Origin of the sequence: Herbiconiux ginsengi, from assembly GCF_900107435.1 — a bacterium.
In the GTDB taxonomy this organism is placed as follows: Bacteria; Actinomycetota; Actinomycetes; order Actinomycetales; family Microbacteriaceae; genus Herbiconiux; species Herbiconiux ginsengi.
Map to the genome: position 1 here is coordinate 746,200 of NZ_FNPZ01000002.1, position 57,225 is coordinate 803,424.

Sequence of the window (57,225 nt, forward strand, 5' to 3'; positions counted from 1 at the left end):
CAGGGTCGCCTCGAACGACGGCGAGAGGCGGGGCGGCGCGATGGTGAGCTGGTCGAAGTCGAGCGGCGGAACCGGCGGGGTGCGCACATCGAGGGCCACGGCCTTCTGCACGAAGGGCACGAAGTCGGGCTTGTCCTCGAAGTGGAAGCCGACGCCCTCGAGACCCCAGCCCCACCACTTCATGTGCTTGACGTCGGTCATGCTGCCCCTTTCTCGGAGTTTCGGGTGTCAGCCGAGCTGATCGGCAACGCGGGGATGGCAGCGGTGCCCGCCCCGGTGGAATGCAGTCGGCGCACTTCGCGCTCGATGCGGGTCGAGAACTGGTCGGGCGTCTCGCCCGGAAGCGCGAGCATCGGCTGCCCGAAGACCACCGCGACCGGCGGGCGGCCCGGGATCGGCCAGTTGCGTCCGCGCGGCATGGCGAGGCTCGCGCCCACGATGGCCACCGGAACGCAGGGCACGTCGCACGACATCGACAGCGCGGCGGCGCCGGGCTTGAAACCGGCCATCGCGCCGGTCTTCGAACGGGTGCCCTCGGGGAAGACGAGCAGCGGAACCCCGCGGTTCAGCAGCTTCTTCGACACGCCCGGCTTGGCGGCCGTTCCGGTGCGGTCGATCGGGAAGGCGTTGAAGAACAAGGAGGTGAGGATGCGCCGCCACCAGATGTCGAAGAAGTAGTCGGCCGCGGCACCGGCGGCGAGGTAGCGCCCGAGTCGCCGGGGCAGCGCGCACATGATGAGCGGGGCATCCAGGTGGCTGGAATGGTTCGCCACCGCGATGAACGCGCCGTGCACGCCCTTCACGGCGTCGTGCCCGCGCACACTGACGCGGGTGATCGACCAGACCACGGGTTTCAGCACCATGCGCTGGGCGACGAAGCGCATCCCGGCCATCACGCCCGAGGTGAAGCGGTCTTTGGGAGCCCGGATCAGGTGCGGATGCTTGTCGGTCATGGAGTCACCGTCACTTCTGCCGGTTTGTTCCGGCTCGAGGAGATGCGGCCCGAGACCCAGCGGATGACGCGCCGCGGGAGATGACGGGTGAAGAAGAGGAGCACCTTGAAGCGTGCCGACGGCACCGAGAGCACCTTGCCGCGGGCGACGTCGCGCAGGCACTCCTCGACGAGTTCGTCGGCGTCGAGCCAGAGGAAGCTCGGGATCGACCTGGTGCGGATGCCCGCGCGGTCGTGGAATTCGGTGCGCACCCAGCCGGGCAGCACCGCGGAGACCTGCACGTTCGTCGAGCGGAGTTCGACGGCGAGCGACTCGGTGTATGCCGTCGTCCAGGCCTTCACCGCGGAGTAGTTGCCGGTGGCGATCGTGCCCGCCACGCTCGAGACGTTGAGGATGGTGCCCTTGTGCCGTGCGGTCATCGCCCGGCCTGCTGCGCCGCCCAGGATGAGCACCGCGAGGCACATCACCGTGAGCGCGCGCTCCTGCACGCTCACGTCGCGTTCGAGCAGCGACCCGTGGATGCCGAAACCCGCGTTGTTCACGAGGAAGTCGATCGGCTCGTCGGTGCTCTCCAGCCGAGCGGCCACGCGATCGATGTCGGCGCGCACCGCGAGATCGGCCGAGATCGTCTCCACGCGCGTCGCACCGTCACGGCCGAGTTCTTCGGCCATGCTCTGGAGCCGGGATTCGTCGCGAGCGACCAGCACGAGGTCGTAGCCTCGCAGCGAGAGCGCTCGGGCGAATGCGGCACCGATACCGGATGTGCCACCGGTCACCAGAGCCGTCGCCATCTGCTTAGGATACGCTACGGAGTGCGTAGCGTCAGACGTGCGCACCCGAAATCCACCCCACGTACGCCGCCCACGCGGAGGGATCCCGTTGTCCGGAGAGCAGACGATGTCCGTCGAAGAAGAAGCACCCCTTCCCTTCGACGTGCGCGATTTCGCCCGGACGGCGGTCGGCAGCCACCGCGACTCGATCGACCTGGCCGCCTTCGCCGAGCATCCGCTCGACCCCGGCACCGTGCGCATCCTCGCCTACATGCGCGAGCTCGAGCGCTCGACCATGACCTACCTCCGCAACGTGCTGGTGACGCCCACCCACAAAGACGCGCGGGTCACCGCCTTTCTCACCACCTGGGCGTTCGAGAAGTACTGGATCGCCGACGCCTTCGAGGTGATCGTGCAGGCGCACGGATACGACGCCGCCGGAATCCAGGATCTCCCGCGCCTGCGCGCCCTCGGCCTCGAGATCGCGGAGCGTGCGACCCCCATCGTGGAGTCGTTCCGCGCCAACTCGATCGGGGCCGACGTCATCGGCCTGCACCTCGCCTCGGTGACGATCGACGAGTGGATCACCGAGGCCGCCCACCTCCGCCTCGCCGCTCTCGACCCGCACCCTGAGCTCGTGAAGCTGCTCGCCACGGTGCAGACCGTGAAGGCACGGCACCGCCGGTTCGTGGAACCCGACGCGGTGCGCCGACTCACCGACTCGAAGCGGGCGCGCTCGCTCGCCCGGCGCGCTCTGCCGCGCACCAGCTGGCCGATCGGCGCCTCGAGTCTGCGCCGGTCGGAGACGGCCTTCTTCTACCGCACGCTCGTCAGCGAGGCACTCGCGACGGAGATCGACGAGCACGTGCGGAGCACGCTGCCGGGTCTCAGCACGCTCACGCTGGTGAGCACTGCTCGACGCCGCGCGCTGGCCAGGGGCGGTGCCTCGAACGAGGTGGCACGCCGATTGGGTCGCGCGGCATCGCTGCTCCGGCACCCGCGCGCTGCGACCGCCGCCGGCGGATCCACCGGATCGGCCGCCGCCGACACCACTGGCGCAACACAGACGACCGGCACCACCGACACCACTGGCGCAACACAGACGACCGGCACCACCTCCACCGACACGCACACCGAACAGAAAGGCGGAGCGCCAGGATGACCGACGCCTCCCCGACCGACCCCACCACGCCGCACGCGGCCCCGAACCCCGGCTTCACCCTGGGCTCGTCGCACGTGCTGCTCACAGGGGCCACCGGCTTCGTGGGGCAGGCCGTTCTCGAGCGACTGCTGTCGTCGCATCCGGACACCCGGATCTCGCTGCTCATCCGCCCGAAGTCGACCACCAGCGGCGAATCGCGGCTCACCACGCTGCTCAAGAAGCCCGTGTTCCGCACCTGGCGCGAGGCCGTCGGCGAAGCCGAGGTCGAGCGGGCCGTGCGCGAGCGCATCACGGTCATCCAGGGCGACCTCGCCAACCCGGGCGAGCTGCCCGGCGACCTCGACGTCGTGATCCACGGCGCCTCCACCGTGAGCTTCGACCCGCCCATCGACGAGGCGTTCCAGACCAACGTCGACGGCGCGACCGGCATCTACGGCGCCCTGCTCGCCTCGGGCAGCGACCCGCACGTCGTGCACGTCTCCACCGCCTACGTGGGCGGGATGCGCAAGGGCGTGCGCCTCGAGGCCTCGCTCGAGCACGACATCGACTGGCGCATCGAGAACGCCGCCGCGAAATCGGCCCGCCTCCGTGTGGAGATGGCCTCGCGCCAGCCCGAGGTGCTCAGCAGTCTGCTCGCCGCCTCGCGGGCGAAGCTCGGCAAGGTGGGGCCGCAGGCCGTCGCCGCCGACGCCGAGGCCGCTCGCATCGAGTGGGTCACCAAGCGGCTCGTCGAGAGCGGCCGCATCCGCGCCGAGTCGCTCGGCTGGACGGATGTGTACACGCTCACGAAGGCCTTCGCCGAGCGGGCCGCCGAAGAGCTCTGGGGCACCGCCGGGCACCGCCTGTCGATCGTGCGCCCCTCCATCATCGAGAGCGCTCTGCGGCATCCGTTCCCCGGCTGGCTCGACGGCTTCAAGGTGGCCGATCCGCTGATCATGGCCTACGGGCGCGGACAGCTGCCCGAGTTCCCGGGCGTGCCCGACTCGATCCTCGACGTCATCCCGGTCGACTTCGTGGTGAACGCCATCCTCGCCGCCGCGGTGACGCCCGCGAAGGTCGACGAGCCGAACTACTACCAGGTGGTCTCCGGCGCTCGCAATCCGCTGCCGTTCCACACGATGTACGAGAACGTCAAGGAGTTCTTCACCACCAACCCGATGCCGCACGTCGACGGCCCGATCCAGGTGCCCTCGTGGCGCTTCCCGGGCGGCCGTTCGGTCGAGCGCACCCTGAAGCTGCAGGAGCGCCTCGCCTCGGCCGCCGACGACGTGGTGGGCCGGATGCCGTCGACCACCCGCACCCGACGGTGGACCCAGGCGCTGCACCGCCGCCAGTCGGGCCTCACCCAGTTGCGCTACTTCGCCGAGCTCTACCGGGCCTACGTGCAAACCGAGCTGATCTTCGACGACCGCAACACCCGGGCTCTGGACGCGACCGTTCCCGAGGAGCTGCGCGCCGACGTCTCCTTCAACGTTGTCGACATCGACTGGCACGACTACTTCCAGAACGTGCACTTCCCCTCGATCACGGGGCTCACGAAGGCCTACGCCTCGCGGCCGGCCGGCAAGGCCCGCGCCAAGCGCGCCCTGCCGGTGCGGAGCGACGTGCTCGCGGTCTTCGACTTCGAGGGCACGGTGGTGGAGTCGAACCTCGTTGAGCAGTACCTCTGGGTGCGGCTCGGCCTCATCCCGAAGGCGCAATGGCCGCAGGAGTTCGCGTCGCTGATGCTCTCGGTGCCGAAGTACCTGCGGGTCGATCACCGCGACCGGGGTGAGTTCATCCGCACCCTGGTGCGCCGCTACCGCGGCATCAAGGTCGCCGACCTCGAGCAGCTGGTACAGGGGCGTTTCGGCGCCGCGATGCTCTCGCGGGCCATCCCGGATGCGCTCGATCGGGTCGCGCAGCACCGCGCCGCCGGTCACCGCACCGTTCTCGTCACCGGCGCCACGTCGTCGGCCGCGGAACCGTTCGCGCAGTTCTTCGACGACGTGGTGGCCGGCGAGATGCACGCCAACAAGGGCGTGCTCACCGGCTACCTCGCCACTCCCCCGCTGGTCGACGAGGCGCGCGCCGCCTGGCTGCGCGAATACGCCACCCAGCACGGGGCGAACCTCACCCAGTCCTACGGCTACGGCGACAGCCTGGCCGACGTGGCCTGGCTGCAGTTGCTGGGAAACGCCACCGTGGTCAATCCCGACACCGAACTGTATCGGCACGCGCAACGAACCAAGTGGACGGTCGAGGACTGGACCAGACGTTCATCCGAAAGTCAGCTGGTTCCCGGTAACCTGAGCCTGCTGCCCGACGCCCAACGGCCGACCGCCGCGAAGCCCGCACCCGAGGAAGGAGACCGGTCGAACGCGAACGACGCGCGCTGACCGACATCTCTCATGGCATTCGACATCGACAAGTACACGGAGACCTCGCAGAAGGTCGCGTGGCAGGATCTCGACTTCTCCGACTTCCGCGAGCATCCGCTGCCCGAGGGCACGCTGCGGTCGCTGCGCTACATGTGCGACATCGAATACCACACGGTCTGCTACCTGCGCGACATGCTGGTGACTCCCTCGCACAAGGATGAAGACGTCACGGCGTTCATGACGATGTGGAACCGCGAGGAGTTCTGGCACGGCGAGGCCCTCGCCGCCGTTCTCGCCGAGCACGACGTGATCGTCGACTTCGACGAGCTCAAGGCCACGCGCCTGAAGCTGGGCTGGAAAGACCGCCTCGATCCGGTGAAGCAGTCACTGCTCGGCAACATCGTGGGCTCGGGCTTCATCGCCGTGCACATGGTGTGGGGAGCGGCCAACGAGTGGTCGGCGGTCGCCGCCTACAACCGGCTCGCCGATCTCGAGGCGCATCCGGTGCTCGCGGAGCTCTTGCGCCGCATCGCGAAGCAGGAGGCACGGCACGTGGCGTTCTACGCCACGCAGGCGCGCGAGCGTCTCGCCAAGAGCAAGAAGGCTCAGGTGCTGGCGCGCTTCGCGCTGAAGAACTTCTGGGGCCCGGTGGGCTCGGGTGTGATGACCGACGCCGAGGTCAAGCACGTGATGGGCCACCTCATGGGCGGCCCCGACGGCCGTCGCGAGGCCGCCAAGATCGACGCCCACATCGCCCGCATGCCCGGCCTCGACGGCCTCACCATCGTGCAAGACGCGCTCGACGCCCGAGGCATCGCCGCCTGACCTCATCGCGACCCGCCAAAATCCGCCCCATTCCGCCTGGATTCGGGGCGGATTTTGGCGGGTCGCGGTGAGTGTCAGCGGTTGACGGTCGACATGTCGGGGTAGCGGTCGCCGACCGCGGGCGCGATGGCGTCGAGGCGGGCGAGCTGCTCCTGGGTGAGGTCGAGCGCTGCCGCGCCGACGTTCTCTTCGAGGCGAGCGACGCGCTTGGTGCCGGGGATCGGCGCGATGTCGTCGCCCTGCGCGAGCAGCCACGCCAGAGCCACCTGCGCCGGTGTGGCGCCGAGCTCGGCGGCCACCGCGTCGACGGTCTCGACGATGCGGATGTTCGCCGCCAGGTTCTCGCCCTCGAAGCGCGGGTTGTTGCGCCGGAAGTCGCTCTCGTCGAGTGCATCGACCGAGCGGATCGTGCCGGTGAGGAACCCGCGACCGAGCGGCGAGTACGGCACGAAGCCGATACCCAACTCGCGCAGGGTCGGCAGGATCTCGGCCTCCGGATCGCGCGTCCAGAGCGAGTACTCGGTCTGCAACGCCGTCACCGGCCGCACCGCGTGGGCGCGCCGGATGGTGGCCGGCGCCGCCTCCGAGAGCCCGTAGTGGAGGATCTTGCCCTCGTCGATCAGCTCGCCGAGTGCGCCGACGGTCTCTTCGATGGGCGTGTTCGGGTCCATCCGGTGCTGGTAGTAGAGGTCGATGTGGTCGGTGCCGAGCCGCTCGAGCGACCCTTCCACCGCGAGACGCACGTTCTCGGCGCTGCCGTCGAGGCCGTACGACCCGTCGCCCCGGTGGAGCAGGGTACCGAACTTCGTGGCCACCACGACTTCGTCGCGACGGGAGCCGAGCGCCTTGCCCAAGAGCTTCTCGTTCTCATACGGACCGTACATCTCGGCCGTGTCGAAGAACGTCACGCCCAGGTCGATCGCGCGGTGGATGGTGCGGATCGACTCCGCCTCATCCGTTCCCGCGCCGGTGTAGAACGCGCTCATGCCCATGCAGCCGAGCCCCAGCTGCGACACCTCGAGGGGGCTCTGACGCCCCAGGGTCACTTTTCTCATCGTGTTTCGGTCCTTTCTCGGTAGCCCGCGATCTTGTAGTCGATCGCGGCCAGGCTCTTGGTCATCTCGTCGAGTTGGGCGACCACCGACATCCGGTGGCGCAACAGCAGCTCGAGGCGCGCCTCCTCGGTGTCGTCGCCGCTGCGCGCGAGCGCCGCGTACTCCTTGATGCGCGCGATCGGCATCGCCGTGAGCCTCAATTTGGTGAGGAAGCGCAGCCAGCCCACGTCGGCGTCGGTGTAGCGGCGGTGCGTCGACGAGGCGCGGCCGACCGGGCGCAGCAGCAGGCCCTCACGCTCGTAGTAGCGCAGGGTGTGCGTGGAGACTCCGACCCGCTCGGCGACCTCGGCGATAGAGAGGAGGTGGTCGGTGACGGTCATGATCTTCACGATAGGACTTCGAGTGCGCTCGAAGTCAAAACGGTGGCAGGGTTCAGATCGAACGTCCATACTTCAGTCATGAAGTTCACGAGCACGATCCTGGCCAGCGGCAAGACGGCGACCGGCATCCCGGTTCCCGAGAGTGTCGTCGAGGCGCTGGATGCCGGCAAGCGCATCCCCGTCGTCGTCACGATCAACGGGTACAGCTACCGCAGTTCGATCGTGTTCTACTCGGGACAGTTTCTCATCGCGCTGAGCGCCGAGAACCGCACCGGGGCCGGAGTCGCGGCCGGCGACGAGATCGAGGTCGACGTCGAGATCGACGACCAGCCCCGCGAGGTCGACGTGCCGGCCGACCTGGCGGCGGCCCTCTCGCAGGATTCCGACGCGGCGTCCGCTTTCGCGGCCCTCTCCTACTCGAAGAAACGAGCGATCGTGCTGAACGTCGAGGCCGCGAAAACCCCCGAGACCCGCCAACGTCGGGTCACAAAGGCACTAGCCGACCTGGTCTGACGACCACCCGAAGGCGCAGCCGAGATGGCAAGCTGCGGGCCGCGCTCGACGACCCAGGGTGAGCGCGTGGCCGGAGGGCTCGACCGCAGGCCGGGCCCTCCGACCGCACGCGAACATGTCGCCTCGCGCCGCAGAAGCGGCGGCGCGAGCAACGAGCGCCTGACCGGCCTCCGGCCGGCCGGGCGCGGAGTAGTGACGGAGCGGAGCCTATGGCTCAGTGTCTGCGCTGGCTCGGCAGCACCGAGAACACGATGAACAGCGACGCCGAGACGCAGAGGATGCCGCCGAAGAACACCCAGGCGTTGGAGAACTGGCCGAAGAGGAAAAGTCCGACGAGGAACAGCAGAATCGCTCCGATTGCAGCGAGCACGTTCATTGTCATTCCTCCGTCGTCAGTGGCTTCCTCAATACTAGAGGGTGTGAGCGATCGAGCCGACGAGGTGCCGGGTGTGGTGGTGGGAGACGACGGACTCGCCCGGCCGGTCTGGGCATCCGTCGATCCGCTGCTGCGGGAGTACTACGACACCGAGTGGGGAATGCCGGTGCGCGATGAACAGGGCCTGTTCGAGCGGGTGAGCCTGGAGGCGTTCCAATCGGGTCTGTCGTGGGCCACCATCCTGCGCAAGCGCCCGGCTTTTCGGGCGGCTTTCGACGGCTTCGATCCGGATGTCGTCGCGGCATACGGCGACGACGACGTGGCGCGCCTGCTCCAGGATGCCGGGATCATCCGCAACCGTGCGAAGATCACGGCCACGATCCACAACGCCCGGGCCACGGTCGCGCTGCGCGACGACCCCGACGTGGAGGGCGGCCTGGCCGGCCTGATCTGGTCGTTCCAGCCCGCCGAGACGCCTGAGCCCGTGGCCTTCGCCGACATCCCCACCACCTCGCCCGAGTCGGTGGCCTTGTCGACGGCGCTGAAGATCAAGGGATTCCGCTTCGTCGGACCCACCACCATGTTCGCGCTCATGGAGGCCGCGGGCATCGTCGACACCCACCTCGTGGGCAGCCATCGCCGGGGCAGCTCGGGGGTCTGGGCGCGTTGATCGGCACGTTCTCCGGCGCTGTGCGTCCCGGGGCTCGCGATTCGCGCGCGGGTCTGGTTCGCTAGAGCCATGAGCGACGAGAAGCAGCCGGAGATCGTCATCCGGAACGAACCCGACAAGCACCGCTACACCATCGAGGCCGACGGCCACCAGGTCGGCTTCACGCAGTACACCGACCGCGGCCAGCAGCGGGTGTTCCTGCACACCGAGATCGACCCGGCCGAGGAGGGGCGCGGCTATGGCAGCGCCCTCATGGCCGGCGTGCTCGGCCAGGTTCGCGAGGCGGGCCTCCGGGCGGTGCCGATCTGCCCGTTCATGGCGGGCTACCTCGAGCGCCATCACGAGTTCGACGACGTGGTCGACCCGGCCACCATCGAGTTGCGCGCCTCATTGCGCTGATTTCGGGAGGAGGAGAACACGACGACGCGCTTGCACGCGGGTCGTTCGACGTAGCTCCTCCCGAAACGGCCGTCAGTCGGAGAGCGCGCTGAGGATGTTGCCCGACGGATCGAGGAACCACACGATGTCGGGCCCCCTGTTCGCAGCCTTGCCCCGCAGCACGCCCTTCTCGTCGTGCGGCATCCCCTCGTAGCGCTCCATCGTGACCCCAGCAGCGGTGAGTTCGTCGACCGCGACGTCGATGTCGTCGACTGCGAAATTGAGGATGGTGAAGGTCGCGGGCACGTGGTCGTCTTTCGGGTAGGCGATCGCCGCCGCTCCTCCGGGCAAGGTGATCTCGAGGATGCCCATGCCGTTCAGCTTCACGTCGAACCCGAGGGTCTCGCCGTAGAAGACCCGGGCCGCCTCGATGTCGTCGACGCTGAATCCGCTGAAAGCGTGCTTCGTGGTGAGCATGATCGTCTCTCCTGTGTCTGTCGCCGTGGCCTTGATGTGTACAGTGTCCACAATGTCACGGACGAGGCCGCGCGTCCACCGCTCAGCCGACGGCCGCGTGCCGCCCCACTTTCGAACGCAGGTCCTTCCGCAAGATCTTGCCCGAGGTCGACTTCGGGATCACCTCGATGAATTCCACCATGCGCACCTTCTCGTGCCCGGCGACCCGCTCGGCCACGTAGGCCATCACGATCTCTTCGTCGATCTCCGCCTCGGAGCGGCGCACCACGAAGGCCTTCGGTACCTCCTGGCCGTCGTCGTCGTCGATGCCGATCACGGCGGCGTCGACGACATCCGGATGCGTCAGCAGCACCGCCTCGAGCACCGCGGGCGCCACCTGGTAGCCCTTGTACTTGATGAGTTCCTTCAGCCGGTCGACGATGGCGTACACCCCGTCGCGGTCGACGGTCGCGATGTCACCCGTGTGCAACCAGCCGTCACGGTCGAGGGCGTGCGCGGTCGACTCCTCGTCGCGCAGGTAGCCGCGCATGACCTGCGGCCCGCGAACGAGGAGCTCGCCGGGCGCACTCGGCCCCTTTCGCGGCACCCGCACGGCGAGACCCGAAGCGGGGTCGACGACCCGGCACTCGGTGTTCGGCAGCGCCAACCCGATCGACGACCGGTCGATGTCGGGCCGGTCGACCGGAATGGCGTGCGTCACCGGGCTCGCCTCGGTCATGCCGTAGCCCTGACAGACGGTGCAGCCGATCCGATCCGCCACCGCCCGGGCGAGCTCCCCGTCGAGCGGGGCGGCACCGGAGAAGATGACGTCGACTCCCGAGAGGTCGTAGTCGTCGACGAGCGGATGCTTGGCCAGGGCGACCGCGATCGGCGGCGCGATGAACAGCCACGTGCAGCCGTGCGTGCTCGCGATTCTGAGGAACTCGGCCAGGTCGAACTTCGGCATGGTGACGAGGGCCGCCCGTTTCATCAACGCGAAGTTCAGCAGCACCGTGAGCCCGTAGATGTGGAAGAACGGGAGCACGGCGAGCGCCCGGTCGTCGCGCCCGAGCGGGATGACCTGCTCGCTCTGCAGCACGTTGGCAACGAGGTTGCGGTGCGTCAGCATCACGCCCTTCGGATGCCCGGTCGTGCCCGAGGAGTACGGCAGCACGGCGAGGTGGGTGGCCGGGTCGAAATGCACCTCGGGCGGTGCCGCCCGGTCGAACAGGAGGTCGCGGAGCGAGGGGTGACCCTCGGCGCCGTCGATCACCACGAGGTGGTCGTCGGCGATGCCCACGGCCCGAGCGGCCTCGGCCGCCTGCGGCAGCAGGGGCGAGAGGGTGAACAACCAGTGCGCATCGGCGCTCGTCAACTGGTTGGCGATCTCGCCGACGGTGTAGAGCGAGTTGATGGTGGTGGCGGTGCCGCCGGCGCGCAGCACGCCATGGAAGACCGTGGCGAAGTCGGGCACATTGGGGCAGAGGATGCCGACGGTGTCTCCCACCGCGAGGCCGCGCGCGGCGAGCGCGCCCGCCAGGGCGTCGATCTGGGCGATCAGCTGCCGGTAGCTGGTCTCGTCGCCCGAGGTGCCGTCGACCAAGGCGATGCGGTCGAGGTCGGCCTCGTCGAGGTCGGCGAACAGCAGTTCGTAGACGCTCTCCGCGGGGATCTCCACGTCGGGATATGTCGATCGGGTCATGATCTATCTCCTTCGATAGCGATTGAGCTATTTGACTACCCCTCACCCTTTCTCCGCAACTGTGTTGTTGCCGGGGGCCCGCGCGGCGCGGGAGCCAGCGCGGTACCGTCATCACCATGAAAGCAGTCGTGATCCGCGAACCCGGCGACGCATCCGTTCTGGAGATCGGCGAGGTGCCCGATCCGGTGCCCGGCGAGGGCGAGGTGCTGATCGACGTGGTCGCCGCCGGGGTGAACCGGGCGGACGTGTCGCAGCGGCAAGGCCACTACCCGCCGCCACCCGGATCTCCGGCGTGGCCGGGACTCGAGGTGTCGGGAGTGATCGCCGAACTCGGGCCCGGCGCCGCAGACGGCGGGTTCGCGGTCGGCGACCGGGTGTGCGCGCTGCTCGGCGGCGGCGGGTACGCCGAGCGGGTCGCGGTGCCGGCCGGTCAAGTGCTCCCCGTGCCGAAGAGCGTCGACCTGGTCGAGGCCGCCGGGCTGCCCGAGGTGGTGGCCACCGTGTGGTCGAACGTCTTCCTGCTCGCCGACCTCCGCGCTGGGGAAACGCTGCTCGTGCACGGCGGATCGAGCGGGATCGGCACCATGGCCGTGCAGCTCGGACGAGCCTTCGGGGCCCGCGTGGCGGTGACCGCGCGGTCGGCCGAGAAACTCGAGGCGTGCCGCGAGCTCGGCGCCGACATCCTGATCGATTACACGCAGGACGACTTCGTACGGCGGATCAAGGACGAAGCGGGTGGTGCCGACGTCATCCTCGACGTGGTGGGTGGCGACTACCTCGACCGCAACGTGCGGGCCCTGAACGTGAACGGGCGCATCGCCAACATCTCCAGCCTCGGCGGCGGTCAGGCGAGTCTCGACCTCAACGCGCTGATGATGAAGCGGGGCACCATCCGCTCCACCAGTCTCCGGGCCCGGCCGGCGGCGGAGAAGGCCGAGATCATCGCGAGCGTGCGCGAGAACGTGTGGCCCCTGGTCGAGAACGGCGGCGTGCGCCCGGTGATCGGTGCGCGCTTCCCGCTCGCGCAGGCATCCGGAGCGCACCGCCTGATGGAGTCGTCGGAGCACGTGGGCAAGATCCTGCTGGTGGTGTAGAGCTAGTTCTCCGCCAGCACGATGATGCGGTCCCCCGCGGTGAAGGCGATGCGCGCGGTCTTCGGCGGGTTCACGTGCACGCCGTAGGCTCGGGTGGCGTCGTGCGCGTCGGCAGCGATGCGGTAACCGATCGCGGTCTCTCCGCGGAGGAGTGCGGCCTCGGCCACCGTGTAGAAGTCGACCGCGATGCCGGGCTCGATGTAGGAATCCGCCGGTCGCAGGTAGATCTCGCTGCCCTCGCTCGAGAAGAGGGTGGCGAAGACCTCGGCCAGCAGCCGGTTCTCGCTCACCTGGGAGAGCATCAGGCTCACGAGCTTCTCGCTCACGATGAAATCGTCGGCGTTCGTGACCTCGGCGAGTTCGCGGTTGCGGTCGTCGAGCATCTCGCTCACCACGTTCAGGTCGACGTCGTTCCGTTCGGCGATGTCGCGCAGGTGCAACAGGGTGATCAGGGTGCGGGCGTCGGCGCGCTGGGCGGGCAGCGCATCCTTCTCGGCCAGCACGATGATGTGGTCGTAGCGGTAGACCTCCAGGGCGTCGAGCGTGCGCCGACTGGTGGGATCGGCGCGTTCCACCGTGACGTCGAGACCCCCGAGCACCGGCAGCTCGGGGCATTCACCGGTCGCGACCACGCGCACCGTGGAACCGGCCGCCACGTAGTCGCGCAGTTCGCGGAGCATCATCGCCAGGCCCGTGTTGCACCCGAGCACGAGCGTGTGCTCAGGGCTCGCCTCGGTCGGTCGCGGCGCGACGATGGCGGATCGCTCGGGCGCCACGGGAGCGGCGAGCACGATGGTGCTGTCGTCTTCGGCGATCACGATGAGCTGGTCACCGGGCGCCAGCACCGTGTCGGCGGGCGGGTTGACGGCGACGGATGGCGCGGGCGCACCCGGGGCGGCGTCGACTCCGCTCGCGACGCCGATGACGGTCGAGGTGGCGAACGCCGACTGCACCTCGCCGTAGGTGCGGCCGACGAGCGAGGGCTGCTCGGTGAAGTAGATCTCGTCGCCGCCGAAGTCGAGCAGCTCGGTGTAGACCACGCTGAGGCCGCTCTGCCGGCAGGTCTGCACCGTGACCCGGCTGATCAGGTCGCTCGCCAGCACCCAGTGCGTCTCGTCGCGGCCCACGAGCCGGGCTGCTTCGAGGTTGGCCGGGTCGTCGAGTTCGGCCACGATGTGGAAGTCGCCGTCGCGGCGGTGCGGGTTGTTGGTGAGGGCGAGGGCGGTCTTGATGACGGTGGAATCCGGGTCGTCGTCGCCCTCGGAGGCGAGGATGACGATGCTGCGGGCGTCGTGCGGGCTGCCGAGCTCGAGGTCGTTGAGATTCATCGGGTCGCCGGATCGGCAGATCACCCGGGTGCGACCGGTCTTTCCCGCTTCGGCGCGGATCGCATCCTCCATCTCGACCTTGTCGCGGTCGGCGAGCACCACGATGGCGCTGCGGCCGCGCGACTCGTTCGCGATGGCGAGTTCGCTCACGATCGAGAAGACCTTCGGGCTCCAGCCGAGGATGAGGGTGTGACCGGATTCCAGCACCCGGGAGCGGCCCTTGCGGAGCTCCTCGACCTTGCTGTCGAAGGCGCCGGAGATGATGCCGATGAGGCTGGCCACGATGATCAGGCCACCGATGGTGACCACGAGCATGAGGGCGCGGAAACCCCACCCCGAGTCGCCGCCCATCGTGCCGGGATCGAGGGTGCGCATCAGGTTGCCCCAGAGCACGTCGAGGAAGTCGGCCGAGGAGGCGTCGTCGGGGTAGGCGTGCACGACGTAGACCACGACGGCGAGGATGATGACGAAGACGGCGGTGGCGGCACCCAGGAGGAGCATGAGGGCGACGGTGCCGCGCGACATCCAGTCGTCGAAGCGGTAGCGCAGGCGTTCGCGCAGGGCGGGCTTGTCCATGGGGCTCCTTCGGCCGGGCTGCTCGAACCCTAGTGCCTGAGAACCGCTCACGTCTCGCCCCTCGTTCGGGGGCTGGCTGGTTGCTGCGCGGGCGCTGCGCCGTGCATCGAATCGCCAAGACACGCCGCAACGCAAGCCCCCATACCGACAATTCTTGGCGAATGGGTGGCGGAACCCTTGACGGCCGGGCACCAAACACAGCTCACGCCAGACGGATGCCGCTCTGCAAGCGCGGCCGCAGCTCGAACGCCCGATCGATGCTGGCGCGGTCAGCGGTGCCCACGCCGTTGCGCAGCAGCTGCGGGAGCAGCGATCGGCGCACCACGATCGCGCCGGCCAGCCGCCCGCGTTGCACGACGTGCATCGGTTCGGCGAGGGCCGCATCCGGAACCACCACGACGAGATTCGTGAACTTCACGCCCAGCGAACGACCGAGCGAGCGCGCCCCGCGGCTCAGTTCGTGCAGGGGCTCCTCGTCACGGTGCACGCCGTCACCCACGATCTCGCCCTTGTGCAGACGAACCTCGCCGCCCCAGTCCTCGGACTGGATGGCGAACAGGCCGGCCGGACCGAGCACGACGTGATCGATGGTCTCGGCCACGCCGCCGGCGGTGCGGCCGGTGAGCACGTTGTTCCAGATGGTGTAGCCGATGCCGAGCGTGCCGACGATGCCCGCCGTCGCCTCCTCGGCGATCGCCTTGGCCAGCCAGCCGCGGATCTCCCGCGGTGCCGACCGCACGAGAGCCGGGTCGTAGGGATCGGGGATGCTCGCGCCGCGGCCCACCCATTCGCGCAGCAGCGTGAGGTAGTGCTCGCGTTCCTGCCCGCCCGGATGCCCGTAGCTGCGCGCCCGCACCGAGGAACTCGCGGCGCGGCCGGTGCGGAAACCCGACTGGAAGCCACCGCCGGGCGTCGACGCCGACCCGGATGCGCCCGCCGCGTGCGCCTCGCCGCTCCCGTAGCCGCCGGGCGCCATCGTGCGGGCGCCCTGGCCACGGTCGTAGGCAGCACGGTCTTCGGGCGTGCCGACCCGCTCCCAGGCGTGCTGCAGCTGCACGAAGAGCGCAGCGTCTCCCCCGGTGTCGGGATGCGTCTGCCGCAGCAGCCGCCGGTACGCCCGCTTCAGCTCGTCGTCGCCCGCGGCGGGGTCGACCCCCAGCACCTCGTAGGGGGTGCGGGCGGCGGGGCTGTCGGACACCCGACAACGATATCGGGCCAAGACTGGAGCCCTACCCGAGGCCGGCTGGTTATTCGCCCACAGCGCACAAACGAGACGGACAGCCGCGGGCCGCGCTCGACGACCCAGGGTGAGGAACACGAGATCGAAAGCCGCGGGCCGCGCTCGACGACCCAGGGTGAGGGCGAGGCCGCGACAGCGACCTCGCCCGAACATGTCGCCTCGCGCCGCAGCAGCGGCGGCGCGAGCAAAAAGCGATGCGCGACCGCAGGCCGCGCATCGCGGGAATCACTGCACCCGCAGCACGATGACGGGACACGGGGCGTTGAGGAGGACGTCGTGGGAGACCGAGCCGAGCAGGAAGCGGCTGAGGCCGCGACGGCCGTGGCTGCCGATCACCAGCAGCGACGCCTCCTTCGAGGACTTGATGAGGGCAGCGGCGGGCGCATCCAGTTCGATCCTGGTGTCGATCTCGACGTCGGGATGATCGGGGTCGACCTGCGCGAGCGTCGTCTCGACACGATGACGCGCCTGCTCCTCGAGCGCGTCGTAGAGCTCCGAGCCGTCGGTGAAGTCGGGCATCGAGAGCGGCGGCACGGTCCAGGCGCTCACGACGTGCAGCGGTTCGCCGAGCCGCGCGGCTTCGGCGATGGCCGTCTCGAGCACGTGAGCGGCTGCATCCGATCCGTCGATTCCGACGATCACCCCCGCGCGATGCACCACCGGCAGATCGGGCACGACGGCCACGGGCACCTTCGCCGCGGCAGCCACCCTGATGCTCACGGCACTCGTGGTGAGCCGCTCGTAGGCGTCTTTGCGGTAGGTGCCGACCACGAGCAGGTCGGCCCCGATGCGCTCCGCCTCGGCGCAGAGCACGTCGACCGGTTTGCCCGAGAGCACCCGCGACGTGACCGTCACGTGCGGCGCCTTCGTATCGGCGTTGAACGCGGCCTTGCCGAGCACGAGTTCGCCGTGCTGCTCGAGCAGGGGTCCTGCCGTGAACGCCTCAGAATCCCACGAGGTGTCGGCGACGTAGATCACGTCGACGTCGTGCTGTGTGGCCTCCGCCCGGCGCAGAGCCCAGTCGAGGGCCACCTTGCCCGACGGAGAGCCGTCGTACCCCACCACGATCGTGCCGGTCATCGTGCCTCTTTCTCTGTGTGCTGTTTCTGTGCGTGCGGCGTGCTTCGTGCTTCGTTCCGCCGGTCGTGTTTCGAGCGGATGGATGTCGCGGGCCGGTCAGCCCGTGATGTCGACCCGCGCGATCCGGTCGCCCTCGAGCGCGAACGCCATCGTCCCGCCCCCGTTGTAGCCGTTGCCGGTGACTTTGATGGCCACCGCGTAGACGCCGTCGTTCTCCGTGAAGCCCTCCACCTCGAAATGGCTCTGCACACCCATGTTCTCGTTCTCGTTCCAGGTGGCGATGCCGTCGCGGCCATGGAACGAGCGGCCCCAGTCGTCGAGCACGGCGTCGGCGGAGAACGCCGCCAGGAAGCGCTCCGTGTCGGACCGGTTCGTGGCGTCGAAGAAGTCGGCGATCGCGGGCGGGAGGTTCTCGAGACCGGGCATGCCTCCATCCTGACGGTTTCGGCGGCGGCGCACCAGAGACGCTGGGCGTGTCTTCAGGGTCGGAGCGCGCGGGCCCGACCACGGACGGATGCCGCGCTGACGCGAATGTTCAAGCGCACGCGGGCAGCGCATCCGTACCCTGGACCCATGAGCGAACACGAGACCATCACCGCCCGTTTCTCGGTCACCGGCTGGGATCCGGCCGAGCTCGCCGGGCTCGCGACCGACGACACGGCGCCCGCCGATTGGGTGGGCGCCGTCACGATGCGCAAGTCCTACACCGCGGGGCTCGTCGGGTCGAGCGTGGCGCACTTCGTCTCATCGGGTGAGGAGGAGTCGGGTCGCGGCTACCTCGCCGCCGAGCGGATCACGGGCACCCTCGACGACGGGCGATCCGGCTCGGTCACCGTGCACCACGGCGCCCTGCAGCATCCGGGCGACCCGTCGGCGTTCGGCTACATCGTGCCGGGCACCGGAACGGGCGACTTCGCCGGTTTCCGGGGCCAGGCACGCATCCTGCACGACGCCGAGGGCCCCTACTTCGTGTTCACCCTCGAGGCTTGAGTGCCCCCCGACGACGCCGAGACGTCACTGTGCGCGCGAAAGGCCTGAACATGGCGCGGAAAGTGACGTCTCGGGAGTGAGGCGGAGCGGGCGCGTCAGCTCGCGAGCTGGGGGTAGAGGGAGAGGATGGGGGCGGAGAGGCCCTGCTTCACCGAGGCGCTGAGCTCGTCGGCCAGCACTTCGTACTCTCCCGCCAGGAGGGCGGCATAGGAGTCGCGCACGACCACCGCGGGGTCGTTCTTCGGGTCGCTGGTGTGCGCGGCCATGGGGGTGTCGATCCAGCCCACGTGCAGTCCCGTGACGAGGGTGCCCTGCGGCGCGAGTTCGAGACGCAGTGAGTTCGTGGCCGACCACAGCGCCGCCTTCGCCGCGCTGTAGGCGCCGGCGACGCCGATCCAGCTCAGCACGGAGTGCACGTTGAGCAGTGCGCCTCCTCCGTTCGTGGCGAGCACCGGTGCGAACGCGCGCGCCACGGCGACGGCGCCGAAGAAGTTGGTGTCGAACATGGCACGGAGCTCGGCGTCCGTGCCGGTGGCGATGCCGGAGCCCCCGCCGATGCCCGCGTTGTTCACCACGACCGTCACGTCGTTCGCGGCGGCGGCCGCGGCGGCGATCGACGCGGCGTCGGTGACGTCGAGCTGAAGGGGAACGACACGATCGTCGGCCCACTCCTTCGGCGTGCGCGCGGTCGCGTAGACCTTGGCGGCGCCCGCCTCGAGGGCCTGACGCACGAACTCGGTGCCCAGACCGCCGTTGGCGCCGGTGACCAGCACGACGGCGGAGTCGAACGTGGTGAGTGACATGGATGCTCCTTCTCGGTTGTGAAACCAAACCTAGCATCCTGAGTCCGAACTTCCTACTCAGGGGTAGAATGCCTCACATGACCGCCTTGCTCGGCAAAGACCTCAACTGCTCCATTGCGCGCAGCCTCGAGGTGCTCGGCGAGAAGTGGACGCTGTTGATCGTGCGCGAAGCCTTCCGGGGCCGCACGCGCTTCTCGGAGTTCACCGATTCGCTCGGCATCGCCCGCGACATCCTCGCCAACCGCCTGGGCACCCTCGTCGAATACGGCGTGCTGTCCCGCCGGCCCTACCGCGAGGAGGGAGAACGGGAGCGCGAGGAGTACGTGCTCACCCCGGCCGGCCGGGACTTGCTGCCCGTCATGGCCGCCTTCGCCGCCTGGGGCGACCGGCATCGGCCGAGCGAATCGAGCCCGACCGTGCTCTACGAAAACGCCGGCTCGGGCGAACTCGCCGAACTCCGCTTCACGACGGCCGAGGGGCGCATCCTCGACCTGGCGGATGTCGGCACCCGCCCCGGCCCCGGAACCGACCCCGTCTGAGGCGCGCTCGGAGCCGCCTGCGCTCGGGCGCGACTCACGGAATACTGGACCCCATCCCGTCGTCGGCATCGGCGACGACAATTGATGCAAACGCATGAAGCGCGCCGGAACCTCGGCTCGCGGCGACGGATGAGGAGCACCCCATGGCACAGCAGCTCGAGCTCGGACTCGACACCTTCGGCGACGTCACGTCCGATGAGAGCGGCACACCACTCCCCCACGCCCAGGTGCTGCGCAACCTGGTGGAGCAGGGCGTGCTGGCAGACGAGCTCGGCATCGACTTCATCGGCTTCGGCGAGCACCACCGCAACGACTTCGCGGTGACCAGCCCCGAGGTCGTGCTGGCAGCCGTCGCCGCCCGCACCTCGCGCATCCACCTCGGCTCGGCCGTCACCGTGCTCTCCTCCGACGACCCCGTGCGGGTGTTCCAGCGGTTCTCGACGCTGGATGCGCTCTCGAACGGGCGCTCGGAGGTCATCCTCGGCCGCGGCTCGTTCACCGAGTCGTTCCCGCTCTTCGGTTACGAGCTCTCCGACTACGAGGAGCTGTTCGAAGAGAAGCTCAACCTCTTCGCCGAGGTGCGGAAGCAGGAGCCGGTGACCTGGTCGGGTGCCAAGCGGGCGTCGCTGACGGCGCAGAGCGTGTATCCGCCGGTCGAGAACGGTCTGCTGAAGACGTGGGTGGGCGTGGGCGGCAGCCCCGAGTCGGTGGTGCGCACGGCGCGCTACGGGTTCTCGCTGATGCTCGCCATCATCGGCGGCGACCCCGTGCGGTTCGCACCCTACGTCGACCTGTTCCAGCGGGCGCAGGACCAGTTCGAGACCGGGCGCCAGCCGATCGGCGTGCACTCCCCCGGGCACGTCGCCGACACCGACGAGCAGGCCCGCGAAGAACTGTGGCCGCACTACTCCGCGATGATGAACCGGATCGGCCGCGAGCGCGGCTGGTCGCCGATGGGGCGGGGTCACTTCGAGCAGGAGGCCGGACCCGAGGGGTCGCTGTACGTCGGCTCGCCCGAGACCGTCGCCCAGAAGATCGCGAACACGGTGAAGACGCTCGGCATCGACCGCTTCGACCTCAAGTACGGCAACGGCGGCCTCTCGCACGAGAAGCTCCTGCACAGCATCGAGCTCTACGGCACCGAGGTCGTCCCCCGGGTGCGCGAACTCCTGGCCTAGGAATCCTCTCGCGCGCACTCTTGGCCCGACTCGTCCCAAATCGGCCCACAACGCGTCTCTTGGGCCGATTCGGGACGAGTGAGCGGAGGGTCAGGCTGCCTCGCGCGCCAGGAGGGAGCGCTTGACCTCGACGCCCCAGGCGAAACCGCCCATGGAGCCGTCGCTGCGGAGCACGCGGTGGCACGGCACGAACAAGGCGGGGGCGTTGCGCGCACACGCGCTCGCCGCGGCACGCACCGCACTCGGGCGGTCGAGGGCCGCCGCGAACTCCTGGTAGGTGAGCGGACTGCCGGGCTCGATCTCGCGGAGCTTCTCCCAGCCGAGCATGTGGAACTCGCCGCCCTTCTGCACCACGGCGACGTCGTCGATCGCGTGGATGTCGCCCGCGTAGTAGGCGTGCACCGCCTCGGCCGCGGCGACCGTGCCGGCTTCGAGGGACGTGGGCCGGAGGCTCGGGGTGAGGCGCGCGACGAGCGCTTCGGGGTCGGCGGTCCAGCCGGAGGAGAGCACGCGCCCTTCCTCGTCGGCGATGATGCCGAACCGGCCGTCGGGGGTGTCGACGAACTGGATGGTGGCGGTCATGGGGTGGTCTCCTTCGTGAGGGGTCGTCGGGGTGGATGCGCGACGCCGGCGGGGCGGCGCAACGGAGGTGGTGGGGGTGGGGACGGCGGCCGACGCGGGCTCGGCGGGCGCGGGCTCGGCGCGCTCGGGAGCGACGGAGGCAGCGCCCTGCGGGGCGCCGGCTGCGGCTCGGGCGCGGAGCGGGGACCGACGGTCGATGGACGCGTCGGCGGCTGCACGGGTGCGGGGCGGGGAGCGGCGGGCCGCGGCGGCATCGGCCGCGGCTCCCCAGAGGTGGAGGCAGAGATAGGAGCGCCAGGGTGCGTAGTCGGCGGCCCAGGTGGCCAGCTCGCGCGGCGCATCCGGGAATCCGAGCGCCCGGGCACCCGACCGCACCGCCACGTCGCCGGTGAGCAGGATGTCGGGGTTGCCGAGCACGCGCATGGCGAGGTAGCCGGCGGTCCAGTCGCCGATGCCGGGCAGAGCCGTGAGCCGGCGGCGCAGCTCGGCCGCGTCATCGCCCGAGGAGATCTCCAACTCACCGGAGGCGAGGGCTTCGGCCACCGCGACGACGGTCGCGATCTTGGCACGCGGGCCGTAGAGCACCGATCCGGCGTGCGCGGCGATCTGGGCCGCGGTCGGGAAGAGCAGCGTGGGAACGCTCGCGGCGCGCGCACCCGCACCCGTCGGGCGGTCGGCGTCTGCTGCGGCGGTCTCGAGGGGTGTGCCGGCCGCGACGGCGAGCCGGTGCAGCATGGTGCGCGCGGCGGCGACGGTGATCTGCTGCCCGATGATGGCGCGGAAGAGCATCTCGTGCGCATCCACCGCACCGGGCAAACGGATGCCGGGCACTGCGGCGACCCGGGCAGCGAGCGCTCCGCGCGCGCCCTCGAGGTCGCCTGTAGCGATTTCGGGAGGAGCTGCGTGCGACGCTCCTCCTCCCGAATCGGCGCCCGCGGCCGTGCCCGTCGTGTCTTCGGGCGAATGTGCGCGCGAACGAGCCCGCATACGGGCGTCGTGCGACGCAGGTTCGCCCGAAACGACATCCGCCCTGGCGGCGACGGCCGTCAGGGCCGCGTCGATGGCCACCGGGTCGGCGTCGAGGTCGAAGAGGCGGCGGATGCGCGCCACCAGCACCGGCAGGTCGCCGAGCGCCGTGAGGTGGGCGTCGAGCAGCAGACGCGATCCGCGATCCTGCCGCACCGTGAACCAGGCCGGGCCGCCGGGCAGTGCCAGCGACCGCGTGTAGAAATCGGGGCCCGCGATCTCGATGCCCGGGATCGCCCGCGCCATCAGCCAGGCGAAGACGCCCGCCGCGTCGAAGGGCTCGCGATAGGGCAGGGCGAGCTCGATCGCCCCAGGTGTCGCCGCCCGGGTATGGGCCTGCCGCGCCCGGATCTCGGTGGGCGTCGACTCGAAGACCTCTCCGACGGTGTCGTTGAACTGCCGGATGCTGGTGAACCCGGCGGCGAAGGCGATGTCGGCCATCGGCAGATCCGTCGACGTGAGCAGCGTGCGCGCCGTCTGCGCGCGGTGCGCCCGCGAGAGCGCGAGGGGGCCTGCGCCGAGCTCCTGGCTGAGCACACGGGTGAGGTGCCGCGACGAGTAGCCGAGGCGGCGCGACAGCCCGTCGACCCCTTCGCGCTCGATCACGCCGTCGCCGATCAGTCGCATGGCGCGGGCGGCGAGGTCGTCGCGCAGGTTCCAGGCCGGGGTGCCGGGCACCGCTTCCGGCAGACAGCGCTTGCAGGCGCGGTAGCCTGCCTCGTGTGCCGCAGCACTGGTCTCGTAGAAGGTGACGTTGGCCGCCTTCGGCGTGCGGGCCGGGCAGCTCGGGCGGCAGTAGATGCCGGTGGACCGCACCGCCGTGATGAACTGGCCGTCGAATCGCGGGTCGCGGGAGGCGATGATCCGGTAGCGCTCGTCGAAGTCCATGGGTCGATTGTCACACGGGCCACCGACACCTTCTAGCGGAAATCGGACATCGCGGTGCGGTGTCGGTGGCCCGACGTATGGTCGAGACATGCCGACCTCGTCGCGAGCCTTCTCCGCCCTCCCCCAGCCTCTCCGCGCGCGGTCGATCGTGCCGCCCTACCTGCTCGCGCGCATCGCCCAGGCCGACTCCTTCGGCATGGCGAGAGCGGCCGAGGCGGCACGCCGGTCGCTGCTGGCCGATCCGCCGTTGCGGCTGGAGCGGGAGCACGCAGCGGATCGCAGCCCCGCCACTCCCCCGTCGGCGTTGGCCGTTCCCGTCACCGCCGCGGTGGTCGACCGCACCGTCTTCGACGCCGGCAACACGGAGACGTTGCCGGGGCGCGAGGTGCGGCGAGAGGCAGATGCGCCGGTCGACGACGTGGCCGTGAACGAGGCGTTCGACGGGCTCGGCGCGACGCACGCGCTGCTGCTCGAGGCGTTCGGCCGCGATTCGGTCGACGGCACGGGTCTGCCGCTGCTGGCCACGGTGCACTACGGGCGCGACTACGACAACGCCTTCTGGGATGGCGAGCGCATGGTCTTCGGCGACGGCGACGGCGAGGTGTTCGGCCGGTTCACGGCGTCGCTCTCGGTGATCGGGCACGAGTTGGCGCACGGCGTCACGCAGTTCACGGCCGGGCTGATCTACGAGGGCCAGTCGGGAGCGCTCAACGAGTCGTTCTCCGATGTCCTGGGTGCGCTCGTCGAGCAGCATCAGCTCGGGCAGCGAGCGGATGCGGCGAGCTGGCTGATCGGCGAGGGGCTCTTCACCGACGCGGTCGAGGGGCGCGCGCTGCGTTCGATGATCGCGCCCGGCACCGCGTACGACGACGACGTGCTCGGGAGAGATCCGCAGCCGGCCGACATGGCGGGCTACGTCGACACCCGAGACGACAACGGCGGGGTGCATCTGAACTCGGGCATCCCGAACCGGGCCTTCGCCCTCGCGGCGACGGAGCTCGGCGGCTTCGCCTGGGAACGCGCGGGCCAGGTCTGGTACGACACGGTCGTGGGGCTCGCCGCGCCGCTCGACCCGCGGTCGACCTTCGAGCAGTTCGCGGAGGCCACGATGGGCGCCGCGAGAGCGCGCTTCGGCGAGGAGTCGGCCGAGCTCTCGGCGATCGACCGGGCATGGCGTACCGTGGGCGTGAGGAGCGATGACACCCCAGGATGACGACACAACCGGCCCCGAGGAAGCGGCCCGGTCTTCCGACACGGCCGGCGGCAGCATCCACCCCGCTCACGACAGCGGCGGACAGGAGCTGCGGATCACGGTGGCGCGCTCGGGTGGGATCGCCGGCATCGGTCCGACCTGGACGGTGACCGCGTCGGAGGAGTCGGATGTCGACTCCTGGCTGTCGCTCGTGGAGTCCTGCCCCTGGGACCCGCCGGACGCTCTCGACACCGCCCCGATCGGTGGCGGTGTCGACCGATTCGTCTATACCATCCGCGTCCTCCTCCCGACGGACGAAGAGCGAGACGCGCGAGTCGCCGAGCAGAGCGCCGGCCCATGGCGCACCCTCATCGACCGAGTCAAGAACGCCGCCCCGAACACCGAAAGCCGCAGGCCGCGCCCAGACACCCCAAACTGAGCCCAACACCGCGACCGCGACCGTATCAAATACACCGCCCCGAGGACCGAAAGCCGCGGGCCGCGCTCAGACGACCCAGGGTGAGCGCGAGGCCAAGGCCGCGTCCGCGACCCTGTCAAATACACCGCCCCGAGGACCGAAAGCCGCGGGCCGCGCTCAGACGACCCAGGGTGAGGGCGAGGCCGCGTCAGCGACCTCACCCGAACATGTCGCCTCGCGCCGCAGAAGCGGCGGCGCGAGCAAAAAGGGCCCGCCCAGCCGAAGGCCGGGCGAGCCCGAAAAGCGGCGAAGCGGTACGGTCTCCGCTACCCGAACACCCCGTTCACGTAATCAAACGTGCGCGAATCGATCGGGCTCGAGAACATGGCCTCGGTGCTGCCGTGCTCCACGATGTGCCCCGGCTGTCCCTGAGCGGCGAGGAAGAACGCGCACTGCGTCGACACCCGCTGCGCCTGCTGCATGTTGTGCGTGACGATCACGATGGTGACGTCGTCGACGAGCTCGAGCATCGTCTCCTCGATCACGCGGGTCGAGGTGGGGTCGAGCGCCGAGCAGGGCTCGTCCATCAGCAGCACCTTCGGCGTCACGGCGAGCGAGCGGGCGATGCACAAGCGTTGCTGCTGGCCGCCGGAGAGCCCGCCGCCGGGAGCGCGTAGGCGGTCGCGCACCTCTTTCCAGAGCCCCGCCTTGGTGAGGCAGGTCTCGACGAGGTAGTCGCGGCGGTCGCGGTCGGCGCGAGTTCCGGTGAGCTTCAGCCCGGCCAGCACGTTGTCGTAGATCGACATCGCCGGGAAGGGGTTGGGTTTCTGGAAGACCATGCCGATGTGCTTGCGGGCGTCGACGAGCTTCCGCGACGGGTCGTATATGTCCTCCCCGTCGAGCAGCACCTCGCCGGCGAGGCTCGCCGAGGGGATGAGTTCGTGCATCCGGTTCAGGATGCGGAGAAAGGTCGACTTGCCGCATCCCGACGGCCCGATCAGCGAGGTGATGACCCCGGCGGGCATGGTGAGGGAGACCCGGTCGAGCACCTGATGGTCGCCGAACCAGGCCGAGATGTTCTGGGCGTCGAGCTCCGCGAGCGGCGGCCGGTCGTCGACGGCGAGCAGCTGCTGCTCGAAGCTGCGCGCCGACTCGGCCCCCGAGACCTGCTGCTGCCCCTGGGGCGTGGCGAGAATCGCGCCGCCGTACTGGTCGGCGTTGGCGTACGGGCGAGCGCCCGGTGCACCCGGCGCGAGCGGCATCCCCGAATCCGGATGCGTGGCGACCGTCGGCGGCACCCAGTCGCGCGGACCGGCGCCCTTCATGATGCGCCGCTGCTCCCGCCGGCTGAGCGGAGGCATGACAGTGGTGATGTCCTCGGCCGTTGGAGCAGGCACGTCGGTGGGGCTGTCGCTCATGATTGTCCGTTCCGCTGTCGTCACAGCATGTTGGGGAGGAGTCGGGTGACCTGATCGGCGATGAGCAGACCGCCGAGCACCATCACCGGCACGAAGACCACCCACATCTTCTGGGCGCCGATGCGCCGGTACGACCACACCGCGGCGATCTCGGCGATCACGAAGAACTGCAGCGCGAAGACGAGCGCCCACACCGTGCTGGTGTCGGTGGCGAGTTCGAGCGATTGCGACGGCAGGGTGCGGAAGCTGCTCTGCCGCGCGCCGGCGGGTTCGGTCTCGGAGACGAGGTGGGCATCCACGCGAGCGACACCCGTGGGGATGAACGCGGCGCCTCGGGCGGTCTCGAGGATCAGCCGACTCTCGCCCGCGATCGGGCTGGGCGGTGCGAGGTCGCCGGCATAGCGCACCCCGATCACCTCGAACTTCTGCTCGCCCTGGCCGGTCAGCACGGTGAAGGTCTCGCCGGGCGCGAGTTCCTGGATGCGACTGAACGGCCCACCGTAGGCGGCCGCCCGGCCCATGATGACGCTGACGCCCTCCTGACCGGGCAGTACGGTGTCACGCCGATGACCCGGGCCGCTCGTGAGCTCACCGCTCGTGGTGCCCTCCACGACGACCTCGTTGACCCCGATCGCCGGGATCTGGATCAAGGCCACGGGCGCGCCATCCGGCAGCAGGGTGTCGTCGAACGCGCCTTCACTCACCGGCGCCGTTCCCGCCGAGAGCTGGGCGCGGAACGCGTCGGTCAGTTGCTGCTGCGCAACGAGGTGCTGCAGGTGGCTGAGCACCATCAGGTTCACCGCGAATGCGAGCAGGACGGCGGCGACGAGGGCGAGGCAGCTTCGCAGCAGCAGTTGCGACTGGCTGAGCGGCGCCAGCGGCACCATCGACCGCGGCATGCGCTTGGGCATGCGCGGCGGTTTCGGCGGTGCCGGTGGAGGAGCAACGGATGCGCCGCCGCCGATGAGTGGCGCGGGCGGTGGCGCCTCCGTCGTGCTGGTCACGCGGTCGACTCCTGCGTCGCAGCGGCGCCGACTCCGGCGGGCGCGACGGATGCGCTGCCATCACGCACGATCCTCACGATCACGTACGCGACGCCGGCCACCGCCGCGAGGGCCAGCAGGAACCACGGCGGCAGGAACACGAAGGTATCGCGTGTCATCGGCTCGAGGGCGACGCCGTCGACCGTTGCCGGCGGGGTGAGGGTGTAGTGCGCCGTCGCGAAGGTCCACTGGCCGACACCGGTGAGGGTCGACTGCACGACCACCTTCTCGTTCGGTTTGAGGCCGTTCACGGCTACCCCGTCGACGGAACCGAGTTCATTGCCGAACGGCCCGGTCACCCAGAATCGCGCAGTGCTGTCGATGATGGAGCTCGACACGTTGCGAACGGTGAACTGCGCGCTGAGCTCACCACCGAGCGGATCGATCGACGGTCGGTATTCGGTGTTCAGGCCGGAGACGTAGAGGATGCCCCCGATGCTGTATTCGTCGTCACCGAGCGCGGGGGCCGAGACGGGCCCGCTGGTGACGGTCGAACCGCCCTCGGTCGTCGTGGTGGTGCGGTTGGGCGTGTTCGCAGCCGGCGAGGGGCTGCTCGTCCCCCCGGAACCCGGCACCACGGTGACCTGCAGATTGACACCCGTGGGCGGCACGTCGTCGGCCGCGTACGCGGACGAGCCGGTGCCGAGACCGACGGCGACGAGACCGACGAGCGCGAACGCCCCGAGACCGGCGGCGAGGATTCTCGACGGGCGCATCACGAGCCGTTCGAGATCGTCGACCGCTGCTCGGCCTGCTCGCGCGCTTTGCGACGGGCCTCCGCCTCGGTGTAGGCGATCCAGTCCCGCGCGGTCTTCTCGTCGCGTGCCCGACGGAGACGGATGAAGAAATAGACGCCGGCGACGATGACCAGCAGCACCAGCAGCAGCCAGGGCACCGCGAAGGTGATGGTGTCGCGGCTGACGGTCGGCAGCGGCCCCGGGTCGAGCGCCTCCTCGTCGACGGTGGGCTGCATCATGACGTACGGATTCAGGTAGCCCCACTGCCCGGTGCCGGGCACCGTCATCGTGATGGTGCGGGTGCTGCCCGGAAGCATCTCCGACAGCTCCTGGCGCACCTGGGCCGCGACCCCGATGCCGAGGTAGGTGTTCACACCGGCCAGCATGTTCGCGCCGAGCGCGACGTTGCCGGTGTTCTGCACCGTGAAGGTGATGGTGGTCTTGCCGTCGAGCGGGTTCAGTTCGCCGTGGTAGTCGGCGGCGATGCTCGAGATGGTGAGGGCCGGCTGGAGGTCGCCGGGAACCCGCACGTAGACCCGGGTAGCCACGCGGCGGTCGACCAGGATCTGCCCTTCGGCGCCGGTGACCGAGATCACGATTCCCGCCGCGTGGTCGCCGGGAGCGGCGTCGGCCGGAACGTTCAGGGTGAACGGCACCACCTGGGATGCACCGGGGTCGAGCGGGATGTCCAGCTGCGTCGCCCCGCCGTCGAACGTGAGCCAGGTGCCCGCGTCGGTCGGAACGACACCCGTGTCGAGAAGACCGTACGAGCCGTCTTCGGTGTTGTAGGCGTCGGTGGCGAACACCTTCATGGTCTTGGGTGTCGTGCCGGTGTTGCGCACGATGTAGTTGTCGGTGAGCTGCTGGCCCGGGGCCGCCTGGTAGCTGAAGCGGCTCCGGCCGTCGGCCGATGTCTCGGTGGAGGGTGCACCCGAGATGCCGTCGGTGTCGTCCGCCTGAGCGGAGGCGGCGGGCGAGGCCGCGAGCAGGCCGCCGGTGAGGGCTGCGGCGATCAGGGCGACGGCGACGACACGTCGAGACAGACGATCCAGAGCGGGGATGAGAGGCACAGTTGATTTATCCAGGAGGAGTTGGCGAAGCGGCAGCAGGGAGATGAAGGAGGTGTGAACGAGGAGGTTCGGATCGAGACATCCGGCACCCCAAAAAGGGGGGCCGCGCGGCTGCGCGACCCCCCTCTCGGTGCTACTTCGAGGTCAGCGTGAGCGTGAGCTTCGAGTTGTAGGTACCGGCCGGCATGTTCGCGGGGGCCACGAACGTGAGGGCGGCGTTGAACTTCGACTCCGGCACCGCGCTCGTGTTGCCCGCCTGGGCGAACACAGCCCCGGTTCCCCCGTAGTTCGCCGAACCAGCGACCTGCGGGTTGGCGAGCGTGACGAGCGGGTTCAGCGTGAAGTTCGCGGCGGCTGCCGGAGCGAGACCGAGCTGCGTGTTCGCGATGACCTTGGAAGCGTCAGAAGCGTTCACGAACGGGTCGACCTTGGTGGTCACGGTCCAGCCCGGGTGCGAGACGACGCGGGTGTCCTGCACGGTGAACTCGCCGAGGGTACCGGTGGAGGTCGAGAGGCCGCCGACGATGGTCGGGTTCTCGATCTTGGCGGTGCCGACGGTGGGAGCGACCAGGTTGAGCGTGCCGTCGACGGCGCCGATGGTGGTGGCCTGGAGGTTGATCTCGGCCGAACCGACCGGAGGCTGCTCCGGCACGGTGGTGCTCGGAACCGCGAACTCCCAGGTCGGGTCGGCGCCGCCGGTGCCCGGGGTGACGGTGATGTTGGTGAAGTACGCACCATCGGCCGACACGTTCAGGTAGTTGTTCTTCATGAACGCGAAGCCGACCGAGAAGTTGCCACCGGCCTTGACCGCGGTGAGCGACCCGTTGATGTTGTCGTCCAGACGCATCGAGGGGTAGCTGACGTTCTTCGTGCCCTGGATGAAGTCGTTGGGCGCGTAGGCGAGCCAGGCGCTCGGGTTGGTCTCCTGACCGCGGGGCGAGATGAAGGTCTCCACCCCGGTCGAGTCGTTCGACCCGACGAACACGGCCGCGAGGTCGGTGTCGCTGGCGCGGGCGATGACGGCCTGGCTGAACGGCACCGGCGTGGTGACCGGCCAGAGCGAGCCGTCGTTGGCGTCGGCGATGTAGAGCGGGCCCTTGGAGCCCGTGGTGGGGTCGACCGCGGCGTTGGCCGCGCCGGCCGAGACGGCGATGATCGTGCCGGCGACGACGCCGACCATCGCGACGCGGAGAGCGTTCTTCTTGAACATGTGGTTACGATCCGTTTCTGGTTTTCTCAGCGCTACAGGGTGGTGTATGCGCGAATGGGGGTTGCGGAGGAGGGGGCCAGGAAGCCGAACTTGCGCTTCACGGCGCCGGCGGTGCTGGCGAAGGTTCCGGTGTTGGTGAGGCTGGTCGCGTTGGCCGGGTTGAGCAGGGCGGCGAGCTTGGGGTCGTAGGCCGGGTCGCTCGAGTTGACTCGCTTGTACTCGACCACCAGGTAGGTGTCGCGGCCGAAGCTCGAGGCGTAGAACGCGTCGCTCGGAACGAGCGCGTTGCCGGTGCCGGTGTATGCAGCGTTGCCGTTGGGCGCACCGAGCTTGACGTTGGCGTTGGTGATGGTGTTGAGGCCGGTGGCGCCGTTCGACTGGGCGATCCAGCTGGCGGCCGAGAACGGGATGATCTCGTCGGCGGCGAGCACGCTCGCGTCGTTCTCCGGGGTGGTGCCGTTGGCATCGGTCACGGTCGAGCCGAGGGTGGTGACACCGATTGCGCTCAGGAAGAAGTTGCGGGTGCCCGAGCCGCTCTGCGGGATGCGCGGCTTGACCGTGGTGCTGCCGATGACGACGGGAGTGCTCGACTCGTAGATCTGCTTGAGCTGAGCGGTGGTCAGCGCGGCGAGGTCGGAGTTGGAGCCGTTGTAGGCGTACGCCACGGCGTCACGGGCGTAGGGCACGTAGGAGAGCAGACCGGCCGAGTTCGCGTTCGAACCGGGGCCGCTGGACGAGCGGGCGATGTCGATCTGACCGGTGACGACGCGTGCCGGAACGTTGGCGGGGTTGGGGTTGGGAGTGTAGGGGTTGCCGGTGATCGAGGCGCGCAGCGCGGTCACGCCCGCGCCGGAGCCGGCGGGGCGGCCGAAGTAGGCGCCGTTGGGCTTGGTCTGGATGACCGACGAGCCGAACGCGTCGTAGTTGCCAAGGGTGGCGCCGGCAGCGGTGGTGCGCACGACCGAACCGCTGACGTTGGTGCCGTTGGTCAGAGCGTTGATGGAGTCTTGCAGCGTGTCGGAACCGACCAGCACGTAGCTGTTCGAGACCGGCTCGGCGTTGGCCGGAGCGGCCAACGCGACGCCTGCGAGCGCGACGCCCAGGGCTGCGCCGAGGGCGACTACCTTCTTGATCTTCACGGGAGAGTGATCCTTTCAGGATGTGATTCCGAGCGTCCGCGGCGCGGCTGCTTCGACTTGGTGCACCGGCGGGGATCTGCCCCGGCGTTGACGGGTCCAAGAATGTGGGGCATCAGAGTCGTCTCCTGATGCGGGTGATGAACGGCACGGCGACCGCCGCGAGGAGCCCGGCGAGGATCGCCAGGGGCACGGCACCCGAGATGGCACCGAGCTTCTGATCGGCCGGGGTCGGCTTGCCGACGAGAGCCGCCGCGGCTCCCCCGGATGCGGACGGGTCGGACACCGGCGCACTCACCGGCGGCGCAGGCGCGGCGGGCACCGGCGGCGCCGTCACCGTTCGCGGCGTGGTCGCGGCGGGCTTGGCCGGAGTGGTCGGGGGCGTCGTCGACTTGCCGGAGGCGATCACGGCGGCTGCCGAGACGGCCTGGTCGCTCCACCCTTGCGGAATCGGCGCGTAGCCCGCCGGGAGCTGGCCGAACCCGGTGCCGGGTTCCTGACCGGCGGTGGCGGCGTAGATGATGAAGTTCGCGTAGTCGGCCCGAAGGGCCGCATCGCTCATCTCCTTGTTCACGGCCGCGTACACCGGAACAGCGAGCGGGTAGGCGTTCTCTGCAGCCTTCGCCTGATCGGAGCCCGGATCGAATCGATAGACCTGCGACTGGGTGGGGTCGACGGTCATGGCGGCAGCGGCGGCGGCGAGCGAGGTGTCGTCGGGGGCCACGAACTTTCCGGCGGGATTGCGCAGCTTCGCCTCGAACACCTGGTACTTCGCCGCGGCGCCGGTGTCGGTCAGCCCGATCACCCGCTGCAGACCGGTGAGGCTACGACTGGTCTTGGTGTATTTCGGCGGCGCCGCCACCGGGTCCCACGCGCCGAGCACCTGCCCGTCGCCGCGGAGCACCAGATAGGCGCTCGTGGAGAGGTCGTTGGTGTACGGGCGCCACGTCACGGAGTTGACCGAGGCCGCGCCGTCGGCCGCAACCGGCTGCTCGGTCGGATCGGCCTTCGGGAAGTCGTCTCGAGGGAAGGTGAGCGGGGCGCCGACTCCGCCCGAGACGGCGTTGTAGACATCCGGGTTGAGCGAACTCCACGGATTGACGGTCATCTTCCAGGGGTCGGGTACGCCGGAGAGGAAGTCGACGGCATCCTGATCGCTCATCACGTACGACCAGAGCGCCCACGCGGCATCCGAGCGGCCCTGCGGTGCGATCAGATCCGAGAGCGACGGGGCGTTGATCGACTGATACGCCCATTCTTCGTCGTTGATCGCGAGAAAATCGGGGTCGTAGGTGATGTTGCGCGGGTTGTGTCCGGCGTCGGCCGGGCCTTTGTAGCCGAGATGCTCCTTCGATGCGCCGGTCGGCAACGAGTCGAGGTAGGAGCTGGTGAGCAGTTTCGCCACGAGGCGAGGCGTGAGGTTCATCGACGAAAAAGGGAGCCTCGCCCGCGCCTTGGCGTCGTCGGGCACCTCTCCCAGGGCGTTCGGCTCCCGGTCGATGGCGAACGCGACCGAGATGCCGGTCAACGCGATCGGAGCGTAGGTGAGTTTGTCGGTGACGTCGGGCGTCGAGAGCGCGCGAGATGTCAGCGCGAGAGGCGCCGCCGTGGTGCCGTTCGCCGCGAGCGCGGCATCCGATTCCGCTCCCGTGATCGTGCTGTAAACCGCGCCGCCCTTGGCGCCGCACAACGTGGGCTGCCACGACGCGATGGCCACCGAGGCGAGCTCGCTGCCCGAGAGCTGGCGCTCTTTGGCGCCGATGGTGCAGCGGGCTCCATCGGGCAGGAAGTCGAGCTTCACCGCGAGGCGGTGCTTCCAGTTGTCCCAGAGCAACCCCGACTTGAGCACGTCGTTCTCACCCACGTCGGCTGTGCCGCGGGGAATGATGACGAGCCAGCAGGATGCCCCGGTGATGACGTTGCCGGCACCGGTGACGGGGGCCCCGCAGCCGAGGCCCGACGCCTGGGTGGCGGTCTGCACCTCGAACTTCACGGAGCCTTCGCCGTTGGATCCGGAGCCCGCCCACGACACCTCGTTGGAGGTGAGCCGGGTGAAGAAGGGGTTCGTGTTGACGTCGACGTCGACCTTCTTGCCGTCGACCACCGAGGCGATGGTGACTCCGGTCTTCGACTTGAACGGGATCGAGGTGTACGTGGGGTTGATGAAGTCCGAGCCGTAGGCGGTGTACTTCACGTCTTGCTCCGCGACGTTCTTGTCGTCGCTGATGGTGGAGTCGCGGGTGGCGCCGGGGGTGTTGAAGCCGCCGTACTGGCACGTGGTGCGATCCGGCTGACCCGGGTTCTCGGGGTCGTCGCCCCAGCACTGCATGATCTGCAGGAAGTTCTTGCCGCCGGTCTGTCCGCTCGGCACCTCCGACTTCACACCGCCGGTCCAGCTGACCTCGATTCCCTGCGCGAGCAGGTCGCGCGTCTGGGAGACGGTCACGCTGAGGTCGGGCATGGGTGCCGACTCGAGGTCGAGGTCCTGCTGATTGGCCGAGACGGTGACGACGGACGAGTCGGCCGCGAGAGCGGGCGTTCCCGGATCGGTCACACCCGTGAGCACGAGCAGTGAGCCCACGGAGAGTCCCGTGACCGCTCCGACGGCCAACGAGACCAACCACTGACGCCGGGGTTTCCGGCGATGGCGGGCGGCACGAGACACAGCAGACTCCAAGCTGAAATCCAGCGGATTTCCTGAGAACGACGCCAAGGTATGGGCGCTCGGTGTCGATGGGATGAACAGCGCAGGAAGGAGACTTCCCTCCGAGATTTCGCGCTGACGTCGCGGCTCGCCGACGCCCCGCGAACGGGGTACGTCAGGAACCGCCGCCGCCGCGCTTCAGGCGTCGAGAGGCGAGCGGAGGCACGATCACGGCGGCGAGCAGTAGCACTCCGGCGGCCACCATCAGCCACTGCTGCGGCCCCATCCCCGGGTCGGGGAGGGTGAACGGACTCGACACAGCCGCGCCTGCCACCGCCGAGCCACCGGAGACGAGTGCCCCGTTCTCGTCGTAGACAGCGGCCCCACCAGAGCCCCCGGATGCGGCTGCCGCTCCGGCTCCGGCACCAGTGCCGGCGCCGGCAGCGGAAGCGCCCGCGTCGGCAGCTGCGCCACCGGGCGCGGCTCCGGTCGGATCGGTGTTCTCGGTGGCGCCGCCGGTGCCGGTGGTGCACTGCGAGCCCGATCCCTTCTTGTCGCAGTCCGCCGGCTGCGGCGCCGTGATGGCCAGCTGGTTGTTGTTCGGCGAGTCACCCGGGCTGAAGGTCGGGTTGTTGCACGAGTTCTCGTCGATACCGGTCGCCCCCGCGCCCGGGATTCGACTGATCTGCGTCGACCCGGCCAGCACCAGGTTCATGGGCAGTGGCGAGTAGCCGAGCGTGTCGGCCTGCTGTTGACCCTCACAGAGCATGTAGCGCGCGAACGCACCGAGCGTCTTCCCCTTCTCCTCGGTGAAGATGCCCGCGACCTGAGTGGGAACGATCATGTAGGAGTAGCTCGACAGCGGATACGACCGAGGGTCGCCGTTGTTGTACACGTTGTCGAGAATCTGGGTGAGATAGTCCGGCGAACTCGGGTTCTCGTCGATCTGGGCTTGCATCAGGGCAACGGCCACGGATGTCGCACGCGGCTCGACGTAGTAGCCCGCGCTGTTCAGCACCTTGGCCACCGGGAAGCCGGAGTTCTTGGCGTAGGAGTACTCCACGTAGGTGATGGCGCCCTCACCGTAGCCCTGAGCGACATAGCCTGCGACGCCGAGCGAGCCGTTCTGCGACTTCATGGCCGCCGTTGCGGGGTATTGCGAGGTGAGGCCGGTGCGTCCGGAGAAGGACGACCACAGGTCGGGGTACTGCTTCGACATCCAGAGGGTGAACTGCGCCGTCGATCCCGAGCCGTCGGAGCGCACCACCGGAACGATCGACTGGTCGGGCATCGCGAGGCCGGGATTGTCGTCCTGCACGGCCGGGTCGTTCCACTTCGTGATGATGCCGGTGAAGATCTTCGTGATGACGTCGCCCGAGAGGCGCAGATTCGTCACCCGCTTGCCGTTGATCTTGAGGTTGTACATGAACGAGGTTCCACCGGCCACGATGGGCATGTAGGCGTAACCCGTCTTCGGAACCTCGGGGGGTGACCCGTCTTCCGGATTCGGCTGGAACGGGATCTCACTGACCGCGAAGTCGACAGTGCCGTTGATGAAGTCCTGACGGCCCGCCGACGAACCGACGCCGGAGTAGTTCACGACCATGCCGTAGTTCGCTGCCACGTTCTTACGCCACTGGTCGAGAGCGTTCTGCGACCAGGTGGAGCCGGTGCCCGAGATCTTCTCGTAGATGTCCGCCGCCTGGGCGGGCGCGGCGGCGATTGTTCCGGTGGCGACGACCGCGAGCAAGGCGGTGGCCAGCAACATGAGCACGGCGCGGGCCGCACGGATCTTCGGCGTCACAGGGAGGTCTCCTCGGGGTCGGAGGGCTTCGGGGCGGTGGAGACGATGTTCTGCGTCGCGCGTGCGGGCGGGTAGTCCCCCGCGTAGATCCGGTCGTCGAGCATCGTGATGCGCTGCAGGTCGCGCAGCGATTCTGCCTGGGCGTTGCGGCGTTGGCGGTCGGAGAGCTGGCCTGGGCCACGGCCCCCGATCACGCGGGCGACGATGAACAGGCCGAGCACGAGCAGGATGAGCACCGCCGCGGTGCCGAAGCCGCGAGCGATCATCGTGGGCTCGGGCGAGCGCACGAAATCGAACACCTGCAACGGCAGCGAGATCATCGGCCCCTCGAAGGGGTTGACGTTCATCACCGCGGTGATGCCCGAGGTGAGCAGCACGGGAGAGGTCTCGCCGATACCGCGGGCGGTGCCCAGGATGACGGCCGTGACCAGACCCGACCGCGCCGTCGGCAGCACGACGTGCCAGACGGTTCGCCATCGCGTGGTGCCGAGGGCGTAGGAGGCCTCGCGCAGGTTTCCCGGCACGAGCCGCAGCACCACGTCAGAGGCACGGATCACGATGGGCAGCATCATCACCGTGATCGCGAGCGCCGCCGCGAATCCCGAGCGCTGATGCGTGAACAGCTGGATGATCGCCGCGTACACGAAGAGACCGGCGACGATCGACGGCAAGGCGGTCATGGCATCCGCAATGGTGCGCACGAAGCGGGCGAAGCGTCCGCCCACCTCGTTGAGGAAGACGGCCGTAGCGATGCCGAGCGGCACGGTGATGGCGAGTGCGATCGAGATCTGGATCAGCGTGCCCACGATCGCGTGCAGGATCCCGCCCGACGAAAGGGGGTCGAGAGGTCCGGTGAGCTCCATCGTCTGGGTGAAGAAGTTGACGTACGGCAGCGCTTCCGACCCGCGAATGAGCGTGTAGACGACGATGAAGACGAGGGCGCCGAACAGCATCACTCCGGCGCTCACCATGAGCACGGTCGCGACGCGATCCTTCACCTCCTGGAAGTCGGACCGCATCGACACGAGCAGCATGTAGAACCCGATGAAGGCCAGGTACGCGACGACGAACCATCCGACGACGCCCGTCAGCGGGCTGATCCAGCCGAAGAGCAGGGTGGCCAGGGCCATGCCGCCGGCGAGCGAGCCGACGATGTTGAACCGTTCGTCGAGGGTCGCCGAGCGCACCCCTCGGCGCGGGCCGATCTCGACGCCCTCCGATGACGGGATGCGCGTGGGCGCTTCGCCGCCGAAGTCGGCCTCGTACTCGTCGGTCTCGAAATCGGCGGCGACGACCGCGGTGACGGCATCGGGCCCGCCGGGGGCGGAGGCGGAACCGGGCGCTTCGTAGGTGGTGGTCATCGGGTCACAGGCTCTCTGCGCCGGAACGCGACCGAGCCACGATCGACGACGCGGTGAAGTTCACGACGAGGGTGATGAGGAAGAGCACGAGGCCCGCGGCCATCAGGGCCGAGAGGCCGAACTCGCTGGCCTCGCCGTAGCGCAGGGCGATCAGGGCCGAGACCGAGTTCGTGCCGGTCTTCAGCACCTGCCAGTTGATGCTGAACAGCGGCGAGATGATCATGTAGACCGCGATCGTCTCGCCGAGCGCCCGGCCGAGACCGAGCATGGTGCCGCCGATGATGCCGCCGCGGCCGAAGGGCAGCACGACCGTGGCGATCATGCCCCACCGCGTCGCTCCCAGCGCGAATGCGCCCTCGCGTTCACCGATCGGCGCCTGCGAGAAGGCCTCGCGCATGACGGATGCCTGTGTCGGCACCACCATGAGACCCACGACGATGCCGGCGATGAACGCGCTCGAGGTGAAGGCGCTGGCTTCGGTGAGTCGCGCGCCGTCATCGCCCGTGACGGCGAAGAAGGGGATCCAGCCGAAGTAGGTCGAGATCCATTCGGCCACCGGCACGATCGCCGCCTGCAGGAAGAACACTCCCCAGAGGCCGAAGACGATGCTGGGCACCGCGGCCATCAGGTCGACCAGCGACACCAGGAACGAGCGCACTCGCCCGCGCACGACCTCGGAGAGCAGGAGGGCGGTTCCGAGCGCGAGCGGAAAGCCCACGCAGAGGGCGATGATGGCGATGGTGACCGTGCCGAAGAGCACGGCAGCGATACCGAAGTGCCCCGTCTCAGGCGACCATTCCTGGGTGAAGAGGAACGAGATCCCGGCGACCTGCAAGGCCGAGCCGGCACGGATCGAGAGAAACAGACCCACCGCGAGCATGATGCCGACCGTGGTCGCGCCGGCCGCGAACGCGACGGTCTGGAAGACGGTGTCGGAGCGGGAACGACGCGACTGGAGGGAACGCTTGCGCGGGGCATCCGTGCCGCCGTCGCCCCCGTCGCCTCCGACCGGGGCGAGCAGTTCTGTGCGCTCGTTCTCCAGGAAGACGTCGTCGATCGTCTGAAAGACGTCCTTCTCGGTCACGGGCCACCCACCATGGGCCTGATGTTCGGCGCGGCAGGTGAACGGCCGGGGGTGTGCTGCTGAAGGGGCCGTAGCCGCGGCGTGGAGAGACGGGCGCGGCAGGCCGGCTCACCCCTCGCTCGGGGGGCGCGGTGGGGCGGTGGAGGTGGGATCGGGCGTGGCGGTGGAGGTCGGGGTGGATGTCGGAGTGCTCGTAGGGGTGCCGGCCGGAGGCCGGGGCGCGGCGACAACGACGCTCACCGTGGTGCCCAGACGCGCCACGGTGCCGTCGGACGGTGAGCTGCCGAGCACGGTGCCGGGCGCGGCATCGTCGGCGCGGGTGGTGACGAGGGTCTCGAATCCAGCGCTGCGCAGGGTGGCTACCGCGTCGTTCTGCGCCGATCCGGCAACGCGCGGAACCACGTTCGATCCGGACGCCACGACCAGGTTCACCGTGCCCCCTGCCGCGAGCTCGCTGCCGCTGACGGGGTCGGCCGCGAGCACGGTCTCGGCGGCCAGGGCCGAATTCTCCGGGGTGACGACGCCGACGATCAGGCCCGCTGCGGCGAGCACGTCGCGGGCGGCCGAGAGCGAGCCGGCGGCGAGTTCGGGAACGCGCACGAGAGGTGCCGCGGAGGTCTGCGGCACTGGCGGCGCGGAGGTGGCAGGGGCCGAGACCGGCGGCGGATCGGCCGACTCGGGCCCAGCGGCCTGGGTCGGCGGCGGGGTGGTGCCGGAGGCGAGGGCCCAGGCCACGACCACGACGCTCGCGGCGAGCCCGAGGATCATCCAGAGCCCGAAGCGGCCTCGGGGGGCTGCCGATGCGCCAACTACCGGTGACCCGGAGCGCAGCACTGCCGGCCCGTCGGGTGCTCCCGCTCCGCTGTACGCGAGCGAAACGGGGCGGACACCCGCCCGGCGTGTCGACGCGTCGGCCGGCGCTACGGCACTCGTGCGTTCACGGCTACGGGCGCCGGCGCGCGACAACACGATGGTCTTCGCATCGGCTGCACTCCCGGACCGCGGTGACGGGTCACCATCGGCGGACAGGCCGACACGGGCATCCGCACCCGCCGGGGGCGACGACGCACCGAGGTGGCGGGCCGCGGTGCGCACGGCGAGCTGCATCTCGTCGGCGCTCTCGAACCGCAGACCGGGGTCTTTCAGGAGGGCGCGCACCACGATGCGATCCACCGCGCGCGGTGTTCCGTGGCGCGCCACCGACGGCACCGGCGGAGGCGCCTGGACGTGAGCGAGCATCACGGCGCGGGGATCGTCGCGCACGAACGGCGGATGACCGACGAGAGCGAAGTACAGCATGGCACCGAGTTGGTAGATGTCACCGCGTTCGTCGACCGGGTCGCCACGGGCTTGTTCGGGCGAGAGGAAGTTCACGTTGCCGAGCACGCCGCCGGTGGGGGTGTCGGCGGTGCCTGCCCCGGTGACAGATGCCGGAGCAGGGGTGCGAAGCACATCGGTTCCGACAGCGGCGCGACCCGCGGCGTCCGCGAGCCCGAAGTCGACCAGACGCACGCCCGAGGGGCGCAGGAGGCCCCGCGGATCGCGAGCCACCATGACATTCGCGGGGGACACATCACGGTGGATGAGCCCGGCAGCGTGCGCGTAGGCCAGGGCCGAGAGCACTCCATCGGCCACGGCGAGGGCGTCGCCGAACGTGAGCGGGCCCTCGCGATCGACGAGTTCGGCGAGGCTCGTGCCGAGCGCGTGTTCGAGCGCGATCCAGGCCAGGGGGTCGCTGCCGTATTCGTGCACGCCCACGCCCCGCACGGCGACGATGTTCGGGTGCCGCAGCACCTCGGCCGCTCGCGCCTCGGCGAAGAACGCATCACGCGCGGCATCGGATCGCGAGAGGTGCGGATGCAGCACCTTCAGCGCGATGGTCTCCCCCGTTTCGACGTCCAGCGCCTGATACACCGATGCCGACCCGCCCGATCCGAGCAGCCCGCCGAGCCGGAAGCGCCCCGAGACCAGACCGTCGTTCGCGTGCTCGTCGTCGGTCATCCACCGGCCCCCGAGGTCTCGGAGACCGCGGCGGCCTGCGCGGCGTACTGGTTCGCGGTGGCGGCGACGGAGTCGACGTAGCTCTCCACGTGGTTGTAGGCGAAGACGGCGGTGCGCCAGGTGCCGGCGTCTCCGAGATCGCCGTAGTGGCAGAGGTAGCGGGCGGCGGCGAGGCTCGCGTCGTCGATCTGCTGCGGATCGGCCACGCCGTCCCCGCTGCCGTCGGCGCCCCAGGTCTGCCAGGTCGACGGGATGAACTGCATCGGGCCCACCGCGCGATCGCCATCCGGGTCGCCGTCGAGGGTCCCGGCATCCGTGTCGTCGATCGCGTCGAATTCGCCGCCGTCGAGAGCGGGGCCCAGGATGCGCGGGGTCGTCACGCCGTCATTCGGGCCGCCCACGCCGATCGCCGAGCCCCCGTGGGTGCCATGGCCGGACTCGATCCAGCCGAGTGCGGCGATCGTGTTCCAGCCCACGGAGCACGTGGGTTGTTCGCGCTGCAGGGAGAGTGCGGCACCGGCGTAGCCGATGAGGGCTCGCTGCGGGATGCCGGTCGCCTGGGCGACACCGGCGGCCCAGACCGGGTCGACTGCGGCAAGCGCGGGGGTGACGGAGGGGGTGCCGGGGTTCGCCGAAGGGCCCGAGGTGCCCGTCGCGCCCGGGCCGCCGGTCTCGCCCGGGCCGCCCGTCCCGCCCGTCCCGCCCGGGCCGCCCGGGCCGCCCGGGCCGCCCGTCGCGCCCAGGCCTCCCGTCGCGCCCGTCCCGTCCTGTGCGCCGGTCCCGTTCGGGCCGCCCGCCCCGCCGGTCCCGGATGCGGCGTCGGCGTCGCTCGATCCCCGGGCACCGGCGCCGGTGCCGCCGCCGGGCACGAGCGGCGCGGCGACGGTTTCGCCCGTGCCTGACCAGGCATCCGCTCCCGCCCGCGGCTCGGCCGCCGCGCTCACGGCACCGACCAGCAGCCAGCACGCGAGTACCACCAGTGCGGAGATCAGGAGTCCGGAACCCACGCGGGCAGTCATGCCCGAACTGTCGCGGTCGCAGGTGTCCGCTGTCCGTCCGTCGGGTGAAGAAGGGGTGTCGAGGTCTTGCCGCCCACACACGTCGATGCTCGGGAGGAATACGGCAGCAGGTCGACCTTCGGGAGGACGGGGCGTCCTCCCGAACGCGCATCGTCCGCCCGAGCACTGACGACGACAGGGGGCCTGCGCGGGGGAGGACAGAATGGGGGGATGAACTCCATCGCGGACGCCGGTGCCGCCGCCGTGCTCGAGTTGCGCGACGTGCGGTTCGTGCGCAACGGGCGCGTCATCCTCGACGACATCGACTTCGCCGTGCATCCCGGTGAGCACTGGGCGCTGATCGGGCCGAACGGCGCCGGCAAGAGCACCATCCTCAGCCTCTGCGGCGCGCTGCAGCACCCGACGGCGGGCGAGGTGTTCGTGCTCGGCCATCGCATCGGACGGGTGGAGCTGCAGCGGCTTCGGCGGTCGATCGGGCACGTGAACCCGCGGCATCCGCTCACATCGGCGCTCAGCATCCGTGACGTCGTGCTCACCGGTGTCACCGGCACCGTCGAACTCGTGCCGCGCTGGGAGCCCACAACCGCCGAGCTCGGTCGGGCGAACGACTACGTGCACCTGCTCGGCCTCGACGGCAAGGCCGAAGAGCCGTGGACGACCCTGTCCCAGGGCGAACGCGGCCGCACCCTCATCGCGCGCGCCCTGATGACCGACCCCGAACTGCTGCTGCTCGACGAGCCGTCCACCGGCCTCGACGTCGCTGCGCGCGAGCAGTTGCTCGACACGGTCGACCGGGTGCGGATCGCCCATCCGGCCCTCGCGTCAGTGCTCGTGACGCATCACCTCGAGGAGCTCCCCCGCAGCACCACCCACGCGATGCTGCTCGCCGACGGACGCATCACCTCCATCGGCCGTGCGACGGATGTGCTCACCACGGCGAACATCACCGCCTGCTTCGCGCATCCGATCGAGATCGAGCACCGCCGCGGCCGCTGGCACGCGCGTTCGACCGCGCACGACGCACCCGCGACGTCCCCGGCGCCGGCCGGGCGCTGAATCGCCAAGACACGCCGCTCCGCACCGAGCCGTTGCGGCGTGTCTTGGCGAATCGATGCGAGGGCGGTGGCGGGTCAGGCGTAGGTGGTGCGGATGCGGGACACGTAGTGCCGCTGCGGCCAGCGCCGGAGGGCGCGGGGCAGCACGCGATACACGGGGGCGCCGAAGCGCACCACGAGGGCGAACTTCCGGTCGCGGCGCGGCGACCAGGCGAAGCGGTACTCCCGCCGCACCGACTCCGGCAGCAGCGCGACAGTGACCAGCCGAGCCACGGGCATTGCGGCGCGGATCGGCAGCGGGGCCTTCTCGGCGCGCAACAGCGCATCCGCCACCCCGCGGATCGTGTCGTCGACCCGCAGCGTCGCCACGGTCTCGGTCCAGTAGGCGCGGAAGGCGGCCCGATCGGCCGGCCACAGCTCGGCGGGCATCTGCAGTGTGGTGCCGAGCCGGGCGTATTCGCGGTAGACGTGGTCGGCCGACTCGTCGTCGAGCGGGCCGTACACCGTCTGGTACACGGTGAGCGCCGTGTCGTAGAGCGTCGCGGCCACCCAGAGCTGCAGGTGCGGGTCATAGGCGTCGTAGAGCGGATCGGCCGGATGGGGGTTCTCCGATGCCGGCACTCCCGCCTGTGCGCCGGAGACCGGGTCACCCGGAGGCGCGCCGCCGCCCATCGCATCGCCGATGTCCATCGCTTCTCCGGCGTCGTTCTTCCCGGGAGGACGAGCGCTCGACGAACCCTCCCCACCCCGGTCATGCGCAACTGCTCCTCCGGAAACGGAGGAGGGCGACGCGCGCGGCGGGTTGCGCACCCCCGCGTGCGCCCGGTTGACGGCGCGGCGCATCAGGCGCACGTCGTCGTCCGATCCGGAGGCGAGAGCGTAGATGTAGCTCAGGGTGGCGTTCAGACGGTCCATCGGGCGGTTCGCGAAGTCGCTGTGGCGGGCGACGCCGTAGCCGATCGCGGGGTAGGCGATCTGCAGGAGGATGGCACGACCGGCCCCGGCGAGCAGCACGCTCTCGGGTGCGATGTCGGCGAGCCTCAGCATGCAGCGACCGTAGCATCGTGAACTCGGAGAGCGGCGATAGCCTGAACCCATGGCCCGCGATCCCGAGCACCCCGCCCCGGAACCCGCCGGCCCCACCCACCAGCACGCCACCCCGGACGACGCCTCGCCCATCCACGGTCAGGCCGCCGCGGAACACGCCGCGCCCACCCTTCAGCGGGTTGCCCCGGACGACGTCGCACCCATCCACGGTCAGGCCGCCGCGGAACACGCCGCGCCCACCCTTCAGCGGGTTGCCCCACGCAACGTCGCGCCCATCCACCAGCACGCCACCCCGAAGCACCCCGGTCCGGCGGCCGAACCGGAGAGCGCAGCGGCTCCCGAACCGGTGAATATCGAAGGCGCCGAACCGGCGTCTCGACCGGGGGTCGACCCGGCGCCTGCGCTCGACTGGATCGACACCGTGTGGGACGTGCTCGTCGTCGGCGCCGGCCCCGCCGGCTCGACCGCCGCCCGCACCGCGGCCCTCGCCGGCGCCACCGTGCTCCTGCTCGACCGCGCGCCCTTCCCCCGCTACAAGACCTGCGGCGGCGGGCTCCTCGGCGAGTCGCTGCGGCTGATCCCCGAGCGGGCGCGCGCGACGATCGAGTCCCGTGTCGCCGACTCGCTCGTCACCTCGCGCTTCCGCCGCCCGTTCCGCCTGCGGCAACCCGAGCCGTACCTCGCCATGGTGCGCCGCATCGAGTTCGACCAGGCCCTGGTCGAGGCCGCTCAGGATGCCGGAGCCCGGTTCGTCGACGGCATCGCCGTGCGCGAGATCACCCAGCCGGGCGACCCCCTCGCTGCGCCGGCCGGGCCGCCTCCCGCACCGGGCCGGTCACCGAGGAATGGCCCGGCCGCCGACGACCGCGACCCACCGGATGCGCGGGCCCGATCCGCACAGGGCTCGGCCGACCTCGTGACCGCCGCTGCCACGGATGCGGGCGCCCCGGCCACACGTGGCCCGGCAGAGGGCGACGCCGCCCGCCCGGCAGATGCGCGCACCGTGCCCGCGGAATCCGATCAGCTCGTCACCGTGCGCACCAGCGCCGGCACCGTGCGGGCCCGCGTCGTGATCGGTGCCGACGGCACGGGAGGTCGCATCGGCCGCTACGTCGGCGTCGTGCCCGGTGGCATCGACCTCGGCCTGGAAGACGAGGTCGCGATGCCCGCCGACGACACCCGGTGGCGCGACACCGTGTATCTCGACTGGGGCGGCGCATCCGGAAGCTATGCCTGGGTGTTCCCGAAGGGCGACTCGCTGACGGTGGGCGTGATCCAGCGCAAGGGCGCTCCGGATGCGACGCGCGACTACCTCGCCGCCTGGCGCGCTCACCTGGGGCTGGCCGGGGCGGAGACGCTGCACTCCTCGGGACACCTCACGCAGTGGCGCACCGGCACCTCGCCGCTCCGCCGCGGGCGGGTGATCGTAGCGGGCGACGCCGCGGGGCTCCTCGAGCCCTGGACGCGCGAGGGCATCTCGTTCGCCCTGCGTTCCGGCGCCTGGGCCGGCCAGGCCGCCGCGTCCGCTGCGCGCCTCGGCACGTCCACCACGCCCGCGGCAGACTTCCCGCCCACCGCACCCGCCACCCCCACAGCAGCCGCCCCGCGCAGCGCACCCGCCACCCCCAATGCGGAGGTTCCGCCCACGGCAGCTGTCACCCCCACGGCACCCGCAACCCCCACCGCAGCCGTCCCGCGCAGCGCATCCGCGACCCCAACTGCGGCCGCATCCGCCGATCCGCTCGCCGCCTACGGAGCGCGGGTGGATGCCGAGCTCGGGGCCGAGATGCGCGCGGGAGCCGCCGTCCTCGCCGCCTTCGAACGGCACCGCGGCCTCGTGCACGCGATGCTCCGCTCCCGGCGCGGCGCCCGTTACTTCGTGCGCTTCTGCCGCGGCGAGACGTCGCTCGCCCGCTTCGCGCGCCACCGCTGGGCGATGCGCATCGTGCGCGCCCTCGGCTGACACCCACGCACCCACGCACCCACGCGCAGCCGCACTCATCCGCACGTTTTCGCGCTATCGAGGGCACGGATTCCGCGAAACCGTGCGGATCGACGAATCGGGCACACGGGGAAGCGGGCCGGTCAGCTCCCCACGATCGCGACGAGCGGGTCCCGCCGCCGCAGGCTCACCCGCACCCGCAGCCGCGAGCGTCGCGCGATCAGCAGGCCGATCACCGCCGCGGCGAGCGCCGGCACCGCGCCCGAGAGCACCATCCCGACGTGCGCGCCGAAGTGCTCCACCACCCAGCCCATGGCCGGTCCGCCGATCGACTGCCCGCCGAGCAGCACGAGCACGTAGAGCGACATCACCCGTCCGCGGATCGCCGTGTTCGACGACATCTGCACCAGTGCGTTCGCGCAGGTGATGAACATCAGCCACCCGAACCCGACCAGCACGAGGGCCGCACCGAACAGGTATTCGCTGGGCATCCATCCGCTCGCCGCCTGCAGCAGCCCGTACACACCGGCGAGCCCGATCACCGTGCGCAGCCGCACCACCCGCCGCCGCGTCGACAGCAGCGCGCCGGTCAGGGCGCCGACGGCCACGAGGGTGTTGAACAGGCCGTATCCGCCGGGCCCTGCGTCGAAGACGTCGCTGGCGTAGGCGGCGAGGATGACCGGCATGTTCTGTGAGAAGACGGCCAGCACCGCGAGCATCACGATGGTCCAGAGGATGGCGGGCTTGCCGCGCACGTAGCGGATGCCCTCGACCAGCTGCCCCTTCGCCCGCGGAGCCACCGGGGCCGGGAAGAGCTCGCTCACCCGCAGCCTGCTGAGCGCGAACACCACGAGCGCACACGCCACGGCATTGATGCCGAACGACCAGCCCGCACCCACCGCCACCAGCAGCGCCCCGCTGACGGCCGGCCCGATCAGCCCGCCGAGCTGGAACATCGAGGAGTTGAGGCTGATCGCGTTGCGCAGATACCGCGGGCCCACCAGTTCGTTGGTGAACACCTGCCGCGCCGGGTTGTCGATCACGGTCACGAAGCCGAGCACCACAGCCACGACATAGATGTGCCACACCTGCACCGTGCCCGTGAGGGTGAGGATGGCGAGCGTGAGACTGGTGAAGACGGCGGCGGTCTGCGTGATCATGAGCAGCACCCGCTTCGGATAGCGGTCGACGATCACGCCGCCCACCAGGCCGAACACGAGCATCGGCGCGAACTGCAGCGCCACCGTCACACCCACCGCCGCGACGCTGCCCGAGAGCTCGAGAACCAGCCAGTCCTGGGCGATCCGCTGCATCCACACCGCGGTCATCGCGACGAGGTTCGTCAGAGCGAAGATGCGGTAGTTGCGCACCGAGAGGGAGACGAGGGTGTGACGCCACGGGGGCGGAGAACTCTGGACGGAGATCGGTTCGGTCTGGGGGTACTGGTTCAGTGTCGCGGTCACATCGGTTCCTGGTAGATAGTTCGCTTTCTACAACGGTAGGGGTGGCAGCAGCATTCCGAGACTAAATTGGAGCTATAAGTCCTATTGGTTTTTCGAATGATGAACGGATGCGCCGTGTTCGATCCCGCACTCCTCCGCACCTTCCTGGCCGTGGCCGAGACCCACAGTTTCACGAAGGCGGCGGCCCAGCTCGGGTTGAGTCAGCCGACCGTCAGCCAGCAGGTGCGCAAGCTCGAGACCGCGTCGGGCCGCCTGCTGATCGCGCGCGACACCCGCGTGGTGACGCTCACCGACAACGGCGACGCCATGGCAGGCTTCGCGCGCACGATCCTCGCGGCGCACGCGTCGGCCGCGAGCTACTTCTCGGGGTCGGCGATGCGCGGGCGCCTGCGCTTCGGCGCCGCCGACGATCTCGCCATCACCCAGTTGCCGCGCATCCTGCGCCACTTCCGGCAGCTCTACCCGCAGATCAACCTCGAGCTCACCGTCAACCAGAGCCTGCCGCTCTACCGCCAGCTGAAGGCCGGCCGCCTCGATCTCATCTTCATCAAGCAGATTCCGGATGCGCCCGACGGCGCCATCCCGGAACTCGGCCGGGTGGTGCGCCGCGACACGATGGTGTGGATCGCCGAGGAGAAGACCATCATCGAGCCGGGCGAACCGGTGCCGATGATCGCCTACCAGGCGCCGAGCATCAGCCGGCAGCTCGCGATCGACGCACTGGAGGCCGCAGGGCGCACCTGGCGCATCACCTGCAACACCCGCGAAGTGAACGGGGTGCTGGCGGCCGTGCGGGCGGGGATCGGCGTGGCGGCTTTTCCGCACACGCTCATTCCCGACGACCTGGTGAAGGTGAGCAACAAGTTCGACCTGCCCGACCTCGGCGAGGTCGACTTCACCTTGCTCTCGAACCCCACCGCGCCCGCCGAGCCCGTGGAGGCGCTCTCCTCGGCGATTCTCGGCCGCGCCCTCTCCCGCACCGGCGCCTGAAGCGAGGGAGGCGGCTCGCGAGGTAGCGCAAAGTGTGCCCTAGGAGCCCCTCAAGGGCTACTTTGCGCTACCTGGCGAGGGCGAGTGCTCAGCGCTGGAGCCAGGTGAGCACGGCGAGCACACGGCGGTGGTCGGTGCCGGAGTCGTCGAGGGCGAGTTTCTGGAAGATGGATGTCACGTTCTTCTCCACCGCGCCCACGCCGATCACCAGGCGCGCGGCGATCGCGGCGTTCGTGCGGCCCTCGGCCATGAGGGCGAGCACCTCGTGCTCCCGCGGGGTGAGCGTCTCGAGGGGGTCGTGCCGGCGCCCGAGCAGCTGCCCCACCACTTCGGGGTCGAGCACGGTGCCGCCCGCGGCGATCCGGCGCACCGCGTCGTCGAGTTCGGTGAGCGACGCCACGCGGTCTTTGAGCAGGTAACCGATGCCGCCGGCTCCGGATGCGAGCAGTTCCTGCGCGTAGGTCACCTCGACGTACTGCGAGAGCAGCAGGATGCCCAGGGCCGGCCGGAGCTCGCGGGCCCGGATCGCGGCACGCACGCCTTCATCTCGGAAGGTCGGCGGCATCCGCACGTCGAGCACGGCGAGATCGGGCACCGTCTCGTCGAGGGCCGCGAGCAGCGAGTCGCCGTCGCCGTAGGCGCCCACGACCTCGACCCCGGTCTCGGCCAGCACCCGCACGAGCCCCTCGCGCAGCAGCACGGAGTCGTCGGCGACCACCACACGCAGGGCGCGCTCGTGCACGCTGTCGCCGTCGCCCACCGTCCCCGCCACACTCATCCGCCCAGCCTATGGCCGGCGCCGCCCGCCCGTCCGCGGCCGGCGCCGGCATCAAGCCGGCCGGGGTCGACGTCGCGCCCCGTCGGGATGGAGTTCCTCGTGCCTGACGGCCGCACACCGCCAGATCCGCCCACGGCCCGAGTTCCGCGCTCCGTGCTCCGTGCTCACGCGCGACGGATGCGGGTGCGGATCAGATCCGCGGCGCGGCCGGCGAAGGCGCCGACGCCGTGAACGGCAGGTGCGCCGCGAGCACCGTCGGGCCACCGGCGGGGCTCATCAGCTCCAGTGAGCCGCCGACACCACGCAGGCGCTGCTCGAGTCCGGCCAGGCCGTGACCCTCGAGCGGCGCCGCACCACCGCGCCCGTCGTCGACCACGGTCACGTCGAGCCACGACGCGACGCCGACGGCGCCCGCGCCCCCGTCGGAACCCGCCCGCCCACCGGCCTGGGCTCCCGCGCCGGAACCTGAACCGCGGCCGACGGCGCCCGCGCCTCCATCGGAACCCGCCCGCCCACCGGCCCAGGCCCCCGCAGGGCTACCGGCACCGGCAGCGCCACCCGCAGCGCCCGCACCCCCGCCCCCGGCCCCGCTCGCGGCCGACCGCACCGCGACCCGCACCTCCACCGACCGCGCCTCGGCGTGCTTCGCCACGTTGGCGAGCGCCTCGCTCGCCACGAAGTAGGCGTTCCGTTCGATCTCCTGCGGCACGCGCAGCCCCGCCGGCAGCGAGCTCACCACCCGGGTCGGCACCGGACTCCGAACGGCCGCCGACTCCAGCGCGGCCACGAGCCCGCGATCCAACAGGATGGGAGGCGCGAACCCGCGCGAGAGCGAGCGCAGCTCGTCGAGCGCTTCCCGCGACTGCGACATCGCCTCCTCGAGCAGCTGCCGCGCCCGCTCCGGGTCGGTGTCGATCTGGCGCTCGGCCGCGGCGATGTCCATCTGCAGGCGCACGAGGCGCTGCTGCGGTCCGTCGTGGATGTCGCGCTCGAGCCGCCGCAGCGAGTGCCCCTCGGCCGCCACCGCAGCCCCGCGCGACGCCGAGAGCTCGAGCACTTCGCGACGCAGCGCATCCGAGCGGAACGGGCCGAGCATCCCGCGCGCGATTCCGTAGTGCACCGACACCAGCCCCCGGGTGACGAACGGCAGGGTCGCGAGGAACACCACGCCCGCCACGAACATGACGATGTTGTCGCCGAGCCGCTGGTCGATCCCCGTTCCGGCACCGGGCGAGAAGAAGTCGGCGATCACCTGCAGCAGTCCCCAGCGCCGGTCGCCCTGCGGAATCCAGCGGCTGTAGAACCAGTACGTCGCCCCGCCGAGCCCGGTCGCGACCCAGGTGATCGCGATCGACCAGGTCACCACGCCGACGATGAAGTTCACGACGGCCCCGTGCAGCAGTGCGAGCCAGTAGTGCCCGTTGCGGAACACACCGATCGCACGCGTGAACCAGCCCCCGCCGGCCACCACGCGCCACTCGGGCGCCGGGATGGCAGGGAACCCCGCGGCTCGCAGTCGCCGCACCTCGAAGGCGCCGAAGCCGCGGGCCACCCACATCGTGGCCACGAGCAAGAAGAATCCGACCATGATGATCAGGGTGCCGACGCCGGTGCTGAACAGGGTGACGAGGGTCACCATGCCCGCGATCACGATCGGGAGCGTCGGCAGGAGGAAGCCGAGCTCGCGCGGCACTCCGCGCCAGAGCCGCCCGTAGAGGGTGCCGCGTCGGGTGGGGGGTGGTGACGCCATCCGCGAGTCTCCCTGCTCTTGGTGCTCCTCGAATGCGAGTCGCCGCGCCTCGGCGGCGATCCCGACGACCTCGTCGTTTTGCGTGGTGGTCATGTCCGGTCCCTTCGATTGTCCCAGCCGCCGGCCCGACCGCAGTCGCGCCGGTGCCGTTCCGGCATCCCCCAGCCTCGCGAAAGCCCCGCTCCGCCCCCATCCGGCCCGCTCACCAATCGGGGGTGGGGTTATCCCCCCTTCCCCGTCTCCCCTTCCGACTTCTTGCCCCCAAACGCCCCAAGAACGCCGGTTTGGGGCGCTTGGGGGCAAGAAGTTCGGGGGGGGTCAGCGGGTGCGACGGATGTCGGGGAGGAGGGCACCCCAGGAGCGACCTCGGAGGGCACTCACCCAGACGCCGGCCCCGTAGGCGAGATCGTCGAGGCGGCGGGCCAGCGCGAAGCGGAGCGGATCGAGGCGCACCCGCGTGCGCCGGTGCTCGATCGCGACATCGGCGAGGTGCGCCACGAGAACGGCGCGACGAAGACGGGCGGAGAAGAGGCATCCGATCGCCACCGCCGGCCACCAGTGCCGGAGCAGCAGCGCCATCGCCTGCACCAGCGATGCCAGCAACCCGTTGGCCGTGAGCTCCGCCGCGACCCGCACCGGATGCTCGCTCTTCGAGAGCTTCGACGCCAGCCGCCACACCGTCACGGCGCTGATCCCGAGCGCCACCGGCACCGACCACCTGCGTTGCGCCAGCAGCACCGCCACGACCGCCGCGCTCCACGGCGCGAGCACGGCCGGCGCGATGTCGTGCGGATGCCGCTGGGCGAGCGGATGCGCCCCGGTTCCGTAGAAGGCCTTGCGCGCCATCCATTTCCCCACCGTCGTGCGGTGCTCGTGCCAGACGGTGGCGGCGGGTTCGTAGCGCACACGGAGCCCGCGGTCGGCGAGGCGCCAGACCAGGTCGACGTCTTCACCCACGCGCATCTCGGCGCTGAAACCCTCACCGAGAGCGTCGACACGGGCGAGCAAGAAGGTGCTCGACACCCACGACACGGGGGCACGCTGCCGCACGATCGCGGGATGCTCGCCGAGATCGAGGCTCGATCGGGCGTCTTCGTAGCGCCCGATCCAGTTGAGTCCGTTCTCGCCCGGCAACCCGAGCACCCGCGGGGCGACGAGGGCCACCTTCGGGTCGGCGAAGTGCCGCAGCAATGTGTCGACGGCATCCGGATGCGCCACCACGTCGGAGTCGACGAACGCGACGAACGGGGTGGTCACCTGGCGCAGGCCAGCGTTGCGGGCGGCGGCCGGGCCTCCGTTCTCTTCCAGCTCGAGCACCTCGGCGCCCCACCGCGCGGCGGCGGCGCGTGTGCCGGCCGGATCGACGGAGGCGTCGTCGACCACGATGATGCGTGGCGCTCGCCTGGGCGAGGCCTTGCGGGTGGCGTCTTCCGCGGGACGGGGGCTCGGAGCGTCGTCTCCCGACGCACCAGACGCTTTCTCGGCAGACCGACCCGCTCGTGCCGCCGCGGGGTCCCCGAGCGTCGCGCTCGCCCTCGGTCCCGCCGGCGCGGTCTCCGGCGACGAGAGTGCCGCCAGCAACCGTTCGAGCGCCACCGGGCGGTCGCGCACGGGGATCACGTAGGTGACCTCGGCGACATCGCCGGGGGGAAGCGAGGCGATGACGGGATCGGCGATGCCCGCCTCGAGCAGCCGGTCGGCCAGCACTGCGGTGGGGCGGTCGCGGATGCGCAGCTCGCGCCCCTCGAACAGCGCTGCCGCCCGCGCGGTCAGGTAGAGCACGCGGGTCGGCGCGCCGCCGATGAGCGCGCGCCCGCCGTCCTTCACCCGCACCCGGCGGTTGAGTCGCACGACACTCCCCCACGGCAGCCCGCCGTGCTCGCGCGGCCCGACGGTGGGGTCGGCGCCCGGCGCTCCGGCAGCCCCACCCGCGACACCACCCGACTCCCGCAGGGCGCCGGACTCGCGCGACCGAGCGGTGGGGTCGTGGGCGCCCGCGCCGCCCACCGCCGGCGCACCGCCCTGAGGTTCGCGCGGAGTCACGTCAGCCACCCGAGCACGCCGCGGCCCGAGGCTCGCCAGGCATCACCGCCGCCATCCCCCGATGCGGTGGCCAGACCGCGCCGGGTCTCGCCCGGCATCACCGCAGTCACCCGCTGCGCGTGTCCGGTCACCGTCAGTCGGTGCGGAGTCTCGGGCGTCACCGCAGCATCCCCCGCGCGTCGGGGGCGTCGGCGGCGATGCGGCGGAGCGCATCCGCCACCATCGCGTCGACGAGCGCCGCACCCTCGGCCGCGTTCGCTCCGGTCGGATCGCCCAAGATACCCGACGGCGACACGGCGGCCACTCCGCCCGCCGCCATGAGCGGCAGCAACTCCGACATCGGTTCCGTGTTGCCGGGCAACGGCAGCGGCAGCGTCACCGCCGTCGGCGCGAGGTGCAGCATGAGCGAGGTCTCGATGCGCCCGGCGTGCGCGTCGGGTGCGGGGAGACCCGACCCGGCACGAGCATCCGCATCGGGCCCAGGAGCAGCGGCGGGCGAGACGGCGCACGGGAGCCACGCGACGCGGTGGTTCTCGGCGCGGAGCTGGGGCACCGCCGACGCGAGGGTCGGCACGTTTCCGCCGTGACCGTTCACGATGACGGTCCGCGCGGCCCAGCTCGACAGCGACCGCACCAGCTCGATCAGCACGAACCGCAGCGCTTCGTGCCCGATGGAGATCGTGCCGGCGAACGACTGATGCTCCCCGCTCGCGCCGTAGGCCAGCACCGGCGCGAGCACGACCGCCTCACCGGCCGCGAGCATCCGTTCTCCGACCACGCCCGCGACGGAGCGCGCGATCACGGCATCGGTGTCGAAGGGCAGATGCGGCCCGTGCTGCTCGGTCGAGCCGATCGGCAGAAGAACCGTCGCGCCCGACGGCACGGCCGGCCAGCTCAGCGCGTCGAGTCCGGTCATGTCACCACGCTATCCGCTCGCCTTCCCCGCCCGCCCAGGAAGGTTGCGTGCCTCGACGGACCGGTTTGGCGTTCCGATTCGCAAACGTCGTGGCAACCACGCCCCAATGAGCGTCGGTGGGCGCGACGTTTGCGATTTCGAACGCGAATTCCTCGAGATGAGGCTTCGCACGCACCATCTACTTCTTCTCGGCCTCGGCCTTCGCCAGCGGCTTCACCGTGCGAGTTCGGGTGGTCTTCGCCGCCGTGCGGGCGGGTGCAGCGGCCGACGCGGTCGCGACCACAGCCTGGGCGCCCGCAGCGCCACCCGCGCCGCCCGTCGAAGACGACCCGGCCCCGAGCGTTCGCGTGAACCCCGCGGGGATCACCAGGTCGTCCGGCCCGAGCTCGTGCACCGACGCGTGCCCCGTGCCGAGCACCGCGGAGTCGAGGCCGCCGCGCAGGATGTCGAGCACGTTTTCCACGCCCGCCTGCCCGTTGGCGGCGAGCCCCCAGAGGTAGGCCCGCCCGATCATCACGGCCCGCGCCCCGAGCGCCACCGCCTTCGCCACGTCTCCGCCGCGCCGCACCCCGCCGTCGAGCACGACTTCCACTTGCGAACCCACGGCCTCGGCCACCGACGGCAGCATCCGGATGGTCGCCGGCGTCGTGTCGAGGTTGTTGCCGCCGTGGTTCGACACCGAGATCGCGGTCACCCCGGCGTCCACGGCGCGCAGCGCGTCGTCGACCCGCGTCACACCCTTGAGCATGAACGGCCCGCCCCACTCCTCGCGCAGCCACGCGACATCGTCCCAGGTGGGCGGCGGCGTCTGCATCCACTCGTAGTAGGCGCCGAAGAAGGTCGGCGCGACGCCGCCGGGCGGCTGCAGGTTGGGCGCCGTGAGATCCGGCAGCTCGCGGCGCTTGAGATAGGCGAGCAGCCAAGCAGGATGCGGCAGCACGTTCGGCGCGAAGTTCACCATGGTCTTCAGGTCGAGCTTCTCGGGGATCGACGGGCTCCCCCAGTCGCGCCCGTTCGAGAACGACCAGTCGAGCGTGGCGATCAAGCCCTTCGCCCCCGCCTTACGAGCCCGATCCATCCGCTGGATCATCGCATCCCGCGTTCCCGTCCAGTACATCTGGAACAGCGTGTTCGGGTTCGCCTCCACGACCTCCTCGACCGGCTTCGACGCGAACGACGACAGCCCCATCGTGATGCCCCGGTTCGCCGCCGCCCGCGACACCGCCACCTCGCCGTCGGGATGCACGGCCTGCACGCCTGTGGGCGAGATCATCACCGGGAACGACAACGGCAGCCCCATCACCGAGGTCGACAGATCGCGCGCCGGCTTGTGCCCGGCGACGTGCGGCGCGAACCCGATCTCCGAGAAGGCGCCGATGTTGTCCTCGATCGTGAGCCCGCGCTCCGATCCGGCCACCAGGGCCCCGTACACCGATGAGGGCAACCGCTTCTTCGCCCGGCGCTGCGCCTCGGCGACTGTTTCGAACCAGGGATTCATGATCTCACTCTCTCACTCGTGGAGGGCCGGATGCCGGCCTAGAAGTACTGCGCGCCGGCGTCGATGCTGAGGTGCTCGGCCGTGATGAACTTCGCGTCGTCGGAGGCCAGGAACGCCACCGCATCCGCGATGTCGGACGCCTCGACCGACCACACCGGCAGGAACGGCGTGCCCATCGCGGCCAGCGGCGGATTGCTCTCGTTGGTGTGCGTGATCGCGGCGATCATGTCGCCCGACCCCATCGGCGTGTTCACGGCGCCCGGATGCACGCTGTTCACCCGGATGTGGTGCTTGCCCAGCTCCGCGGCGAACGCGCGGGTCATGCCGGTGACGGCATGCTTCGAGGCCGTGTAGTGCACCATGAACGGCTGCATCTTCTTGCCGGCGTACGAGCTCGTGAGGATGATCGACCCGCCGCCCCGCGCGACGAGGTGCGGGGCTCCCACCATCACGGTGTTCCAGACCCCGGTCACGTTCGTGTCCATGGTGACCTGGAAGATCTCGGGTGTCGTCTCGTCCCAGGTGGCGGGGATGCAGATACCCGCGTTCGCCACCACGATGTCGAGTCCGCCGAACTCGCCCACCGCACCGTCGACGAAGGCCTTCATGCCGGGCAGGTCGCGCACGTCGCCCTGCTGGAAGCTGATGCGCCGGTCGAGCGCCTCGACCTGGCGCACGGTCTCCTCGAGGTCGGCGACCGATGACGAGTCGTAGGGAACCAGCGGGATCTCGCCCGCGAGGTCGATCGCGATGATGTCGGCGCCCTCGCTCGCGAGCTTGACGGCATGCGCGCGCCCCTGCCCACGGGCCGCCCCCGTGATGAACGCCACTTTTCCGGTGAGCCTTCCGGCCATGTCCAACTCCTTCGTCGAATTCCTGAACACACCATATGACACCGAGTGTCATAAATACAGGGATCAGCTGCGAAACAGTTCCCCGAGCGCCGGCGCGATGTCGTGGAATGTGCGGATGGCGTGGAATCCGCCCCGCCCGATCCGGGCCAGTTCGCGCCCGAGCTCGACGTCTTTCTCGCCGCTCGTGTCCAGCAGCACGTCGAGCCTCGGCAGCCGCCCGGCGAACGGCCGCGGGTCGGGTCCGGCGTTGTGCACGCAGTCGGAGAGCAGGATGACGCGCGCGTTGCGCTCGGGCACCCCGGCGAGCTGCGTGGCGGCCAGCTGCAGCGGGAACGCGATGTTGGTCAGGCCCCGGGCCGGGATGCGGAGCATCTCGTCGAGCAACTCCATCGGCCGCACCGGGTCGCCGAGCCGGTGGAGCACGGCGGCATCCGACCAGAACGCGATCACCCCGAGCGCGTCCTGACCGGTCTGCCCGAGCTCGGCCGCCAGCGCCCCCACGGTCGCCGCCGCGGTGCGCACCCGCTCCCCCTTCATCGATCCGGAGACATCGACCGCCAGCACCACCGAGCGGCGGGCGCGCACGCGCTCGCGCACGATGATGTCCTCGTCATCGGGAACCGGACGCTCCGCGAGCATCTCGAGGGTCTGGTCGAGGTCGATGTCGTCGCTGCCGCCCCGATACGGCACGCTCGCGAAATGTCCCGCCCCGCGGTCGCGCGCGGTGTCGACCTTGGGCTTCGGCACCGAGAGCCGGGCCGCGATCTGCGCGGCGCGCGCCCGCACGACCGGATCGAGTTGCGCATCCTCTTCGTCGAGCGGGATGAGGGCGGCCGGGTCGTCGGTGAACCCCGCGCCCGATCCGGTGGGCCGCCGCTCGCCCGCCCCCGCCGAGTGCCCCGGCTGCGGCCGCAGCACGAGACCCGCCCCCGACCCGGCGACGTCGAAGACCGTCGGATCGGCGTCGAGCTGCTTCGGCTTGCGCCGCAAGGGCTGAGCCCCGCGCGGCGCCTCAGAACTCCGCCGCGACACCGGTGAATCGGCCTCGACGGCTCTTCACCCCGGCTCGGCCCGGGCGGGTTCCAGGATGAAGTGGTCTTCCCAGATCTCGCGCAGCACCCGCTCCGGAGTGGTCTCGGCGGCCTCGTCGAGGTGGATGCGCCCCGAGAGCGACACGAGCATCGCATCGAACAGCGTGGCTTGGTAGATCTCGTCCGAGGGCGCTGCCGTCGACTCGTCGAACCCGCGCAACGCGAACAGCTCGTGCGCCACCAGGGCGCAGTCGATCGCGCCGCGCACGCTGGAACCCTGTCGCACGTCGGGATGCTCACGGGTCGCCCGCGTCACCGCCACAGCGTCGGGGATGATCCGCACGGCCAGCGGACCGAGCAAGCCCGTGCGCAGCGCGACGATGCCGCGCTCCGACTCGGCGTCCTGGTAGCCCACGACGATCCGGTTGAGGCGGTCGGCGACGCTCGTGGAGAGCCGCGTCGTGCCGACGTTGTCGAAGGGATTCATCGACGCGATCACGCGGAAGGTCGGCTGTGCCTCGATCACCCCCACCCGCGGCACCTCGATCGCCCGGTCGGCCATCGCGGTGAGCAGGGTGTTGAGGGTGTCTTCGGGCGCGCGGTTGAACTCCTCGATGTAGAGGAACCCGCCCTGCCGCATCGCCTGCACGAGGGGTCCCGCCACGAAGTTGTCGGCGCTGTAGTCCTCGCGCAGCACCCGGGCCGGATTGTGGTGGCCCACGAGCTTCGCCGGCGTCAGGTCGGCGTTGCCCTCGACGAAGAGCAGCGGAATCCCCCACTCCTCGGTGATCGCCTTG

At 70.3% G+C, this 57,225-nt stretch carries 52 protein-coding genes (2 of these 52 cut by a window edge); 15 read left to right on the plus strand and 37 right to left on the minus strand.

The features are described from left to right. The 3 genes in view from BLW00_RS11785 to BLW00_RS11795 are tightly spaced (each overlapping or abutting the next) and all read right to left on the minus strand, a layout consistent with a single transcriptional unit that may run on beyond the window. A protein-coding gene (locus BLW00_RS11785) for an FAD-binding oxidoreductase (RefSeq protein ID WP_092554111.1) crosses the window boundary here: on the minus strand, positions 1-201 show its 5' portion. Its footprint begins 1,539 nt before the window's first position; the window shows 201 of its 1,740 coding nt (coding positions 1-201); it begins with the start codon at positions 199-201; its stop codon lies beyond the left edge, outside the window. After that, a complete protein-coding gene (locus BLW00_RS11790; RefSeq protein ID WP_092554114.1) occupies positions 198-953 on the minus strand; it encodes a lysophospholipid acyltransferase family protein in 756 nt (251 codons plus the stop codon). Before BLW00_RS11790 ends, BLW00_RS11785 begins: the two co-directional genes overlap by 4 nt. Next, positions 950-1,744: an SDR family NAD(P)-dependent oxidoreductase gene (locus tag BLW00_RS11795; RefSeq protein WP_092554117.1), complete on the minus strand. Its 795-nt coding sequence runs from the start codon at positions 1,742-1,744 to the stop codon at positions 950-952. The genes BLW00_RS11790 and BLW00_RS11795 overlap by 4 nt, the downstream gene beginning before the upstream one ends. A gap of 106 nt (positions 1,745-1,850) precedes the next feature. On the opposite strand from BLW00_RS11795, the gene BLW00_RS11800 reads away from it, so the two are divergent. From BLW00_RS11800 to BLW00_RS11810, 3 genes are read left to right on the plus strand one after another with little or no spacing between them, the layout of a single operon-like run. Beyond that, positions 1,851-2,885, plus strand: coding sequence for a hypothetical protein (locus tag BLW00_RS11800; RefSeq protein WP_175494232.1), 1,035 nt, complete (start codon positions 1,851-1,853; stop codon positions 2,883-2,885). Then, entirely contained in the window at positions 2,882-5,263 is a 2,382-nt protein-coding gene (locus BLW00_RS11805; protein WP_092554120.1) for an HAD-IB family hydrolase, read from the plus strand. The genes BLW00_RS11800 and BLW00_RS11805 overlap by 4 nt, the downstream gene beginning before the upstream one ends. Positions 5,264-5,275: 12 nt before the next feature. Continuing rightward, on the plus strand, positions 5,276-6,070 hold the full coding sequence (locus BLW00_RS11810; RefSeq protein ID WP_092554123.1) for a ferritin-like domain-containing protein: 795 nt from the start codon (positions 5,276-5,278) through the stop codon (positions 6,068-6,070). Positions 6,071-6,144: 74 nt separating this feature from the next. Here the strand turns inward: BLW00_RS11810 and BLW00_RS11815 are convergent, their stop codons facing one another. Beyond that, positions 6,145-7,125: an aldo/keto reductase gene (locus tag BLW00_RS11815; RefSeq protein ID WP_092554126.1), complete on the minus strand. Its 981-nt coding sequence runs from the start codon at positions 7,123-7,125 to the stop codon at positions 6,145-6,147. Then, entirely contained in the window at positions 7,122-7,505 is a 384-nt protein-coding gene (locus BLW00_RS11820) for a MerR family transcriptional regulator (protein ID WP_092554735.1), read from the minus strand. The genes BLW00_RS11815 and BLW00_RS11820 overlap by 4 nt, the downstream gene beginning before the upstream one ends. A gap of 78 nt (positions 7,506-7,583) precedes the next feature. On the opposite strand from BLW00_RS11820, the gene BLW00_RS11825 reads away from it, so the two are divergent. Continuing rightward, a complete protein-coding gene (locus BLW00_RS11825) occupies positions 7,584-8,018 on the plus strand; it encodes a YdeI/OmpD-associated family protein (RefSeq protein ID WP_092554129.1) in 435 nt (144 codons plus the stop codon). A 214-nt stretch (positions 8,019-8,232) separates the two neighbouring features. Here BLW00_RS11825 and BLW00_RS24045 read toward each other — a convergent pair whose 3' ends face one another. After that, positions 8,233-8,394, minus strand: a complete 162-nt coding sequence (locus tag BLW00_RS24045) for a hypothetical protein (protein ID WP_245741536.1) — start codon at positions 8,392-8,394, stop codon at positions 8,233-8,235. A 43-nt stretch (positions 8,395-8,437) separates the two neighbouring features. On the opposite strand from BLW00_RS24045, the gene BLW00_RS11830 reads away from it, so the two are divergent. Both BLW00_RS11830 and BLW00_RS11835 read left to right on the plus strand, forming a co-directional pair. After that, positions 8,438-9,064, plus strand: a complete 627-nt coding sequence (locus BLW00_RS11830; protein WP_281242408.1) for a DNA-3-methyladenine glycosylase I — start codon at positions 8,438-8,440, stop codon at positions 9,062-9,064. 69 nt (positions 9,065-9,133) lie between these two features. After that, a complete protein-coding gene (locus BLW00_RS11835; protein ID WP_092554132.1) occupies positions 9,134-9,463 on the plus strand; it encodes a GNAT family N-acetyltransferase in 330 nt (109 codons plus the stop codon). Positions 9,464-9,535: 72 nt separating this feature from the next. On the opposite strand, the gene BLW00_RS11840 is transcribed toward BLW00_RS11835, so the two are convergent. Further along, positions 9,536-9,919, minus strand: a complete 384-nt coding sequence (locus tag BLW00_RS11840) for a VOC family protein (RefSeq protein WP_092554135.1) — start codon at positions 9,917-9,919, stop codon at positions 9,536-9,538. Between the two features lie 82 nt (positions 9,920-10,001). Further along, positions 10,002-11,600, minus strand: coding sequence for an AMP-binding protein (locus tag BLW00_RS11845; protein WP_092554138.1), 1,599 nt, complete (start codon positions 11,598-11,600; stop codon positions 10,002-10,004). A gap of 116 nt (positions 11,601-11,716) precedes the next feature. Between BLW00_RS11845 and BLW00_RS11850 the strand changes: the two genes are divergently transcribed. Beyond that, on the plus strand, positions 11,717-12,694 hold the full coding sequence (locus tag BLW00_RS11850) for an NAD(P)H-quinone oxidoreductase (RefSeq protein WP_092554141.1): 978 nt from the start codon (positions 11,717-11,719) through the stop codon (positions 12,692-12,694). A gap of 2 nt (positions 12,695-12,696) precedes the next feature. On the opposite strand, the gene BLW00_RS11855 is transcribed toward BLW00_RS11850, so the two are convergent. From BLW00_RS11855 to BLW00_RS11870, 4 genes are all read right to left on the minus strand, one after another. Further along, positions 12,697-14,598 carry a CASTOR/POLLUX-related putative ion channel gene (locus BLW00_RS11855; RefSeq protein ID WP_092554144.1) on the minus strand — a complete coding sequence of 634 codons (1,902 nt, stop codon included), beginning with the start codon at positions 14,596-14,598 and terminating at the stop codon, positions 12,697-12,699. Between the two features lie 202 nt (positions 14,599-14,800). Then, complete coding sequence (locus BLW00_RS11860; RefSeq protein ID WP_092554147.1) at positions 14,801-15,796, minus strand: DnaJ domain-containing protein; 996 nt, start codon at positions 15,794-15,796, stop codon at positions 14,801-14,803. Between the two features lie 267 nt (positions 15,797-16,063). Continuing rightward, positions 16,064-16,918, minus strand: coding sequence for a universal stress protein (locus BLW00_RS11865; RefSeq protein ID WP_092554150.1), 855 nt, complete (start codon positions 16,916-16,918; stop codon positions 16,064-16,066). 96 nt (positions 16,919-17,014) lie between these two features. Continuing rightward, positions 17,015-17,344 carry a nuclear transport factor 2 family protein gene (locus tag BLW00_RS11870; protein WP_092554153.1) on the minus strand — a complete coding sequence of 110 codons (330 nt, stop codon included), beginning with the start codon at positions 17,342-17,344 and terminating at the stop codon, positions 17,015-17,017. A gap of 147 nt (positions 17,345-17,491) precedes the next feature. Here BLW00_RS11870 and BLW00_RS11875 point away from each other — a divergent pair, with 147 nt between their 5' ends. Further along, entirely contained in the window at positions 17,492-17,908 is a 417-nt protein-coding gene (locus BLW00_RS11875; RefSeq protein ID WP_092554739.1) for a DUF3224 domain-containing protein, read from the plus strand. A gap of 95 nt (positions 17,909-18,003) precedes the next feature. On the opposite strand, the gene BLW00_RS11880 is transcribed toward BLW00_RS11875, so the two are convergent. Next, the gene (locus BLW00_RS11880; RefSeq protein WP_092554156.1) at positions 18,004-18,711 is read right to left on the minus strand and encodes an SDR family oxidoreductase; all 708 of its coding nucleotides are present in this window, start codon (positions 18,709-18,711) and stop codon (positions 18,004-18,006) included. Between the two features lie 77 nt (positions 18,712-18,788). Here BLW00_RS11880 and BLW00_RS11885 point away from each other — a divergent pair, with 77 nt between their 5' ends. Both BLW00_RS11885 and BLW00_RS11890 read left to right on the plus strand, forming a co-directional pair. Further along, complete coding sequence (locus BLW00_RS11885; RefSeq protein ID WP_092554159.1) at positions 18,789-19,250, plus strand: winged helix-turn-helix transcriptional regulator; 462 nt, start codon at positions 18,789-18,791, stop codon at positions 19,248-19,250. A 143-nt stretch (positions 19,251-19,393) separates the two neighbouring features. Continuing rightward, positions 19,394-20,428, plus strand: a complete 1,035-nt coding sequence (locus BLW00_RS11890; RefSeq protein ID WP_092554162.1) for an LLM class flavin-dependent oxidoreductase — start codon at positions 19,394-19,396, stop codon at positions 20,426-20,428. Between the two features lie 90 nt (positions 20,429-20,518). Here the strand turns inward: BLW00_RS11890 and BLW00_RS23780 are convergent, their stop codons facing one another. After that, positions 20,519-22,924 carry a methylated-DNA--[protein]-cysteine S-methyltransferase gene (locus BLW00_RS23780; RefSeq protein ID WP_092554166.1) on the minus strand — a complete coding sequence of 802 codons (2,406 nt, stop codon included), beginning with the start codon at positions 22,922-22,924 and terminating at the stop codon, positions 20,519-20,521. 88 nt (positions 22,925-23,012) lie between these two features. Between BLW00_RS23780 and BLW00_RS11900 the strand changes: the two genes are divergently transcribed. Beyond that, entirely contained in the window at positions 23,013-24,137 is a 1,125-nt protein-coding gene (locus BLW00_RS11900; protein ID WP_092554170.1) for a M4 family metallopeptidase, read from the plus strand. After that, a complete protein-coding gene (locus BLW00_RS11905) occupies positions 24,121-24,555 on the plus strand; it encodes a protealysin inhibitor emfourin (protein ID WP_092554173.1) in 435 nt (144 codons plus the stop codon). The genes BLW00_RS11900 and BLW00_RS11905 overlap by 17 nt, the downstream gene beginning before the upstream one ends. 305 nt (positions 24,556-24,860) lie before the next feature. On the opposite strand, the gene BLW00_RS11910 is transcribed toward BLW00_RS11905, so the two are convergent. The 12 genes from BLW00_RS11910 to BLW00_RS22935 form a co-directional block, all read right to left on the minus strand. After that, the gene (locus BLW00_RS11910; protein ID WP_245741570.1) at positions 24,861-25,661 is read right to left on the minus strand and encodes a phosphate ABC transporter ATP-binding protein; all 801 of its coding nucleotides are present in this window, start codon (positions 25,659-25,661) and stop codon (positions 24,861-24,863) included. 311 nt (positions 25,662-25,972) lie between these two features. Then, complete coding sequence (locus tag BLW00_RS11915; RefSeq protein ID WP_245741537.1) at positions 25,973-26,956, minus strand: sortase; 984 nt, start codon at positions 26,954-26,956, stop codon at positions 25,973-25,975. Further along, positions 26,953-27,711, minus strand: a complete 759-nt coding sequence (locus BLW00_RS11920; protein WP_092554176.1) for a hypothetical protein — start codon at positions 27,709-27,711, stop codon at positions 26,953-26,955. Before BLW00_RS11920 ends, BLW00_RS11915 begins: the two co-directional genes overlap by 4 nt. After that, positions 27,711-28,802: a COG1361 family protein gene (locus BLW00_RS11925; RefSeq protein WP_092554179.1), complete on the minus strand. Its 1,092-nt coding sequence runs from the start codon at positions 28,800-28,802 to the stop codon at positions 27,711-27,713. Before BLW00_RS11925 ends, BLW00_RS11920 begins: the two co-directional genes overlap by 1 nt. Positions 28,803-28,935: 133 nt before the next feature. Continuing rightward, entirely contained in the window at positions 28,936-30,012 is a 1,077-nt protein-coding gene (locus BLW00_RS11930) for a hypothetical protein (RefSeq protein ID WP_092554182.1), read from the minus strand. A 32-nt stretch (positions 30,013-30,044) separates the two neighbouring features. Continuing rightward, positions 30,045-31,151, minus strand: a complete 1,107-nt coding sequence (locus BLW00_RS11935; RefSeq protein ID WP_092554185.1) for a hypothetical protein — start codon at positions 31,149-31,151, stop codon at positions 30,045-30,047. Positions 31,152-31,263: 112 nt separating this feature from the next. Further along, complete coding sequence (locus BLW00_RS11940) at positions 31,264-33,729, minus strand: hypothetical protein (protein ID WP_139256697.1); 2,466 nt, start codon at positions 33,727-33,729, stop codon at positions 31,264-31,266. Between the two features lie 238 nt (positions 33,730-33,967). Next, the gene (pstS, locus tag BLW00_RS11945) at positions 33,968-35,596 is read right to left on the minus strand and encodes a phosphate ABC transporter substrate-binding protein PstS (protein WP_245741538.1); all 1,629 of its coding nucleotides are present in this window, start codon (positions 35,594-35,596) and stop codon (positions 33,968-33,970) included. After that, positions 35,593-36,957, minus strand: a complete 1,365-nt coding sequence (gene pstA, locus BLW00_RS11950; protein ID WP_092554191.1) for a phosphate ABC transporter permease PstA — start codon at positions 36,955-36,957, stop codon at positions 35,593-35,595. Before pstA ends, pstS begins: the two co-directional genes overlap by 4 nt. Positions 36,958-36,961: 4 nt before the next feature. Next, on the minus strand, positions 36,962-38,041 hold the full coding sequence (gene pstC, locus BLW00_RS11955) for a phosphate ABC transporter permease subunit PstC (protein ID WP_245741539.1): 1,080 nt from the start codon (positions 38,039-38,041) through the stop codon (positions 36,962-36,964). Positions 38,042-38,149: 108 nt separating this feature from the next. Continuing rightward, complete coding sequence (locus tag BLW00_RS11960) at positions 38,150-40,042, minus strand: protein kinase domain-containing protein (RefSeq protein WP_092554194.1); 1,893 nt, start codon at positions 40,040-40,042, stop codon at positions 38,150-38,152. After that, a complete protein-coding gene (locus BLW00_RS22935) occupies positions 40,039-41,061 on the minus strand; it encodes a lytic transglycosylase domain-containing protein (RefSeq protein WP_092554197.1) in 1,023 nt (340 codons plus the stop codon). The genes BLW00_RS11960 and BLW00_RS22935 overlap by 4 nt, the downstream gene beginning before the upstream one ends. 210 nt (positions 41,062-41,271) lie before the next feature. Between BLW00_RS22935 and BLW00_RS11970 the strand changes: the two genes are divergently transcribed. Beyond that, complete coding sequence (locus BLW00_RS11970; protein WP_092554200.1) at positions 41,272-42,117, plus strand: ABC transporter ATP-binding protein; 846 nt, start codon at positions 41,272-41,274, stop codon at positions 42,115-42,117. A 74-nt stretch (positions 42,118-42,191) separates the two neighbouring features. On the opposite strand, the gene BLW00_RS11975 is transcribed toward BLW00_RS11970, so the two are convergent. Then, complete coding sequence (locus tag BLW00_RS11975) at positions 42,192-43,163, minus strand: oxygenase MpaB family protein (RefSeq protein WP_092554203.1); 972 nt, start codon at positions 43,161-43,163, stop codon at positions 42,192-42,194. A 49-nt stretch (positions 43,164-43,212) separates the two neighbouring features. Here BLW00_RS11975 and BLW00_RS11980 point away from each other — a divergent pair, with 49 nt between their 5' ends. After that, on the plus strand, positions 43,213-45,126 hold the full coding sequence (locus BLW00_RS11980; protein ID WP_092554205.1) for an FAD-dependent monooxygenase: 1,914 nt from the start codon (positions 43,213-43,215) through the stop codon (positions 45,124-45,126). A gap of 122 nt (positions 45,127-45,248) precedes the next feature. Here the strand turns inward: BLW00_RS11980 and BLW00_RS11985 are convergent, their stop codons facing one another. Continuing rightward, positions 45,249-46,568: an MFS transporter gene (locus tag BLW00_RS11985; RefSeq protein WP_245741540.1), complete on the minus strand. Its 1,320-nt coding sequence runs from the start codon at positions 46,566-46,568 to the stop codon at positions 45,249-45,251. Positions 46,569-46,682: 114 nt separating this feature from the next. Between BLW00_RS11985 and BLW00_RS11990 the strand changes: the two genes are divergently transcribed. Next, positions 46,683-47,558 (plus strand): LysR substrate-binding domain-containing protein, encoded by an 876-nt coding sequence (locus BLW00_RS11990; RefSeq protein ID WP_092554751.1) that lies wholly within the window; start codon positions 46,683-46,685, stop codon positions 47,556-47,558. 88 nt (positions 47,559-47,646) lie between these two features. Here BLW00_RS11990 and BLW00_RS11995 read toward each other — a convergent pair whose 3' ends face one another. The 9 genes from BLW00_RS11995 to BLW00_RS12030 all read right to left on the minus strand — a co-directional run. Beyond that, positions 47,647-48,336: a response regulator transcription factor gene (locus BLW00_RS11995; protein ID WP_092554208.1), complete on the minus strand. Its 690-nt coding sequence runs from the start codon at positions 48,334-48,336 to the stop codon at positions 47,647-47,649. Positions 48,337-48,526: 190 nt separating this feature from the next. After that, positions 48,527-50,179 carry a sensor histidine kinase gene (locus BLW00_RS12000; RefSeq protein WP_092554211.1) on the minus strand — a complete coding sequence of 551 codons (1,653 nt, stop codon included), beginning with the start codon at positions 50,177-50,179 and terminating at the stop codon, positions 48,527-48,529. A gap of 225 nt (positions 50,180-50,404) precedes the next feature. Further along, the gene (mftF, locus tag BLW00_RS12005; protein ID WP_217634353.1) at positions 50,405-52,129 is read right to left on the minus strand and encodes a mycofactocin biosynthesis glycosyltransferase MftF; all 1,725 of its coding nucleotides are present in this window, start codon (positions 52,127-52,129) and stop codon (positions 50,405-50,407) included. Further along, on the minus strand, positions 52,126-52,290 hold the full coding sequence (locus BLW00_RS23435; protein ID WP_175494234.1) for a hypothetical protein: 165 nt from the start codon (positions 52,288-52,290) through the stop codon (positions 52,126-52,128). The genes mftF and BLW00_RS23435 overlap by 4 nt, the downstream gene beginning before the upstream one ends. Then, positions 52,287-53,045 (minus strand): mycofactocin biosynthesis peptidyl-dipeptidase MftE, encoded by a 759-nt coding sequence (gene mftE / locus BLW00_RS12010; RefSeq protein ID WP_092554214.1) that lies wholly within the window; start codon positions 53,043-53,045, stop codon positions 52,287-52,289. The genes BLW00_RS23435 and mftE overlap by 4 nt, the downstream gene beginning before the upstream one ends. A 178-nt stretch (positions 53,046-53,223) precedes the next feature. After that, complete coding sequence (gene mftD, locus BLW00_RS12015; protein WP_092554217.1) at positions 53,224-54,543, minus strand: pre-mycofactocin synthase MftD; 1,320 nt, start codon at positions 54,541-54,543, stop codon at positions 53,224-53,226. A gap of 38 nt (positions 54,544-54,581) precedes the next feature. Further along, a complete protein-coding gene (locus BLW00_RS12020; RefSeq protein ID WP_092554220.1) occupies positions 54,582-55,397 on the minus strand; it encodes a mycofactocin-coupled SDR family oxidoreductase in 816 nt (271 codons plus the stop codon). 63 nt (positions 55,398-55,460) lie between these two features. Then, positions 55,461-56,387 carry a vWA domain-containing protein gene (locus BLW00_RS12025; RefSeq protein WP_092554223.1) on the minus strand — a complete coding sequence of 309 codons (927 nt, stop codon included), beginning with the start codon at positions 56,385-56,387 and terminating at the stop codon, positions 55,461-55,463. Between the two features lie 66 nt (positions 56,388-56,453). Next, positions 56,454-57,225: the 3' portion of an AAA family ATPase gene (locus tag BLW00_RS12030; protein ID WP_092554226.1), read on the minus strand. Its footprint extends 152 nt past the window's final position; the window shows 772 of its 924 coding nt (coding positions 153-924); its start codon lies off the right edge, out of view; the stop codon is at positions 56,454-56,456.

Bases quoted from the DNA above. Each gene is read 5' to 3' on its own strand.
- BLW00_RS11825 (WP_092554129.1), top strand. From the start codon at position 7,584: ATGAAGTTCACGAGCACGATCCTGGCCAGCGGCAAGACGGCGACCGGC.
- BLW00_RS11885 (WP_092554159.1), top strand. From the start codon at position 18,789: ATGACCGCCTTGCTCGGCAAAGACCTCAACTGCTCCATTGCGCGCAGC.
- BLW00_RS11810 (WP_092554123.1), top strand. From the start codon at position 5,276: ATGGCATTCGACATCGACAAGTACACGGAGACCTCGCAGAAGGTCGCG.
- BLW00_RS22935 (WP_092554197.1), bottom strand. From the start codon at position 41,061: ATGACTGCCCGCGTGGGTTCCGGACTCCTGATCTCCGCACTGGTGGTA.
- BLW00_RS11855 (WP_092554144.1), bottom strand. From the start codon at position 14,598: ATGGACAAGCCCGCCCTGCGCGAACGCCTGCGCTACCGCTTCGACGAC.
- BLW00_RS11960 (WP_092554194.1), bottom strand. From the start codon at position 40,042: ATGACCGACGACGAGCACGCGAACGACGGTCTGGTCTCGGGGCGCTTC.
- BLW00_RS11875 (WP_092554739.1), top strand. From the start codon at position 17,492: ATGAGCGAACACGAGACCATCACCGCCCGTTTCTCGGTCACCGGCTGG.
- BLW00_RS11975 (WP_092554203.1), bottom strand. From the start codon at position 43,163: ATGCTGAGGCTCGCCGACATCGCACCCGAGAGCGTGCTGCTCGCCGGG.
- BLW00_RS24045 (WP_245741536.1), bottom strand. From the start codon at position 8,394: ATGAACGTGCTCGCTGCAATCGGAGCGATTCTGCTGTTCCTCGTCGGA.
- BLW00_RS11795 (WP_092554117.1), bottom strand. From the start codon at position 1,744: ATGGCGACGGCTCTGGTGACCGGTGGCACATCCGGTATCGGTGCCGCA.
- BLW00_RS11970 (WP_092554200.1), top strand. From the start codon at position 41,272: ATGAACTCCATCGCGGACGCCGGTGCCGCCGCCGTGCTCGAGTTGCGC.
- BLW00_RS11980 (WP_092554205.1), top strand. From the start codon at position 43,213: ATGGCCCGCGATCCCGAGCACCCCGCCCCGGAACCCGCCGGCCCCACC.
- BLW00_RS11905 (WP_092554173.1), top strand. From the start codon at position 24,121: ATGACACCCCAGGATGACGACACAACCGGCCCCGAGGAAGCGGCCCGG.
- BLW00_RS12020 (WP_092554220.1), bottom strand. From the start codon at position 55,397: ATGGCCGGAAGGCTCACCGGAAAAGTGGCGTTCATCACGGGGGCGGCC.
- BLW00_RS11845 (WP_092554138.1), bottom strand. From the start codon at position 11,600: ATGACCCGATCGACATATCCCGACGTGGAGATCCCCGCGGAGAGCGTC.
- pstA (WP_092554191.1), bottom strand. From the start codon at position 36,957: ATGACCACCACCTACGAAGCGCCCGGTTCCGCCTCCGCCCCCGGCGGG.
- BLW00_RS11805 (WP_092554120.1), top strand. From the start codon at position 2,882: ATGACCGACGCCTCCCCGACCGACCCCACCACGCCGCACGCGGCCCCG.
- BLW00_RS11835 (WP_092554132.1), top strand. From the start codon at position 9,134: ATGAGCGACGAGAAGCAGCCGGAGATCGTCATCCGGAACGAACCCGAC.
- BLW00_RS11930 (WP_092554182.1), bottom strand. From the start codon at position 30,012: ATGTTCAAGAAGAACGCTCTCCGCGTCGCGATGGTCGGCGTCGTCGCC.
- BLW00_RS23780 (WP_092554166.1), bottom strand. From the start codon at position 22,924: ATGGACTTCGACGAGCGCTACCGGATCATCGCCTCCCGCGACCCGCGA.
- BLW00_RS11820 (WP_092554735.1), bottom strand. From the start codon at position 7,505: ATGACCGTCACCGACCACCTCCTCTCTATCGCCGAGGTCGCCGAGCGG.
- BLW00_RS11920 (WP_092554176.1), bottom strand. From the start codon at position 27,711: ATGCGCCCGTCGAGAATCCTCGCCGCCGGTCTCGGGGCGTTCGCGCTC.
- BLW00_RS11850 (WP_092554141.1), top strand. From the start codon at position 11,717: ATGAAAGCAGTCGTGATCCGCGAACCCGGCGACGCATCCGTTCTGGAG.
- BLW00_RS11900 (WP_092554170.1), top strand. From the start codon at position 23,013: ATGCCGACCTCGTCGCGAGCCTTCTCCGCCCTCCCCCAGCCTCTCCGC.
- BLW00_RS11840 (WP_092554135.1), bottom strand. From the start codon at position 9,919: ATGCTCACCACGAAGCACGCTTTCAGCGGATTCAGCGTCGACGACATC.
- mftE (WP_092554214.1), bottom strand. From the start codon at position 53,045: ATGACCGGACTCGACGCGCTGAGCTGGCCGGCCGTGCCGTCGGGCGCG.
- BLW00_RS11870 (WP_092554153.1), bottom strand. From the start codon at position 17,344: ATGCCCGGTCTCGAGAACCTCCCGCCCGCGATCGCCGACTTCTTCGAC.
- BLW00_RS11880 (WP_092554156.1), bottom strand. From the start codon at position 18,711: ATGTCACTCACCACGTTCGACTCCGCCGTCGTGCTGGTCACCGGCGCC.
- BLW00_RS11800 (WP_175494232.1), top strand. From the start codon at position 1,851: ATGTCCGTCGAAGAAGAAGCACCCCTTCCCTTCGACGTGCGCGATTTC.
- BLW00_RS11890 (WP_092554162.1), top strand. From the start codon at position 19,394: ATGGCACAGCAGCTCGAGCTCGGACTCGACACCTTCGGCGACGTCACG.
- BLW00_RS12000 (WP_092554211.1), bottom strand. From the start codon at position 50,179: ATGACCACCACGCAAAACGACGAGGTCGTCGGGATCGCCGCCGAGGCG.
- BLW00_RS11865 (WP_092554150.1), bottom strand. From the start codon at position 16,918: ATGACCGGCACGATCGTGGTGGGGTACGACGGCTCTCCGTCGGGCAAG.
- BLW00_RS11790 (WP_092554114.1), bottom strand. From the start codon at position 953: ATGACCGACAAGCATCCGCACCTGATCCGGGCTCCCAAAGACCGCTTC.
- BLW00_RS11815 (WP_092554126.1), bottom strand. From the start codon at position 7,125: ATGAGAAAAGTGACCCTGGGGCGTCAGAGCCCCCTCGAGGTGTCGCAG.
- mftD (WP_092554217.1), bottom strand. From the start codon at position 54,543: ATGAATCCCTGGTTCGAAACAGTCGCCGAGGCGCAGCGCCGGGCGAAG.
- BLW00_RS11995 (WP_092554208.1), bottom strand. From the start codon at position 48,336: ATGAGTGTGGCGGGGACGGTGGGCGACGGCGACAGCGTGCACGAGCGC.